This is a genomic window from Candidatus Omnitrophota bacterium, from assembly GCA_028715415.1.
Taxonomy (GTDB): domain Bacteria; phylum Omnitrophota; class Gorgyraeia; order Gygaellales; family Profunditerraquicolaceae; genus JAQURX01.
Genome location: JAQURX010000016.1, coordinates 1 through 40,468 on the forward strand (window position 1 = coordinate 1; position 40,468 = coordinate 40,468).

The window sequence follows — 40,468 nt, forward strand, 5'->3', positions numbered from 1 at the left end:
GGCGGGAGTAATGCGGGGCATACAGTTGTAGTCAAGGGCAATGAGTATATATTTCATCTTATCCCCTCGGGAATATTACATAAAGGAAAGATTTGCTGTATTGTAAACGGCGTGGTAGTTGACCCTGAGATGCTTGATAAAGAGATTAAAAGCTTAAGCCAATGGGGGATTAATATTGACGGCCGGCTTAAAATTTCTCCTTTAGCGCATGTGATACTGCCGTATCATCGGGTATTAGATAAGCTGCGAGAAACAAAAAGAGCGAATAAGATTGGCACGACCGGAAAAGGAATCGGTCCGTGTTACGCCGATAAGATCAACCGCTGCGGTATCAGGATGGTAGATTTGCTCAATAAAGAAGTCTTTAAAGAAAAATTAAACGATAATCTTAAAGAGAAAAATGAGATTTTTAAAAAGGTTTATAATCATCCGGGATTTTCCTTTGGAGAAATCTATAAAGAATATTTAGATTTCGGTAAGCTGTTTGAAAAGTATATTTTTGATACAGTGAAACTTCTTAACGAAGCAACTCTTGAAAAGAAAGATATCCTTTTTGAAGGAGCGCAAGGGACATTTTTGGATATTGATTTTGGAACGTATCCTTTTGTAACTTCTTCTTCGGCGATTTCCGGAGGGGCTTGTATAGGGACCGGTGTTCCTCCTGTAAAGATTGATAAAGTTATTGGTGTTGCAAAGGCTTATACTACAAGAGTAGGAGAAGGGCCTTTTCCTACTGAGTTTGTTTCTCCTTTTCAGGAATTTATCAGAAATAAGGGCCATGAATTCGGAGCGACTACCGGGCGCCCGCGCAGGTGCGGTTGGCTTGATAGCGTTATGTTAAAAGAAGCTGTTTTGTTAAATGGGATATCGGAGCTTGCAATAATGAAGATGGATATCCTTGAAGGCCTGAAAAGTATAAAGATCTGCACTGCCTATAAATATAAAGGTAAGCTGTTTAAGGATTTCCCTTATGATTTTGAGGCTTTGAAGAATGCCAAGCCTGTTTATAAAGATGTTCCGGGCTGGGATAAAACTGTAAATAAAACAATAAGTTACGGTAATTTAACTGCTAATGCTAAATCGTATCTTATGCGTATCAGTGACATGCTTAATACCAGGATTTCAATTGTTTCAGTTGGTTCTTCCCGCGAAGACACTATTTTCATCGGTAAAAACCAGCTGTAGATTTCTTATAAAATCTTTTCTTGACTACAGTTATAGCTTGTGTTATAGTAAATTTTCAAAGAAAAATGAGGAGGAAGTATGAACAATATTTTTAAAACAATAGTAGTAATTTTTATGGGTATTTCATTAGCCGGTTGCACCTTTATTTTCCAGACTGGCAGGCGTTCCGACGTAAAGAAAATTGAAGAACTTTCTTCAAAATTAAGCGAATTAGAGCAGGCGAAGAAGCTTCTTGAAGATAGGCTAAGCAGTGAAATTGGTGATCAGCAGGTTAAATTGCAGATGATGGAAAAAGGTTTGGTTATTACAGTTGTGGGAGACCTTGTGTTTGATTCAGGTAAGGCAAAGATAAGGCGTGAGGCCTATCCTATTATGGATAAAGTATCTGTTGTTTTGAAAGACAATGTTCCTCAGTATAACGTAGGTATAGAAGGGCACACAGATAATATTCCGATTAGATCTTCTGGTTGGAAAACGAATTGGGAGTTGTCAAGCGCCCGCGCTTTGAGCGTGCTGCATTACTTAGTAAATGAAAAAGGTATTTCTCCTGAACGCCTATCCGCAATTGGTTATGGGGAATTCCGCCCGGTTGCTTCAAATGACACAAAAGAAGGGCGTCAAGCGAATCGCAGGGTTGAGATTGTTATTTTGCCTCAACTTACAAAAGTTAAAGATAATAAGCCAGTCCAGGAACAACCTGTAATGGCTGAGCCTCAGGAAAATCTTAAATAGCGCTGGAGGTTTTTAATGGATGAGAATGCCAAGAATAAGGTTATTATTATCCTCAGTGTTTTAACAGTAATATTTTTTCTTGGGAGTATTAGTTCTTGCAGTAGTTCTTTTCGTAATAAGTCAGAGCGTGACAAAGAGATGGCTAAAAGGCTTGATTCGGAAGAAAAGCTGAACAAGTTTAACCAAGAGAGAATAACATTTTCGGATCAGATTAAGTCAAAAGATAAAGAACTTGAAGAAGAAAAAGCCGCAACGCAGGCAATGAAGAAAGCTTTGGTGCAGGAACAACTAGTCAATGAAAGTTTAAAAGAAGAACTTGAAAAAGTCACTAAAGTTAAAGAAGCCTTGGAAGAAGACCTTAAAGATGCTTTAACCGCGAAAAAAACAACTAAGCCTAAGAAATAATAAATAATGTAATTAGTTATTTTATTATGATGATGAAACGGTAGAGAAGCCAATGTTCAAATAAAGGGGAGTTTATCCCCTTTTTTATTAAATAAACAGAATAAGGTTTAGAGTTTCGAGGGAGGTGTTTTATGGCAATCTTACGCAAAATAAAAGAAAAATTGAGCGCGATAACAAAAAAAAGCGTTAAGAAACAAAAGGAAGTTGTTGGTAAGGTTACAAAAAAAACACCCGTTTCCGAAATGAAAAAAGAAATTTTTGGTGAGCATGTTACTGCTGTTGAGCAGTCAAAATATTCGCATCCAGAGAGCCATCGTGCAAGAAGGCCTATGCCTCAAGATCTTCCTTATCAATACGGTAAGGATAGAATTGTCTTAATGGTGCGTGATCCTTGGTGGTTGCACACCTATTGGGAGGTAACTGGCCCCACCTATGACCGCTTAAAAAACGATTTAAAGGATGATTTTTATAAAGCAAAAAGATTATTAAGAGTTTATGATGTAACCAATATTATTTTTAACGGATCAAACGCGCATAGGCATTTTGATGTTTATGTAAGCGAACAAACTACTAATTGGTATATTGATACTGCCGGGCCGGGCCGTTCTTGGTGCGTAGATTACGGGTTGTTGCTTCCCGATGGCAGGTTTATTACTATTGTCCGGTCTAATACAGTTGGTACTCCTATTGATGGGCCTTCATGGATAACAGATGAAGAATGGATGATCCCTGAAGAGATGTTCGCCCGGCTTTATGGTATGGGTTTTGGTTTGGGCCAGAGCTCACCGGTTGGTAAGGCTTGGCAGGAAAGAGTTAAGCAGGCTTTGTTTTCCGGAGTCCTGGCTTCACCTGGGATGGCTTCTATGGCAAGCCCCGTAAAGAAAGGTGAGAAAGAAAGAAAATTCTGGTTCGTTTTAGATTGTGAATTAATTGTATATGGCGCAACTGAGCCGGATGCGAAAGTTACTGTTCAGGGCAAAGAAATTAAATTACGGCCAGATGGCTCATTTACTTTAAGATATGCATTGCCAGATGGGAAGCAGGTTATTCCTGTTAAAGCGGTTTCTTCAGATGAGGTAGAAGAGCGTACGATCACGCCGATTGTTTCCAGAGAAACTAAATCAACAAATTTAGCCAAAGAATTCAGCAAAGAAATATAGGGGTTTATTCGTTAATAATTAACTTACACCCCGCGCTTATGCGGTGTTGCGCGGGTGCGCCCTTTCTGGGCTGGGAGAAAAATGAATAAAGGATATCTTTGTCTGGTTTTACATGGCCACCTGCCTTTTGTGAGACACCCTGAACACGAAAACTTTTTGGAAGAAGATTGGCTTTATGAGGCTATTACTGAGACATATTTACCTTTAATCTCGGTCTTTGAAAAACTAGTTGACGATGGGATTGATTTTCGTATTACTATGACTTTAAGCCCTACATTAATTTCAATGTTGAGCGATCCTTTGCTGCAGGAGCGTTATTTAAAGCATATTAATACGCTTATAGAGTTGTCGCATAAAGAAATTGAAAGAACAAATTGGCAGCCTAATTTCCAATCCTTAGCAATAATGTATCTGAATCTATTCTGTAAGGCCCGCGAAACTTTTGAGAAATACCATAGAAATTTAGTAAGTGCGTTTAAGCGGTTTCAGGATTTAGGTAAATTAGAGATTATCACCTGTGGGGCTACGCACGGGTATTTCCCTCTTATGGATGTCTGTAAAGAATCGGTAAGAGCGCAGGTTAAAGTAGCGGCTAATCATTATGAAAGCGTTTTTGGCAGAAAGCCCAGAGGGATATGGCTTCCGGAATGCGGGTATTATCCGGGGCATGATGAGATTTTAAAAGAAGCGGGAATACGTTTCTTTTTCTCCGACTCTCATGGAATCTTACACGGCACGCCTCGCCCAAAATATGGCGTATTTGCTCCTGTTTATTGTAAGGGAACCGGGGTGGCTTGTTTTGGAAGGGACCTTGAGTCAAGTAAGCAGGTATGGTCTTCAATAGAAGGATATCCGGGTGATTATAATTATAGAGAATTCTACCGTGATATCGGGTTTGATCTTGAATACGATTACATAAGGCCTTATATTCATCCGGACGGAGTTAGGATTAATACCGGGATAAAATATTATCGGATTACCGGGCCGGGCAATATAAAAGAGCCTTATAATCCGGAATGGGCAAGGGAGAGAGCAGCTCAACATGCGGGAAATTTTATGTTTAACCGCCAAAAGCAGATTGAGCATCTTAATGGTTTCATGCAGAAGAAACCTATTTTGGTTTCTCCGTATGATGCTGAATTATTCGGCCATTGGTGGTATGAAGGGCCCATGTGGCTTGATTATGTTATTAGAAAGATTTCTTGCGATCAGGATGAAGTGCGTTTAATCACTCCGAGCGAGTATCTGGAAGAGAATCCGCGCAATCAGGTTATCATTCCTTCAATGTCAAGTTGGGGTTGGAAAGGATATAGTGAAATGTGGCTGCAGGGATCCAATGATTGGGTTTACCGGCATCTGCATGCTGCTTCTGATAGGATGACTGAATTAGTTAAGAGTTTTTCTAATGCGGATGGCCTGTTAAGAAGGGCTTTAAATCAGGCTTTACGTGAGCTTTTATTGGCGCAAAGTTCTGATTGGGCGTTTATTCTGGGGACCGGCACGCATATAAGTTATGCTGTGCGGCGCACTAAGGATCATCTTTTAAGGTTTAACCGTTTGTATGATGATATAAAGTCAAATTTTATTGATGAAGAATGGCTTTCTGATATAGAGTATAAAGATAATGTTTTCCCGGGGATAGATTATAGAGTACATCAATAGAGGAGAGAAAACAGGAATGCTTTTTTCTTGAAGCGTCCGCCTAAATAACCCGACGGACGCTTTGCTCTTTACTCGTAAAGGTTAAAGTTAAATTAAATGAATATGAATGTACCAAAACATATAGCGATAATCATGGATGGCAACGGCCGCTGGGCAAAAGAAAAAAAGCTGCCGCGTATTGCCGGCCATCGGGAAGGCATTGAAAGAGTAAGAGAGACTGTAAAAAGTGCAGCCGAGTTGGGAGTAAAAGTAGTAACCTTTTTCGCATTCTCTACGGAGAATTGGGCAAGGCCCAAAAAAGAAATTGACGGGCTTCTTAAATTCCTGGATTATTTTTTAGAGCGTGAAGTAAAAGAACTGGATAAAAATAACGTGCGGCTTAAATTTATCGGGCGTGAAAAACCAATTCCCGAAAATCTTCTTAAGAAAATGCGCCAGGGGGAAGAAAAAACCAAAGATAATACGGGGCTTGTTATGGTTTTAGCTTTAAATTACGGCTCGCGGCAGGAAATAGTTGACGCGGCGAAGAAATTTGCATCATTGGTTAAAAGTGGGAAAAAAGAGGTTGAGGATTTGGATGTGGATTTATTTGGCAGCTATCTTTATACACAGGCCCTTCCCGATCCCGATCTTTTAATCCGCACAAGCGGAGAGATGCGTTTAAGCAATTATCTATTGTGGCAGCTTTCTTACGCGGAATTGTATTTTCCAAAGAAATACTGGCCGGATTTTAAGCGCTCTGATTTGGAAGAGGCGATTAAGGAATTCCAAAAAAGAGAAAGAAGATTTGGAGGGATAAATGTTGAAGAATAGGCTTTTTAGTTTTGTTATTCTTATCGGGATTATTTTCGGTGTTATTTTTGTTGACTGGCTTACCGGGGTTTTTGTTACCATTTTCATCGCATTCTCTTTGTATGAATTTTTTACCATGCTTGAGAAGAAAGGGCTTCATCCTTATAAGTATGTGGGTATTTTAATTGGCGTAATTATTCCTCTTTCTATGGTTATGCGTTTTGAGTTGACCAAGAGTTGGGAGCTTTTATTCGCAGTCGTTCTGCTTTTGTTTTTGTTCTTAATGCAGTTTAGGCGCAGGAAAAACCAGGGGGCTGTCGTAGATATTTCTACAACAATTTTTGGCATTCTTTATGTCTCATGGTTTTTTAGTTTTTTAATTAAAATCAGGTACCTCCCCGGCGGCCTTGGACTTTTGGGAGCAGTGTTGCTTATCACTAAATCAGGGGATATTGGAGCTTATCTTGTGGGGTCTCGTTTTGGAAAGACTCCGTTTGTCCCGCGCATAAGCCCTAAAAAAACAGTTGAAGGTGTTGTAGGCGGCTTAATCTTTAGTTGCCTGGGGGCATTAATAAGCAGGCCTTTTTTAAATGTCAATACTGAGAAGCTTATCCTTTTAGGTTTACTTTTTGGTGTATTGGGACAGCTGGGGGATTTGTCTGAATCTCTTCTTAAGCGCGACTGTGGTGTTAAAGATTCCGGAAAGATCCTTCCGGGAATGGGAGGGGTTCTTGATGAGATTGACAGTTTGATTTTTACTGCTCCTGTTTTTTATTTTTATATGAATGCAATATTGAATAATGGCTTAATTAAATGAAGCGAATTGCAATCTTAGGCTCAACCGGCTCAATAGGCAAAAGCACATTAGATGTAATAAGGGCGCATCCGGAAGAATTTCGCGTTGCGGCATTAACTGCAAATTCAGATACTGGAACATTAATGCGCCAGATTAAAGAGTTTAAACCGCGTTTTGTTTGTATTAATGACAAGTCGCTTGCTTTAAAGCTAAAAATTGTTGCTGGGAATAAAACAAAAGTCCTTTCCGGCGAGGATGGTTTATCGGAGATTGCAGGGGAGGGCTCAATTGATTTAGTTTTGCTTGCAGTCAGTGGAATCGCGGCATTAGGCCCTTTATTAAATGCAATTGAGCACGGGAAGAGTGTAGCATGCGCTAATAAAGAAGCCCTGGTTGCTGCAGGGGAAATTATAATGCGGCGTGCTAAAAAGAATAATGTTTCAATCATCCCTGTTGACAGCGAACAGTCGGCAATCTGGCAGTGCCTTTTGAATAATGATAGTTCAAAAATAAAAAACATTTATCTGACTGCTTCCGGAGGGCCTTTTAGAAAGGCAAGTTTAAAAGATTTAAGAAACGCTACTCTTGAACAGGTATTGAAACATCCGCGTTGGAAAATGGGGAAAAAGATTACCGTTGATTCGGCAACGTTAATGAATAAGGGCTTGGAATTTATTGAGGCAATGTTTTTGTTTAATCTTCGCCCGCAGGAAATTAAGATACTAGTGCACCCGGAGGCTTTTATACATTCTATGGTGGAATTTATTGATGGCGTTGTTATGGCTCAGTTATCCGAAACGGATATGCGTATTCCTATCCAGTATGCTTTATCATATCCTTTGAGGCTTAGTGGAAGCCATCTGCCGCACCTGGATTTTTATAAATTAAAAGAATTGCATTTTGAGAAGCCGGATGTTAAAAAATTCCCTTGTTTGGGTTTGGCATATAGAGCGGCAGTTGAGTTAGGGACAATGCCTGCTGTTTTAAACGCGGCTAATGAAGTTTGCGTAGAGAGATTTTTGGAAAGAAGCCTTAGGTTTGGCTCTATCCCTTTAGTAATTGAAAAAGTGATGGATAGGCATAAGAATGGGAAAAATCCTGATTTGGAAACCATAAAGCAAGCAGATAGCTGGGCTAGAGTTGAGGCTCAAAAAATAATTGAGGATAAACAATAATGATAACTTTGCTTATTTTTCTTGCGGTCTTAAGTTTGTTAATAGTAGTGCATGAATTCGGGCATTTCTTGGCAGCCAGATTAACCGGTGTCAGAGTGGAAAAGTTTTCTTTAGGTTTTGGCACGAATCTTTTAAAGAAGAAAAAAGGGCATACCGAATATTCTATTAGCGCTATTCCTTTGGGTGGTTATGTCAAGCTTGCAGGAGATAACTTGGAAGAATATAAAGGCAAGCCGTATGAATATTTGTCAAAACCAATCAGTAAGCGTTTTTATATTATATTTTGCGGGCCACTATTGAATTATGTTCTTGGTTTTTTATTTTTCTGGCTCATATTTTTTGTAGGTTATCCTTCCTTTACAACTAAGGTCGGCGGGCTTTTGGATGGGTATGGCGCTAAAAAAGCTGGGCTTCAGATTGGGGATAAGATTACTGCAATTGACGGCCAGAAAGTTGCATTTTGGGAGGAGTTGCAGAAAGTTATTCAGGAAAAGAACGAGTCAAATAATGTAAATTTAACAATCCTTAGGGATAGTAAAGAATTTAATGTTAGTGTTGCAATAAGAGAAACTAAACTAGATGATCAGCTTGGCTCAAAACGCAAAGTTGGGCTTCTCGGTATTACCCCTTTTGATGAAATTGTAAAAGTAAGGCATGGTTTTTTTGAATCATTTGTTTTAAGCCTTGAGAAAACATGGTTTTTAACAGAAATGACTTACAAGGGGCTTTGGAGGATGGTTACCGGCAAATTATCCGTCCGGGATTCGGTAACCGGGCCTTTGGGGATTTTTGACATAACTTCAAAAGCAGCCAAGGTAGGGCTAATTGCGATTTTGCAACTCGTAGCTGTTTTAAGCATAAGCCTCGGGATATTTAATTTATTGCCGCTTCCGGTTTTAGACGGCGGGCATATTTTTCTTTTAGGTATTGAGAAGATAAGAGGAAAGTATTTAGGCGTAAAAGCAGAGAGGGTTTTATCTCAAACAGGTTTTGTTCTAATAATATCCTTAGCTTTATTTGTGACCTATAACGATATCATGAGGATGTTTGGGGAGAAAATAGTCAAGTTTTTTAAGTAAGGTTTGGAGCAATGAAAATAGAAAGACGAAAAACAAAAATTATTAAAATTGGCGATGTTTCCATCGGCGGGAATCATCCGGTTGCTATCCAGTCTATGGTTAAAATTAAGACTTCAAGAGTTGAGAAAGTAGCTAAGCAGATTAAGGAATTGGAGGCCGCTGGATGCGAGATTGTGCGTCTTGCCGTAAAAGATCAGGATGATGCTTTGGCGCTAAGAGAAATTAAAAAATACTCTTCTATTCCTGTGGTTGCAGATATCCATTTTGATAAAAACCTGGCTTTGACTGCAATTGAAAGCGGGGTAGATAAAATAAGATTAAATCCCGGCAATATCTATAAGAAAGAGCATGTTAAAGAGGTTATCCTTGCTGCAAAGTCAGCCGGTATCCCTGTTAGAGTGGGGGTAAACTCTGGTTCAGTTCGCGGCTCTCAAGATAGCAGGCAGGTCCAGAGGATGCTTAAGAGCACGGTTAACTATATTAAGATATTAGAGTCTTTGAAATTTTATAATATCGTTGTTTCTTTGAAGGCATCAAATGTTTTGGATACGATAGAAGCTTATCGCAGGATATCCAAGCTTATTGATTATCCTTTGCATCTGGGGGTTACGGCTACCGGTTCTCCATATAACGGCGCTATTAAATCAAGCATCGCTTTAGGGGCTTTGCTTTTAGGCGGGATCGGTGATACAATTAGGGTATCTTTAACGGATCATCCCGTGCAGGAAGTGATTGCCGCAAAGAATATTTTGGAATCATTGAACCTGCGCAACTTTGGGCCGGAGATTATCAGTTGCCCTACTTGTGGCCGCTGCGAAGTTGATTTAGCTGGCATTGTAAAGAAATTAGAGGAAAAATTTTCAGTTATGCGTTCTGTCCCGGGCGCTAAACGATTAAGAGTGGCGGTAATGGGTTGCGTGGTTAACGGTCCGGGAGAAGCCCGCGAAGCTGATATCGGGGTTGCCTTTGGTAAGAAAGAAGGTTTGTTGTTTAAGAAAGGAAAAGCAGTAAGAAAAGTTTCTTATGATAAATGCGTTCAAGTTTTACTTGATGAGGTTTTAAGGGAGAGTTAATTATGCTTTGGTCAAAAACATTTATTCCTACACTAAAAGAAGCGCCTCAGGAAGCAGAGTCTATCAGCCATCAACTTCTTTTGCGCGCAGGTTTCGTACGTATGCTGATGGCAGGTGCTTATACATATTTGCCTTTAGGCTTAAGGGTATTGACTAACATTGAAAGAATAATCCGGGAGGAGATGAATTCATGCGGTGCCTCCGAATTATTAATGCCGGCGCTCCAGCCTCAAGAATTATGGCAGAAAACAGGAAGAGATAAAGATATAGGCGAGGTAATGATTAAATTTGTAGATAGAAGAGGTAGAAAAGTCTGCTTAGGCCCTACACATGAAGAGATTGTCACTGATTTAGTCCGAAGCAGTGTTTCGAGTTACAGGGATTTACCTTTAGTTTTATACCAGATACAGACTAAATTCCGCGATGAGATGCGCCCGCGCTTTGGTTTGGTGCGCGCCTGCGAATTTATTATGAAAGATGCTTATAGCTTTGATAGGGATGATGCCGGACTTGATAAGAATTATCAGTTAATGTTTGAGGCTTATAAAAGAATATTCTTAAGGTGCGGTTTAGGTATCGTTACGACAGAAGCGGATTCCGGTGTTATGGGAGGAAAGGTCTCCCACGAATTTATGGTGCCGGCAAAAGACGGAGAGGATATGGTTTTAGTCTGTCCGCAATGCAAGGCTGCCAAGACATTTAAAGAGGAAGAAAAGGATGTTTGCGCTAAATGCAATACCAAAATGAATAAGTTAAATACGATTGAAGTAGGGCACATTTTTAAATTAGGGACAAAATACAGTTCTCTTTTAGAGGCAAACTTCCTTGATGCAGACGGTAAATCCAAGCCCATCATAATGGGTTGCTATGGGATTGGCGTCTCAAGGCTTATTTCTGCGATAATTGAGCAGAATAATGATGCAGATGGTATTATCTGGTCCAAAGAGACAGCTCCATTCCAGGTGATTTTGGTTCCTTTGGATGTTACGCAATCTGCAATTATGGATTTGGCAAATAGTATGTATAAGGAATTAGAAGAAAAGAATATCAGTGTTTTATTGGATGACCGAGACCAGCGAGCAGGGGTTAAGTTTAAAGATGCTGATATCTTAGGTATTCCCCTGCAGGTAATTATTGGCAAAGATTATTTAAAGAATAATACGGTAGAATTAAAAGTACGTAAGACGAAAGCTAAAATTATCAAATCAAAAGAGGAAGTTTTAAACCAGATTATAGGAGAGATTCATGGATAGGGATCAATTAACCGCGCAATTACAGGAGATTACCAGAGATTTTCTTAAAGATAGAGAATTGGATTTAGTGGATCTTGTGTGTAGGTATGAAGGTAATGAATTGACCGTGAGGATTTTAACGGATAGGTTTGAGGGAGGGATTACTGTTGGAGAGTGCGCAAGCGTTAACAAAGAACTTGGGCTTTTACTTGATGAAAAGGACATATTGCAGGAAAGATATGTTTTAGAGGTATCCAGCCCCGGTTTAGACAGGCCGCTTTCAACTAAGAATGATTTTCTAAGGAATAAAGGGAAGTTGGTAAAATTCTTTCTTAGAGAGGCTGTGGGCGGAAAGATTGAATGGGATGGAGTAATTCTAAGGATAGAAAATGAATCTGTCTTTATTCAGTTAAAAAATGGCTCAACGCTGGAATTGCCATTAGCCGTGATTAATAAAGGGAAAAGAATATTAGAGTAGGATAAATAAGACAGTGATCTTGCATAGATTGTTGTTTTAGAATTGTTAACCCCTGTTCCTATCGGATGGAACAGGGCGGGCTGGTGCCCAGGGAGAGGTTATCATGAGTCAGGAAATATTAGCAATAGTTGAACAGATAGAAAGAGAAAAAGGAATAAAAAAAGAAGTTTTGGTTGAGGCGATAGAGAGCGCTCTTTTAAGCGCGGCAAAAAAAGTAATTGATGTTAAGCCGGATGATGAGCTAACTGTGGAGTTTGATTTAAATTCCGGTAAGATCCGCGCTTTTCGGAATAAAGAAGAGATTACTTCTATTGATTTCGGCCGTATTGCCGCTTCCACCGCCCGCCAGGTGATTATTCAGAAATTACGCGAAGCGGAAAAAGATGTTGTTTTCGGAGAATTCCAGAGTAAAGTCGGAGAAATCGTAAGCGGGACAGTATATCGTTTTGAAAAAGGTAATATTGTTATCGATCTTCTAGGCAAGGCAGAAGGCCTTCTTTTGAAACGCGAGCAATCCCCTAAAGAGGAATTCAAGCAGGGGCAGAGGATTCGTGCTTTCATAGTTGAAGTAAAAAAAGACGCAAAGGGCCCGCAGATAATACTTTCCCGCGCCCATGCCAATTTCGTAAAGAAATTATTTGAGTTGGAAGTTCCGGAAATTTATGAAGGTATTGTTGAGATTAAATCTATTTCCCGCCAGCCGGGGGATCGCACTAAGATTTCTGTTTGCTCAAAGAATGATAAAGTTGATTCTGTGGGGGCTTGTGTCGGTATGCGCGGTAACAGGGTGAGGAATATTGTCAATGAATTGCAAGGAGAAAAAATTGACATAGTCCGTTATAATGAGGATATAAAAGAGTATATTAAAAACGCCCTTTCTCCAGCTGAAGTTTCTGAGATAAAGCTTGATAAAGAGAAGATGAAGGCTGAAGTTATTGTTGCTGATGATCAGCTTTCTCTTGCTATCGGAAAGCATGGGCAAAATGTCAGGCTTGCTTCAAAACTAATTGGATGGGAGTTGGATATCCGTACAAAGACCACCTCTGCTGCAGCAGGAGCAAAAAAAGAAGAGGCTAAAAAGGAAGTTGTAGAGCAAGCGCAAGAAGTAAAGGAAGGAACGTCTATAGAAGAACTTCCGGGAGTAGGAGAAAAAACACTTTCTAGTTTAAAAGACGCCGGAATTAATTCGGTTGAAGATATTTTAAATTCAAACCCTGAAGATCTGACAAAGATAAAAGGTATTGGCCAGAAGAAGGCTGAGAAACTGATTGAAGAGGCCAAGAAATTAAAAAAATAGATTTTAAAAGCCACAAAAAGGAATAAGCAAATGGTAATATCAAAAAAAGAAAAAGTTGTTTTAAAGAAAACTGTTCATGATAAGGAAAAAAAGACGGTTAAAAAAACTGTTAAGGTGAAAGTAGTAAAGAAGCCGGCTAAGGCTGTTGCTGCGCCGAAAATAAAGAAAATTGTTTTGCCTAAACAGAAAGAACATATTAAGAAAGAACCGGTAAAGGTTGCCGTGAAAGAACAGGTTTCTCCAAAACCCGTTTTTGCTAAGAAAATAGAAGTCGAGGTTCTAAAGCCATCGCCTGTTGTTGAAGAGCCAAAGAAAATTATTAAAGAAACCCCAAGTCCTGTTGTTAAGGAAGAAGTAAAGAAAACTTCTTCTCAGGTCCCCCCTAAAATTACTCCAAAGGAGCAGGTACATACAAAAATAGCTCCGGCTAAGCCTAAGATAGAAGAAGTAAAAGTTGCCCCTCCGGTTCCGCCGGCTCCAGTGGTTGATTTAAGGCAATTAAAAGAGATAGAGATAGAATTGCCAATTACTGTCAAAGACCTTTCGATAAGGCTACAGGAGAAACCTTCTATTGTAATTAAGAATCTAATGAATATGGGGATAATGGTTGGCATTAACCATTCGTTAGATGAGGAAACCGCTGTAAAAATCTGTGATAAATTTAATTGTAAAATAAAGAAAGCCCCGGACCAGGAAGAATTGGCTTTAGGGGTTCATCAGGAAGCAGAAAAAGCAGAGAATCTTCATCCAAGGTCTCCGATAGTTACTTTTATGGGCCATGTTGACCACGGTAAAACGTCTTTGTTGGATGCAATCAGAAAAACTAAAGTTGTTGATAGCGAGCACGGAGGGATTACTCAGCATATCGGAGCATACAAGGTTAGTCTTCCACACGGAGAAATCACATTTTTAGATACTCCTGGGCACGAAGCGTTTACTGCTATGCGGGCCAGGGGGGCTAGTATTACAGATATTGTAGTCTTGGTAGTTGCCGCGGATGATGGCATTATGCCTCAGACGCAAGAAGCTATTGACCACGCCAAGGCTGCGGGGGTACCGATAATTGTTGCGGCGAATAAAATTGATAAACCACAAGCAAATCTTGACAGGGTAAAAAAACAGCTGGCAGAATTTGATCTTCGTTCGGAGGATTGGGGCGGAAAAACTATTGTTGTCCCTGTTTCTGCAAAGACCGGGGAAGGAATAGATAGTTTGCTGGAAATGATCCTATTAGAGGCCCAGATGCTTGAATTAAAAGCAGATTCCAAACGCCTTGCCCGCGGAATTGTAATTGAAGCTAAGATGTCCAAAGGCAGAGGCCCAGTGGTTACGCTCCTTGTAAAGAATGGCACGCTTCATTTGAATCAAAACATTATCGTTGGCAATCTTTACGGGAAAATTAGGGCGATGTTTAATGATAGAGGTGCTTCGGTTACCCAGGCAGGGCCAAGTGCGCCGGTTGAAGTCCTTGGTATCTCAGGTATCCCTGAAGCTGGAGAACAATTCTTTGTTATTAGTGATGAGAAGCAGGCAAAAGAATTAGCCGCCTTACGCATGGAAAAAGAGAGGCAACAACAGATAAAAACTGTAAAAAGAATCAACCTTGAAGATTTGCATGCCCAAATCAGCGCGGGCAAGCTAAAAGAGTTAAAGATTATTATTAAAGCTGATGTGCAGGGGTCTCTTGAGGCGATCAAGGATGTATTAAGCAAGCTTGATGTCCCCGAGATTAAAGTGGATATTATCCATATCGGGGTAGGAAATATAAATTCTTCGGATGTAATCTTAGCTGTTGCATCAAATGCGTTAATAGTAGGTTTTAATGTTATAGAGGATGATTTGGCTAAAGAAGCAGCAGTAAAAGAAGGCATTGAAATCAGGAAATATAATATTATTTATGAGCTTGGGAATGAAATTAAAGCAGCGGTTGTAGGTATGCTTGAGCCGAAACTTAAGAAAGTTTTCTTAGGCCGTGCTGAGATAAGAAAAGTCTTTAAGCTATCGCGCTCCGGGATAATCGCCGGTTGTTTTGTAACTAAAGGGAAATTCCATCGCAACTGCAATGTAAGCTTGGTAAGAAATGGCGAGGTAATTTTTGAAGGCAAACTTTCTTCTTTGAAGCGGTTTAAAGACGATGTTAAGGATGTGGCGGAAGGTTTTGAATGTGGGATGAGCATAGCAGGGTATGATCAAGTGCAGGATGGCGATATTATAGAAGGATACGAAATAGAAAAGATATTTAGGAAAATATAATATGAAGAAAAGAATACTTAGCGGCATGCGTCCGACTGGGAAGCTTCATCTGGGGCATTTAGTAGGCGCTCTTGATAATTGGAAGAAACTACAAGATGAATACGAGTGTTTTTTTATGGTGGCTGATTGGCATGCTTTGATGGGTGAATATGAGAATACGGAAAATTTAAAAGATAATGTGATTGATAATGTGGTTGATTTCCTTGCGTGTGGGATTGACCCTAAAAAAGCACATATTTTTATTCAGTCTCATGTAAAAGAGCACCTGGAGTTATATATGGTTTTCTCTGTGATTACTCCTTTAGGCCTGCTGGAGAGATGCCCAACTTATAAAGAGCAGTTGCGCGAGGTTACCAACCGCGATTTAAGCACGTATGGTTTCTTAGGGTATCCGGTTTTGCAGGCTGCCGATATTTTGCTTTATAAAGCGGAGGCGGTTCCTGTCGGTGAAGACCAGCTGCCGCATCTGGAACTAACCAGGCAGATTGCCAGGAAATTTAATAATATTTTTAAAAAAGAAACCTTTGCTGATCCGCAGGCTCTTTTAACCAAGTCAAACCGTTTGTTGGGCTTAGACGGCAGGAAAATGAGTAAGAGCTATAATAATTACATTGCTCTTTCTGAAGAACCGGAAGTAATACGTAAGAAAATAAAAAGCATGTTTACCGATCCTTTACGGATTAAACTTTCTGATCCCGGGCATCCGGAAAAATGCAATGTGCATAACTATTATTCAGTATTCTTCCCCGAGAAAAAGAAGGAACTTGATGAGAAGTGCCGCAGGTCGCAAATTGGGTGTACTGAATGCAAAAAGGAATTATCCGAGCTGCTCATTAAATTCTTAGAGCCTATCCAGAAGAAAAGGCACGAATTATTAAAAGATAAATCAAAGATAATGGATGTATTAGAGCTTGGCGAAAAGAAAGCAAAAGAGACAGCTTGTGCTACGATGGATGAAGTAAGAAAGTTGATTAATCTGTAAATATGGGATATAAAATTAAATTAGAAATTTTTGAAGGCCCGTTGGACCTTCTTTTATATTTGGTAAAAAAAGACCACTTAAATATTTATGATATACCTATAGCAAAAGTAACCGAGCAATACATGCAGTATTTAAATCTTATGCAGCTTATGGATTTAAATATTGCTGGAGAATTCTTGGTTATGGCAGCGACCCTTATGCAGATTAAATCAAAGATGCTGCTTCCTGCGCCTGAAACTCCAACCTTAGAGGAAGAAGAAGACCCGAGAGAAGAGCTTGTTAAGAGGCTTTTGGAATATGAGAGGTTTAAGCAAATAGCTGAATCGCTGCGTGAAAAAGAGAATATGCAGAAAGAAGTCTTCAAGCGCCCAAAGATTGAAATAGAAAAGGAATTATTTACGGAAAAAGACGTTTATTTTGAAGCAAGTATCTTTGATTTGATTAATGCTTTTTCTCAGGCACTTAAAGACGTGCCGAAGGAATTATTCTATGAGGTTATAAAAGATGAATTTACCGTTGAGCAGAAGGTTCACGAGCTTTTGCATCTTTTGTTGGTAAATTCCAGTATTCGGGTTTCCGAGTTATTTAAGAAATCAAAGAATAAGATAGAGATCGTAGTTACATTTTTAGCCGTGTTGGAATTAATCAAGATGCGGGAGATTGTCGCCGCGCAAAAAGATCTTTTCTCCGATATTGAGATCTTAAGAAATAAAAATAATATTATTCCCTATGAACAACGAGCAGACGAGACAAGCGCTTCTTAAGGGTAACCCCGTAGTTGCCAATATCAAGGAATCCGAAGAGGATGTAGTTTTGAATATGTCTCTTCGCCCGAAAAAATTGGGGGATTTTATCGGCCAGAAAGAAGTAGTTGATAATCTGAAAGTTTGTTTTACTGCCGCAAAACAAAGAAAAGAACCTCTCGAGCATGTGCTTCTGTCAGGGCCTCCGGGGTTGGGAAAGACTTCACTGTCCCATATAATTGCACATGAGATGGGTACAAAGATTACCGCGACAAGCGGGCCTGCAATTGAACGCGCAGGCGACTTAATTGGCATTCTTACCAACTTGGAAAAGGGAGACGTTCTTTTTATTGACGAAATTCACCGGCTTTCTAAGGTAGTTGAAGAATTTCTTTATCCGGCAATGGAGAATTTTCAGATTGATTTTATTATTGATAAAGGGCAATTCGCGCGAACGATAAAATTTAATTTAAAACCTTTTACTTTAATCGGGGCTACAACCCGCACAGGACTTTTAGCTGCCCCGCTTCGTGGAAGATTCGGGATATTTTATAACCTGGATTTCTATAAAGTAGAGGATTTAGCTAAGATTATTAAGCATTCTGCAAAGTCTTTGGGTGTAGAGATAGATGATGAAGCAAGTCTTGAAATTGGCAGGCGCAGCAGGGGCACTCCTCGTGTTGCCAATAGGCTTTTGCGTCGCATAAGAGATTATGCACAGGTAGCTAACACAAAAAAGATTGATTGTTTGATTGCATCAAAAACTTTGGATGAGCTTGGTATTGATAAGGCCGGGCTTGATGATTTGGATAGGAAAGTGCTAAAGCTAATCTTGGATTCTTATAGCGGGGGTCCCGTAGGTATTGAAGCTTTGGCAGCCAGCCTTAATGAGGAAGTTGATACGGTTGCAGATACTGTTGAGCCGTATCTGCTTAAGGCCGGATTCTTGAAGCGCACCTCGCGTGGAAGGCTTGCCACTAAGCTTGCATTTGAGCACTTCGGAAAAAAATACGAAAAACAAGAAGAGATGTTTTAAAATAACTAAGAGACAGGGATGAAAATACTATTACATACCTGCTGTGCGCCTTGCTTAATCTATCCCTTGGAGATATTAAGGGAAAATAATTTTACGGTAGTAAGTTATTTCTATAATCCTAACATCCATTCTTACGCAGAATTTGAAAAAAGAAGGCAGGCTGTAGATTCTTTCGCGGGAAATGAAAAGATTGATGCGGTTTTCCCGCCTTACAATCCGATTGAGTTTTTCCACGCGGTCTATCAAAAGGAGATCGGCAAAGAAAGATGCTCAATCTGTTGGCGTTTACGCCTTAATAAGACAGCTCTTGCGGCTAAGGCTTTGGGTTTCGAATATTTTACAACTACAATGTTGGTTAGCCCCTATCAGAGTCAGGAGATGCTTAAGGAAATAGGCGAGGATATCGGAAGGAAAGAACAGGTTAAGTTTTTCTATGAAGATTTCCGTCCGGGTTTCCGTAAAAGCCATGATCAAGCAAAGGCTAAAGGCATATATTGCCAGAAATATTGTGGATGTATTTTCTCGGAGATCGAAACTTGCAAGAAATAGCCAAGACAATAATTTTACTCGGGATTATCTTAATTGCGATTGGAATAATTCTTTTCTTTGGCAAGAATATCCCTTTTATCGGAAAGCTTCCAGGGGATATTTGCATCCAGAAGAAGAATTTCACCTTTTATTTCCCCGTAGTTACATCTATTTTAGCGAGTGTGGCTTTGTCTCTAATTCTCTGGTTTTTTAACCGAAAATGAGAAAGATTAGTGTATTAGTATTTATCCTGATTGTTTTCTTGCAGGTTTCTTTGGGTTTTTGTTTCGCCAAAGAGCCGAATCCTGTTCGTGTAGCTATAGCACAGGATATTTCTGCTTTAAGAATTAAGATTGAAGGTTTTTACGAAGTAATTAATCCAAAAACTAACAAAGTTTTATACCGCGGCAGGCATTTGAATTCTACCGCAACCGTTTATAAAGGCGGAATTTTGCTCGCTAATGTAAGGCCAAAGTCAGATAGGCTTTTTATCAGGACCTACGATCCCGATGAGATTATTATAAACGGAAGAAGGTTTAGAGGGGATATTGAATTGATCAAAGCTCCGGATGCGCATTTATTAGCGATTAATCACATCGGTTTGGAATCGTATGTTAAGGGGATTCTTTTCCATGAGGTTTCGCATTACTGGCCGGTTGAAGTTTTAAAAACACAGGCGATTGTCTGCCGTTCTTATGCCTTATATCAATGCCAGGAAAACAAAAATAAAGATTTTGATGTTACCAATGATACATATTCTCAGGTTTATGGCGGGTTGACTTCCGAGAGATTGCGAACAAGTAAAGCAGTTGATGAAACTAAAGGAATGGTTTTATTTTTTAATGGTAAGATTCTGCCTGCTTTTTTTCATGCTACCTGCGGAGGTTTTACGGAGAATGTTTCAGCGCTTTGGAACCTGCAAAATTCCGCGTTAAGCGGGGTTAAATGCGATTTTTGTAAAGAATCACCGCATTTTAATTGGCACTGTTGTTTATCAGCAAAAGAAATTGAGGAAAAATTATTAAAAGCCGGAATTAAGATCCAAGGCATAAAAGATATATTAGTGGTAAGTAGGAATAATTCCGGCCGCGTTGTGAATCTTAAAGTAACCGGTAGTGAAAAAGAAATGGATATTTTGGCTAAAGATTTCAGGAATATTATTGGTTCAAATATTATAAAAAGCACAAATTTTAATGTTACTTCAGTAAAGGGAGATTTTATCTTTGAGGGGCTTGGTTGGGGCCATGGTGTTGGTTTGTGCCAATGGGGCGCATATTTTATGGCAAAGCAAGGGTCTAAATTTGAAGAAATTCTTAAGTTCTATTATCCCGGAGCAGAGATCATCTCGATTGGACAATGAAATTAGCTAACTTTGATTATAATTTACCTAAAGAATTAATCGCGCAGCATCCTTTAAAAGAAAGGGACAGCGCAAAACTTATGGTCTTAAACCGTAAGGACAAAAGCATAGAGCATTGTGTTTTTAAAGATATAGTTAATTATTTCCGCAAAGAAGATTTAATTATTTTAAATGACACAAGGGTTTTATCTTGCAGGTTAGAAGGTAAGCGTTTAACAGGAGGCAGGGTTGAGGTTTTATTATTAAATCAAGAGAAAGGGATGACTTTTAAAGCCATGATTAAGCCTGCAAGGTTAAGATTGAATGAAGAAATCAAATTTAACAATGGCTCTCTTGTTGGAAGGTTAACTGAAAGAAACAGGATTAGTTTTAGCGCAAATTCCGTCCAAGAGGTTTATTCTCACGGCCAAGTCCCGCTTCCTCCTTATATAAAAAGAATTCCTGATGAATCTGATAAGGATTATTATCAGACTGTTTATGCGATTAAGGATGGAGCGATTGCATCTCCAACTGCCGGGTTGCATTTTACTAAAGAATTGATGAAAGATATTCAAGGTTTAGGAGTAAATTTTGCTTCGCTTACTTTGCATGTCGGATTAGGTACTTTTAAACCGGTAAAAACCGATAATATAGAAGATCATATAATGGAGTCCGAATTGTTTAATATTCCTGATAAGACGATAAAGTGTTTGGAGAAAGCGAAAAAAAATAACGCGCGTGTTTGCGCGGTAGGAACGACTAGCTTACGCAGCCTTGAAACTTATGCTTTGGGATTAAGAGACGGCGTTACCAATTTATATATTACTCCCGGTTTTAAGTTTAATCTTGCGGATTGCCTTTTAACGAATTTCCACCTGCCTTGCACTACACTTTTTATGCTGGTGTGTGCTTTTGCCGGGGAAGATTTCGCAAAGAAAGCTTATAAGATTGCAGTAGAGAAGGAATACAGGTTTTATAGTTATGGCGATGCAATGTTAATTTTATAGAGTAAGCTGATGAATTCAGCGGGTGACGCCGAGACGGGGCAACCCCACCGGCGCAGTGGGCGAGCACGGTGGGGTTGTCTCGGCGGCAGGACCCGCTGGATAATGAGCTATTAATTATGTTTAAAGTAGATTATCAGGAAAAAAATTCAAAAGCAAGGCTGGGTTCTTTAATGACTGCGCATGGGGAAATTAAGACCCCATGCTTTATGCCGGTAGGTACTCATGGGACGGTAAAAGGCATATCACAAAGGACTCTGATTGAGTGCGGAGCGCAAATTATTCTATCAAACGCGTATCATCTTTTTTTGCGCCCGGGAATGGATATAATTAAAAAGGCCGGGAGTTTGCATGATTTTATGTCTTGGGAAAAACCCATACTTACCGATAGCGGAGGTTTCCAGATCTTTAGTTTAGCTTTTTTAAGAAAATTAACTGATGAAGGTGTAAGTTTCCAATCGCATTTCGACGGGAAAAGCCATTTTTTAAGCCCGGAGGATGTGATTGAGAACCAGAGAATCTTGGGCTCAGATATTATGATGCCTTTGGATGAATGCGCTCATTATCCTTGTGAAAGAGACCATGCAGAAGTAGCAATGGATAGGACTATTAATTGGGCTAAGCGTTCAAAGCAGGAATTTCTTAAGCGGGAAAATTCTTATAGCGGAAAAAGCCAGTTACTCTTTGGCATTGTGCAAGGGGCAACTTACGATGATTTACGAAAGGAATGCACTGAAAAACTTATTGATATAGGGTTTGACGGCTATGCTATCGGAGGAGTTTCTGTCGGAGAGCCGAGTAGTTTAATATATGAAACAATAAATACTTGTTCTTCGTTCTTGCCGCAGGATAAACCGCGTTATGTTATGGGTATTGGCTACCCGCAGGATTTGCTTGAAGGAGTGGAGGCGGGGATGGATATGTTTGATTGTGTTATACCTACACGTTACGGGAGAAATGGCACGGTTTTTACAAGTAATGGCAAAATGGTAATCAGGAATTCTCCCTATATAGAAGATTTTAGGCCGATAGACGAGGATTGCGATTGTTATGTCTGCAAGAATTACACCCGTGCTTATATCCGCCATCTTTTTAATGCTAAGGAGATGTTGGCTTTAAGCCTTGCTTCGCTGCATAATATTTATTTTTTTCTTAATCTTATGCGTAAGGCCCGGGAAGCGATAGCTAAAGATAAATTTTTAGAGTTTAAGAAAGATTTCTTAAGGAAGTATAATAGCAGTGATGATGAGAGGAAGGAAGATGAGGATTGATATAATTACAATTTTTCCCAAGATGTTTGGCCCTATTTTAAATGAATCAATTATTAAACGGGCGCAGAACAAGGGGAAGGTTGAAATCAATATTTTAGACCTTAGGGATTACACCTCTGATAAACACAAAAAAGTTGATGACCGGCCTTTTGGCGGTGGAAGTGGCATGGTTTTGTCCCCAGAGCCGATATTTAAGGCGGTGGAGCATATAAAGGCACAAGGCCACAAGGCTACCAAGTCACATGTGGTTTTATTGTGCCCGCAAGGCAAGGTTTTGACTCAAAATGTCGCAAAAAACTGTCAAAACGCAAACATTTGGTTTTAATCTGTGGCCATTATGAAGGTATAGATGAGAGGGTAAGGGAAAAACTCGTTGATGAGGAGATTTCTATAGGCGATTATGTCTTAACTGGCGGAGAATTGCCGGCAATGGTTTTGACGGATTCTGTTGTGCGGCTTCTGCCCGGTGTGCTGGGAGACAAAAATTCCTTGAAATTTGAGTCATTTGAGGGTAATCTATTAGAATATCCGCACTACACAAGGCCCGCTGTTTTTAGGGGTTTAAGTGTGCCTCAGGTGCTTCTCTGTGGAGATCATAAGAAAATTGAATCATGGAGAAAGGAACAAGCTGTAAAAAGGACCAGGCAGAGAAGGCCGGATCTGCAAAAATAAAGTTTATTAATCATTAACAAAACTAGGGAGAAAAGAATGGAAAGAATAAAAATGATTGAAGCAGGGTTTGCCAAAAAAGATGTCCCAGCTTTTAATGTTGGAGACAATGTAAAAGTTATGGTTAAGATACCGGAAGGCCCTGATAAGGTGCGTTTGCATCCCTTTGAGGGCGTGGTTATTTCAAAACAAGGCACTGGGATCAACCAGAACTTTACCGTAAGAAAAGTTTCTTATGGAGAAGGTATTGAACGCGTATTCCCTTTGCATTCACCCAGTATTGAACGAATTGAAGTTTTACGTTCAGGAAAAGTTAAGAAAGCAAAGCTGTTTTATTTAAGAGGCAAGGTTGGAAAGCGTGCAACAAAGATTGAATCCAAGGAAGAAAAAGCGTAATTTTGCTTTACCCCCACACCTTGTTAAAAATATTAAGATGTTATTTAGGATAAATTTAAGAATTATTTCTGTATGACTGTAAATTTAAAACAAGGTGTGGGGGTTTATTACGAACGCAAACTTAAAAAGCAAGGGTACGATTTAATTATAGGTGTAGATGAAGCAGGCAGAGGCCCTCTGGCAGGCCCTGTGGTTGCTGCGGCAGTTGCATTAAAAACCTTCCATTTTAAAAATCGCATAGATGATTCAAAGAAGCTTACCTCCGATTTAAGAGAAAAGGCTTTTTTGGAGATTATCAAGAAATCTATATTTGGCATAGCAATAATCAATGAGCAGATTATCGACCGCCTTAATATCCTGGTTGCAACACGCATAGCTATGGAAGAGGCGGTTAGTTCTTTGTTAAAGAAAGCCAGCTGTTTAGGCTTAAAGAAAACCCATGTTATTGTAGATGGCAATATGAACCTTGATATAAAACTGCCAAATACTGCTATTATCAAGGGGGATGCGAAATCAAAGAGTATTGCTTCAGCATCAATTTTGGCTAAGGTAACCCGCGACCGGATAATGAATATTTATGATAAAGTGTACCCTCAGTATGGGTTTGTAAAGCATAAAGGTTATCCAACTTGCGAACACAGGGCCACCATAAAGAAAATCGGTTTATCTTTAATCCACAGAAAGACTTTTTCAAGTGTCTGATAATTTAATCTTAGGGAATAAGGGCGAAGATTTAGCCGCCGGTTTTTTAAAAGAAAACGGTTATAAGATTATCATCCGTAATTATAAATCAAAACTTGGTGAAGTTGACATTGTGGCTTTTGATAAAGATGTGCTTTGTTTCATTGAGGTTAAGACGAGGAATTCATTAGAGTTCGGCTTGCCGAAAGAAGCGGTTTCACCTTTTAAGCAAAGGCAGCTTGCCAAAGCAGCATTGCTTTTCCTGAAAGAAAAGAAGTTCTTAAATAAAAAAGCGCGTTTTGATATTGTTTCTGTTTTGTGCTCTCAAAGCTCTCCAAAGATAGATTTGATTAAAAATGCATTTGAATTGGATGAAAGTTTTTCTTTGTAATGAACGAAAAAAACGATATAATCAATTCCTATGGATTATAAATCCCAATCTCTAGAAAAGTATCTTGTTGATTTAAGCGCTAAGCTTCCTGCTCCGGGAGGCGGGTCTGCCAGCGCACTTTCTGCGGCATTAGGCGCTTCCTTAATCAGCATGGTAATTAATTTTACAATCGGTAAGCCAAAATATGCTGCATTTGAAACAGACCTCAAGAAAACTCTTAATAAATCCGAAAAACTAAGAATTGAATTCTTAAAATTAGTAGATTTAGATATCGTTGCATATAAAAGTAAGAATTTAAGGGATTCTCTTAATGTCCCTTTTATGATCTGCAGGCTTTGTTATGAAGGCCTTAAGTTATGCCCAGCCTTAATAAAGAAAGGTAATGTCAATTTAATCAGCGATGTGGCAGTTGCTGCAGTATTGTTAGAGGCTGCATTCACCAGTGCATATTTTAATGTTGAGGTAAATTTAAAAAGTTTAGGGGATGAAAAGTTAGCGCAATCAATGAGAAAAGAATTAAATTTAGCCGGCAAGAATATAAAAAAAGTTAGAAAGCTTACGGAGGAGAAAGTTGGCAAGATTATTAGAGGGTAAGCCGATTGCTGAGGCGATAAAAGAACAAATTAAGAAAGATGTCCTAGCGTTAAAAAATAGGCCTGTATTGGCGAGCGTTATGGCCGGGGATAATGCCGGGGCAGAGGCATATGTTAAATCGCAGAAAAGAGCTGCAGAAAATTTGGGGATAGATTATCAACTCCATAAACTATCAGCTGATACCACTGAAGAATCTCTAATTTCATTTATTCAGAAACTTGATTCTGATAAATCGATTAATGGTATTATTGTCCAAATGCCACTTCCAGCACAGATAGATTATAAAAAAATAAGCCAATATATTTTACCCGAAAAAGATATTGAAGGGATGAATCCAGCAAATATCGGAAAGATTTTAGTTGGGATTTTATCTGGTAAGGCTAAAATTATCCCTTGTACAGCGGCAAGTGTTATGGAGTTATTAAATAGCACAGGTGTAGATTTATATGGTAAAGAAGTTGTTATCGTAGGCCATAGCGAGATTGTAGGAAAACCTTTAGCGCTTTTACTTTTAGAAAAATTCGCTACAGTAACGGTTTGCCATATCGGGACAAGCAAGGCTGGTAAGTTAGAGGAACATGTAAAGAAAGCTGAGGTTTTAATCGTTGCAGTGGGAAGAGCTGGTTTAATCAAGGGCGATTGGGTTAAGGAGGGCGCAATTGTTGTTGATGTTGGTATAAATCGGGTTGCTGAAAAGATAGTCGGTGACGTTGAGTTTGAAGCAGCTGAGAAACGGGCTTCCTATATTACGCCTGTTCCCGGTGGAGTAGGCCCGTTAACAGTCACAATGTTAATGCGTAACCTAGTTGAGGCAGCAAAACTGCAGTAAGGAGGAAAAATGGCTTCAGAGAGTAAATTTTCCATAAGCGAAGCTTTTAGCTTTGGATGGAAGGCAATGAAGGAGAATTTTGTTTTCTTTCTCAAGGCTTTGATTACAACCGGGCTTATCCAGATTATTCTTAATGCTTGCTATGAAAAAACAATTAAAACCTTTTTCCCAGCCGGTGTAATATTTTATATTGCATCTGTGCTGGCTGGATGTATTTTCTATATGGGGTACGTTACAATTTCTTTGAAATTCTGCGATAAAGAAGAGAAAAAATTCTCTGACATTTTTTCCTCATACCCTTTATTTTTTAATTTCTTATTCGCTTCGATAGTTAATGGGATAGTAGTGTTTATTGGATTATTGTTGTTGATTGTCCCCGGGATAATCTTATTAATTAGGCTTCGTTATTTTGGTTACTTTATCGTTGATAAGTCTTGCGGGCCGATAGAGGCTTTGAAGAAAAGCTTTGAGTTGACAAAGGGCTCTACTTGGAATCTATTTGTCCTTGTCTTAGCGCAGATCGGCGTCGTAATCCTTGGTTTTATTGCATTATTTATCGGTTTATTTGCGGCTATCCCTACGACAATGGTAGCTGATGCTTTTGTCTATCGGGCATTGCTTAATAGTAAAGAGCCTTCACAGGGGGTTACTCCTTCGGTTTAATTTGGCATCAAGTTGATATATAGATGAAAACCGTAATTTTGCTGACAGTTTCTAACGTATTCATGACTTTTGCCTGGTATGGGCATTTGAAATTCAAGAATTCGCCGCTTTGGATTGTTGTTTTGGTAAGTTGGGGGATAGCTTTTGCGGAATATTGTTTTCAAGTGCCTGCCAACCGGATTGGCCATTACCGATATTCTGCGGCACAATTAAAAACAATCCAGGAAGTTATAACACTCGTTGTTTTTACGGTCTTTTCAATAATCTATTTAAAAGAAGAATTTAAATGGAACTACGCGGTAGGTTTTTTATGTATTCTGCTTGCAGTGTTCTTTATATTTAAAAAGTGGTAGCTCTTTCTTAATGAATCTGCCGTCTTTTAAGTTTGAATTTTAGTGTTTCGCTTTCGGCGCTGAAAATTTTCTAATGCGCCTCCAGCAAAACACTAAAATTCATATTCGCTCGAAAAGCCGACAGATTCATTTATAATAGTAAGCGTTTCAGCGGATGGCTTGGCTTGATTCTCGCAGCATGTAGTTTGTGCGAGCGGCCATGGTTCACCCGCTATAAACTCCAGTGAGAGCGAGCGCAAACTCCAAGCGAAGTCCCGCCACGGTGGGGCGGGACGAGCGGTGCTGCGAGAACAAGACAAGGCAGCCGCGTAAGTAAAAAAGGAAATTATAAAATGAATTTTAAAGAAAAATTGCAAGCTGGAAAGTTCTTAGTAACCTCAGAGATTGGGCCGCCAAAGGGGATTGAGACGAAGTTACTTTTAGAGGATGCTGAACTTATTCGTTCAAGAGTGGATGCTATTAACGTTACTGACTTGCAGAGTTCGGTAATGCGCCTTGGTTCTTTGGCAGTCTGTGCTATGCTTAAACAAGCAGGCTTTGATCCAATCTATCAGTTAACCTGCCGCGACAGGAATCGCTTAGCTTTGCAATCAGATATTCTTTCTGCAGCCGCATTCGGTATTAATAATTTATTGATTTTAACTGGCGATCATCCAGCGCTTGGGGACCATCCTGAAGCAAAGCCGGTGTTTGACCTTGATTCTGTGCAATTACTGGAGGTTGTAAGGAAGCTTCAGGAAGGCACAGATATGAAAGGAAATAAATTAATTGGAGCTGCTCCGGAGTTTTGCGTTGGAGCAGTGGTTAATCCAGGAGCAGATCCGCTTGAGCCGCAGATATTGAAAATGGAGAAAAAGATTGCAGCTGGCGCACAATTTTTCCAAACCCAGGCAGTTTATGACCTAAAAGTTTTTGAGAATTTCTTAAATAAGACCAAACATTTAAATACTACGATTATGGCTGGGATTGTGCTTTTAAAATCCGCAGGCATGGCGCGGTTTATGAATAATAATGTTGCCGGAGTTTTTGTTCCGGATGATTTAATCAAAGAGATGGAATCGACTAAAGACAAACAGGCAAAATCTGTTGAGATTGCGGCTCGGCTGATTAAAGAATTAAAGCCGATGTGCAATGGAATACATGTTATGCCGATAGGCTGGGATAAAGTAGTGCCAAGAGTATTAGATGCAAGTGGACTATAAGTTTTTCTTCATAGGAGGCAGGTAATGAGTGATGTTAAAACTAAATCAATAGACTTAGCAACGCAGGAAGTTTTGAAAAAAGCCCAGGAAGAAAATATCAAAACAACCTGGGATAGATTAGAGATGCAGCAGCCGCAGTGCGGTTTTGGGCAATTAGGTGTTTGCTGCACGGTTTGCAGTATGGGCCCTTGCCGCATTGACCCGTTTGGCGAGGGTGCGCAAGTTGGCGTCTGCGGAGCGGATGCCGATACAATTACTGCAAGGAATTTAGCGCGTAAAATTGCTGTAGGAGCTGCTGCGCATTCAGACCATGGGAGAGATGTTGCAGAAGCCTTATGTCTAGTTGCCGAAGGGAGCATTAAACACAATCATCATGGGCACACGCATACTTATGAAATATTAGATCCTGAAAAGCTTAAAGCCGTTGCTAAAGAATTTGAAATTGATATTAATAAGCCTCAAGAAGAAATCACAAAAGAATTAAGCAAAAAACTCCTTGAAGAATTTGGTAAGCAGCAGGGCGAATTAGTTTTTACTAAGCGGGCGCCAAATAAACGCAGAGAAATCTGGAAAAAATTAGGCATTACTCCACGCGGTATAGATAGAGAAGTAGTAGAACTGTTGCATACTACGACTATGGGCGTGGATAATGACTATAAGAATTTAATTAATACCGGTATGCGTTGTGCTTTATCCGACGGTTGGGGCGGGTCAATGGTTGCAACGGATGCGCAGGATATTATTTTAGGTAGTCCACAGCCAATAAGAGGCAAGGTTAATTTAGGTGTATTAAAAGAGAATCAGGTAAATATTGTTGTGCATGGCCATGAGCCGGTTTTATCAGATATGGCGGTTAAGGCTATAAAAGACCCTGATTTATTAAAATTAGCTAAAAGTGTTGGAGCTGAAGGGATTAATTTAGCCGGTATTTGCTGTACGGCAAATGAAGTTTTAATGCGCCATGGAATCCCGATTGCGGGAAACTTCTTACAGCAGGAGTTAGCAATTATAACGGGTGCGGTTGAAGTAATGATGGTGGATGTGCAGTGTATTATGCCTGCTCTTCAAGAAGTAGCAAGTTGTTTCCATACAAAATTAATTACCACAAACCAGAAGGCGCGTTTTCCCGGAGTAACCCATATAGAATTTAGCCACGAGAACGCCTATGAAACAACTAAACAGATTGTAAAAACTGCGATAGAAAATTTTGCCAATCGCAAAAAAGACAGAGTTAATATTCCTAAGCAGGAGATGGATCTCGTAGCAGGTTTTACTAAAGAGGGCGTCTTTCAGATGTTAGGAGGAAAGTATCGTGCAACTTACCGTCCCTTAAATGACGCGATTATCTCTGGGAAAATCCGTGGATTGGCAGGCGTTGTCGGCTGCAATAATCCTAAGCAAACACACGATTATTTTCATACGGCATTAGTAAAAGAATTAATTAAGAATGATGTTTTGGTTTTACAGACCGGTTGTTCTGCGATTGCCTGTGCAAAACAAGGGTTACTTATCCCGGAAGCGGCTAAAACTTATGCTGGAAAAGGATTGCAGGAGATTTGTGAGGCAGTAGGGATCCCTCCGGTTCTGCATTTAGGTTCTTGTGTGGATAATTCACGCATTTTAACCGCAGCTTCGCAAATAATAGCAGAAGGTGGATTAGGAGAAGATTTATCTGATATCCCGGCAGCAGGCTGTGCTCCTGAATGGATGTCGGAAAAAGCAATTACTATCGGTTTTTATTTTGTTGCATCAGGCGTTTATACTGTATTTGGCTCAACTCCTTTTGCAACTTTAGGAAGTAAGAATTTAACAGAATATCTTACTAATGGTTTAGAAAAAGTTGTGGGAGGAAGGTTTGAGTTCTGTGATGATCCGTTAAAGATGGCAAAGCTCATGATTAATCATATTGATAAAAAACGAGAAGCGTTAAAATTAAAGCCTGCCGCGCACTAATATGAAAAAACTGTATTATGAAGTAAAAAAATGTTTAGGCTGCAAGTCTTGCGAGATTAGCTGTAGTATCGCGCATTCAAAGACAAGCGACCTATTTAAAATGCTTAAAGAAGAAACAGTGCCTCTTCCTCGTAAAAAAGTTTTTTCTTCCGATAGCAAGAACTATCCGGTTTCCTGCCGTCATTGTAAGGAGGCTAAGTGTGTGGATGCTTGTATGGCAGTTGCATTAACTTATGATGCAAAAAAAGGCATTGTTAATCATGATGAATCACGCTGTGTTGGCTGCTGGATGTGCGTTATGGCTTGTCCTTATGGAGCAATCAGACCGAATATAAAAGCAAAGATTCCCGTTAGATGCGATAAATGTACACCCCCACACCAATTGCAAAATAATAAACATGAATTCCTCAATTGGTGTGGGGGTGTAGATGAGCCATCTTGCGTTAAGGCATGCCCTACACATGCAATTGTCTGGCAGGAAGAGGAGCTTACGAAAAAATGAAACAATATCTGATTATCGGAAACTCTGCAGCAGGAATTTCTGCAGTTGAAGCAATCCGTGCAAAAGATAAAACTTCCAAGATTACCATCATCTCCGATGAGGATTATCCTTCTTATTGCCGTTGCCTTATCTCTTATTATTTGGCTGGCGATATTAAGGAAGAAAAAATACTCTTGCGCCCGGATGCTTTTTATAAAGAAAATAATATTGAGCTAATTTTAAATAAAAGAGTAGACCGGGTTAACCCTAAGAAAAATCAGGTTGTTTGCGTGGATAAAACTTTAATTAATTATGACACGCTTCTTATCGCAACAGGGGCCCGTCCTAAATTCCCCGAAATTAAGGGGATAAAGAAAACAGGGGTGTTTGGTTTCAGGACAATACAAGACGCAAAGAAAATAAGCGAGCAGGTTAATTTGATAAAGAGTGCTTGTGTTTTAGGAGGGGGGCTTGTCGGACTTAAGGCAGCATATGGATTAAAGAAAAGAAAAGTTGACGTAAAAGTAATCGTTAAGTCAAAACAGATTTTATCGCAAATGCTGGATGCTCAAGCAGCTTCAATGGTGCAGAAAAGGCTAGAAGAAAATGGCATTGATGTAATCTTAGGCCGGGATATAACAGAGGTAATCGGCGAAGGGGAAATGAAGGCGGTAAAATTAGATTCTGGAAAGGCTTTGGAATGTTCTTTGTTGGTTGTAGGAAAAGGTGTCCAGCCGAATATGGAATTAGTCAAAGAAACAGAGATTAAGGTTGGTGAAGGGATTATTACCGGGAAAGATTTAAAGACAAATGTAGAGAATATTTTTTCTGCCGGGGATGTTTGTGAGAATTATGATTTAACTCTTGGAAAGCCTAGTATTAATGCTCTCTGGCCGGTGGCAGTTGAACAGGGGAAAGCAGCAGGGAGTAATATGGCAGGAGAGAATATTATTTATGACGGTTCTTTAGGGATGAATTCAATTGAGTTTTTCGGCCTTCCGGTTATTTCTTTGGGTATCTATAAAGTAGATGAAGCTAGTAAGGATTATGAGGTGATCAAAGTTATAGATGATAAAGCAAATCTTTATAAAAAGATAGTTTTGCATAATAATAATTTAGTCGGCGCAGTATTTGCCGGCGACATAAGAAATAGCGGAGTTTTCTTGAAGCTGATAAAAGAGCGCGTCGATGTAACGCCTTTTAAGGATAAATTATTAGAGGAAAATTTTGGTTTTCCCGGGATTATAGATTTCCTGAAAGATAAGGAGCGGATATATGTCTAAGATTGTGGCAACTCTTGCGATTAATGGCGCAAATCAGGTTTTTAAACAAGCATCTGATTTTCTAAATAAAGCGATAAAAGAAAAAGGCAAAGAGCAAAAGGTGGGCTTCCCGGAAACTGCATTTTATCTTCCCATGGCAAATGCTTTATTGGGGGCAAAAGTAGAAACTCTTCAGGATATGCTTCCTATATTAGAGCATGCTAAATTGCTCCTACCTAAAAGTGTGCCAACTGATAAAGTCTGGCTTCCTTATTTAGGGGATGTTTTAAATGCCGGTATGTCTACTTTATTTAGCGAAGAAATTATTATGGCGCTGCGTTATCTTTACGCCGAAGAGCCGCAGAAAGATTGCAATGGATTTTTTAGCGATACAATTTTGCGGTCATTAGGTATACAGCTTGTTGATGGTCGTATGTCGGGGTTTGCCGCAATCTTAGGAGCAGCTCCTGATAATAAAACCGCAGTTAAAATTATCCGCGATTTGCAGGAAAGAAATATTCTTATTTTCGTCGGTTCATCTGTGGGGAATCGTTCCATTATCGACCAGCTGTTAGAAGAAAATGTGCAGATGGGCTGGGACAATTATATTGTTCCTTACGGACGCGATACAATCTCTGGAATTTATGCATTGAATTGGGCAATACGTGCAGCTTTAACCTTTGGGGGGATTAAAGCAGGAGAGGCACAAAAATGCTTGCAGTATACTAAAGAGCGCGTTTTGGCATTCGGTTTGGTTTTAGGTGCATTAGATGAAATAAAAGTTGCGACAGGCGCCGGTGCGATAAATATGGGTTTCCCGATTATTGCAGATACGGATATCCCGGAGATAAAAGCCTCGGGAATAACTACCTATGAAGCATTGGTTAAGGAATTGGATTATAAAAAATTAGTTCCTCGTTGTATTGAGGTAAGAGGGATAAAGGTTGCTGTGAGTAATATCCCTGTTCCGGTTGCATATGCTGCTGCATTTGAGGGCGAGCGTGTTAGAAAAGAGCAATTGCATGTTGAATTTGGCGGGAAGGCAAGCCTTGCTTTTGAATATTTGATTACAAAGAAATCTGAAGAAGTAGAAGATGGCTTAATTGAATTGATCGGCCCTGATGTTGATAAATTGGAAGGCGATAGCAAATCTTTGCCTTTGGCAATTGTTGTTGAGGTTGCCGGGCGCAAGATGCAAAAAGATTTTGAGCCGATATTAGAACGCCAGATTCACCGCTTTACAAATTACGCGATGGGCTTAATGCACGTCGGCCAGCGCGATATGAACTGGATCAGGATTTCAAAGGATGCTTTTGCAAAAGGCTTTAGGTTAAAGCATATAGGTGTAATTTTGCATGCGATGCTGCATCAGGAATACAGCGCAATTGTTGATAAAATTCAAGTTAAGCTTTATACAAAAAAAGAAGATGTGGAGAAATTGTTAACCGCCGCAAAAAAGAGCTATGATGAACGCGATGCGCGCCTTGAGGGGATGACGGATGAAAGCGTGGATACTTTTTATTCCTGTTTATTATGCCAGTCTTTTGCGCCGAATCATGTTTGTATAGTAAGCCCCGAGCGCTTAGGCCTTTGCGGCGCTTATTCCTGGCTTGATGCAAAAGCTTCATTTGAAATTACTCCAACCGGGCCGAATCAGCCGATTGAAAAAGGCCGCTTACTTAATGAAAAAATCGGGCAATGGGATAATATAAATACTTTCATTAGAAATAAATCCAATAAAACTATTGAAACAGTGAGTATGTATTCTTTGATGGATTCTCCTCAGTCTTCATGCGGATGTTTTGAATGTATCGTCGCGATTATCCCTGAGGCAAACGGGATAATGGTTGTGCATCGTGATTACGCCGGAATGACTCCAAGCGGCATGACTTTTACAACCCTTGCAGGTTCTGTCGGAGGGGGGGTGCAGACTCCAGGGTTCTTAGGAGTAGGCAAGCTTTATATTTTAAGCAAAAAGTTTGTTTCCGCCGAAGGTGGGCTTAAGCGTGTTGTCTGGATGCCTAAAGAATTAAAAGAAATCTTAGGTGAAAAATTAACTAAGCGAGCGCAAGAATTAGGCATGCCGGATTTGATTGATAGGATTGCCGATGAAACTAAGGCTGTTACTTCCGAAGAGTTGCTGGGATTTTTAGAAAAGGCCAAGCACCCTGTTTTGGAAATGGAACCGTTAATTTAGAGAAATATTTCTTGACGTATACTGTTGGGTATGTATAATATTAGTATACAACAATTTAAAAATGCAAAAACCCCACCAAAGTTACCCCAAAGAAATTAAAATAACATCTAAATTAATATTAGTTTGTTTTGTTTCTTTGTTTTTTGTGCAGTATGCCTATGGCGATAATTTGCTTGCTGAATTGAAAGAGGGCTTTGGCAATAAAACGCAAACCTCTTCAAATAAGAACAAGAAAAATAAGAAGGCAAAAAAAGAAGACGAACCTACTGCTATTGAAGAGCAGGCTATGATGTATAGGCAGCAGGGTATAGAATTGCAAAGGATTGGAAATATTGATGGGGCGATGAGCTTGTATCAAAAAGCGATAGAATTAGACCCTACTTATGCTGTTGCATACAATGATTTAGGCGTTCTTTATGAAGCAAAGGGTTTTACCGACAGGGCAGAAGAGAGTTATTTAAGGGCGAATAAGATTGACCCAAACCTTTTAAGTGCTTATTCTAATCTGGCTTTAGTTTATGAATCAAAACGCGATTTGAAGAAAGCGGCTTTCTATTGGAAAGAAAGAGCAGCGTTAGGTTCTCCGGATGATCCTTGGACGGAAAAAGCAAGAAAACGCTATGAGGATATAAAATCTGTTTCTTCTGACACTCCCTATAAAGATGCAATAGAGCAGGAAGCAATTGGGATGGTTAAGGATATAGAGAATCAAAAAGCTTACCTTAGTAAAGACGATAAAGCTCAGGCAAGGGTTACTTTTGCCAAGGCTAAGAAGATTTATAAGAAAGGCGATGAAGCAACTGCTATTAAGTTTGCAATTGATGCAAACCAGCTCGATCCTTCTAATACTGAAATAGAGGAATTCATTGATAAAGCCACAAACAGGCGATTATCAAGATAGAATTTACATTTTATGTTTGTGTTCGGCTTAAAAGCTAACCCAGAATCCTTAAGCTGGAAGCCGAAGGGATAAAATCTCCTACCGTAAATTGATTTCCATGAATAAGTTTTAGTTAATGAGTGATAAACGACTGTATTTAATTGATGCTACGGCTTTTTGTTATCGTGCATTTTACGCACTTTCTGGCCTTGCAACGTCTTTGGGCCAGCCAACAAACGCGATATATGGTTTTGTCGGTATTTTAAACAAGATACTAAAAGATAATAAACCGGATTATATTGCTGTTTGTTTTGATGTTTCCCGGGATACTTTTAGGCAGAAGAAGTTCGCCGACTATAAACTTAACCGTCCTCCTATGCCGGATGGATTAAAAAGCCAGTTGTCTTTTATTAAAGATATAGTCCGGGCATGGGGATTAACAATCTTTGAAAAAGAAGGCTTTGAGGCTGATGATATTATCGCAACTTTAGCGAAAAAAGCCAAAGAGCATCATCTCCCTGTTACTATTGTAAGTTCCGATAAGGATATATTGCAATTAGTTGATGAAAACGTTCTCGTGTATAGCCCCTATAAAGACACCGGTACGCTTTATGATAATAAAAAGGTTTTAGAGCGGTTTGAGATAGAGCCTAAACAGATTGCAGACGTAATAACCCTTATGGGGGATAGTGTTGATAACATCCCCGGAGTTCCCGGTATAGGAGAAAAAACTGCAGTCAGCCTTGTTAAGGAATTTGGAAGCAGCGAAGAATTGCTGAAGAATATTGATAAGGTTAAAAAAGAGAAAATCCGTGAAGCTTTAAAAGAAAATATTGAGAGGGTTAAAATAAATAAAGAATTGGTTCTTTTGGATAAAAATGTAGATTTGAAATTTGATTTAAACCTTCTTAAAGTAAGCCAGCCAGATTCCAAAGAACTTGTTAAATTATTTAAAGCTTTAGAGTTCAGGAAATTTATTAAAGATTTGTCCCTTGAAAATGATTTACCCGAGGATGTGTTGGTAAATCTGTTAAAAGATAAAGAACTAAGAGAGTATGTTTCTTGTGTTGATGAATTAGTCCTGTTCGGGAATAGCATTGATGACCTTGTATTTTTTGCGCGCGAGGAATTCTTCCGGGTTGAAGCCTTTGGGGAAAATATCAAACAGCTGTTGTCTGACCCCCGTGTAAAAAAGATTGGGCATGATCTTAAGAAGTTAAAGATCCTGTTTGCAAATAACGGGATTATTCTAGAGGGGATTAATTTTGATACAATGATTGCAGGTTACTTGCTTAATCCTGCTAAAACAGAGTATGGGCTCTCCAGCCTTGCCTGGGATTATTTAGATAGGACTGCACTGGATGATTTGACGGATAGCGCTCAGGCTGTAAAATTGATAGTTAATTTAAGGCCTAGGCTGCAAGAGCAACTTAAAGACAAGGGCTTAATTGATCTTTTTAATAATATTGAAATGCCTTTAGTTTCGGTTCTAGCGGAAATGGAATTATCCGGCATTAAAATTGATGAAGATATTCTTAAAAAACTTTCTTTAAGTTTAGAAAAGAGGTTAAACGAGCTTATTAAACATATTTATTCTTTAAGCGGGGTAGAATTTAATATAAATTCCCCTAAGCAGCTAAGAGAAGTGCTCTTTGAAAGATTAAAATTACCCGTAGGAAAGAGGACTAAAACAGGCCCTTCTACCGACGAAGAGGTTTTAAAGAATCTGGCAGTTAAGCATGAGTTGCCGGCTCATTTGTTGGAATATCGCCAGTTAACCAAGCTTAAAAATACATATATTGATGCTTTGCCTTTGTTGGTTGACAAGAAAACCGGTAAGATCCACGCCTCTTTTAATCAGACAGGAACTGAAACAGGCAGGTTAAGCTCAAGTAATCCTAACCTACAGAATATTCCCGTGAAGATGGAAATCGGGAGAAACATTAGGCGTGCGATTATTTCTTCTGGAAAAGATTATAGGCTTCTTTCTTGCGATTACTCACAGATAGAATTAAGAGTTTTAGCGCATTTGTCAAAAGACGAAGTGCTAATTGATGCTTTTAAGAGCAATAAGGATATCCACAAAGCTACTGCAGCGTTAATTTATAACGTTGAAGAAAAAGAAGTTTCAAATGAGATGCGTGAGGTTGCCAAGCGAATTAATTTCGGGATTGTTTATGGGTTAAGTTCATGGGGACTTTCCCGTGATTTGGGGCTTGCGGTTAACGAAGCGCAAAATTTTATTGACGCGTATTTCTTAAGATATCCAAAGGTGCGAACTTTTATTGATGAAGAGATTAGGCAAGCTTCTGAAAGAGGGTTTGTGACTACTATTTCAGGCCGGAGACGGTATCTTCCGGAAATTAACAGTAAGAATATTGCGCTTAAGCAGCTTGCTCAGCGTCAGGCAGTCAATACTCCGATACAGGGTTCAGCAAGTGATTTGATAAAAATGGCAATGGTTAGCATTAATAAGGAAATTAAAGAAAATAAGCTACAAGCCAAAATGATTATGCAGATACACGATGAGTTAGTTTTTGATTTACCGGTTAAAGAATCATCAAGAGTTGAAAAACTGGTAGGAAGTATTATGGAAAATGTATTAAAATTGGATGTTCCGATAAAGGTGGATGTTAAGAGTGGCCTTAACTGGCAGGAAATGGAGGAGGTCTTATGAAGATTGCGATGTGTGCTTCTGAGGTTGTACCTTTTGCAAAGACTGGTGGCCTTGCGGATGTTGCCGGAGCTTTACCTTTAGCTTTGGAAGATTATAATCAGGAAGTAATCATCATTATGCCGCGGTATAAGGCAATAAGCGAGCAGAAGTATAAGACCATAAAAGTAAAAGAAGATGTTTCTTATTCAATTATCGGGAATAATATTAAAGTTTATTTTATTGAAAACGAAGCTTATTTTAACCGCGATAGCCTCTATGGAGATAAAACCGGGGATTATAAAGATAATTTAGATAGGTTTTCTTTTTATTGCAAAAGAGCTTTAAAGTTGCTCAAAGAAATAAATTTCAAGGCCGATTGTATTCATGTGCATGATTGGCAGGCAAGCCTTATTCCGGTTTACTTAAAAACGTTATTCTCCAATGATGATTTCTATAAAAATATTAAAACAGTGTTAACGATACATAATATTGGATATCAGGGGCTTTTTCCAAAAGAAGAATTTCCTAAGCTTGGCCTTGATTGGAGCCTTTTTGATATGGAAGGCCTTGAGTTTTTCGGCAGGATCAATATTTTAAAAGGCGGGATGATTTTCTCGGATATCATTAATACTGTCAGCCCTACATATGCTAAAGAAATCCAGACTGAAGAATTTGGTTTCGGGCTTGAAGGCGTCTTATTGAAAAAAAAGGACAGCCTTTTCGGGATATTAAATGGGATTGATTATTCTATTTGGAATCCTCAGACCGATACTTTTATTGCTCAAGATTTTTCAGTGGATGACATAAAGGCTAAATATAAGAATAAAGAGAAGCTTCAAAAATCTTGTAAGCTTCCGGTAAAAAATGACGTGCCTCTTATTGGCATAGTCTCAAGGCTTGCTGAGCAAAAAGGATTTGATATTTTAGCAGAAGCCATTGATGATATCTGTAAAATGAAATTACAGCTGGTAATTTTAGGGACAGGTAACCTGAAATATCACCTTATTTTGGAAGAAATGGTGAAGAAATACCCGAAGGTCATATCGCTTAACTTAAAATTTGATGATCCGTTAGCTCACAATATTTATGCGGGAAGCGATATTTTTCTAATGCCTTCAAGGTATGAGCCTTGCGGTTTGGGCCAGTTGATAAGTTTGCGTTACGGCTCAATCCCCTTGGTTTTTAAAACCGGAGGGCTTGCTGATACGGTTAATAAAGATAACGGGTTTGTGTTTGATGAATATAGCAAAGATGATTTAATAGAAACGATCAAAGTTGCGTTAAAAACATATAAAACAAAGTCTAAGTGGCTTGCTTTAATTAAGAAAGCAATGAATTGCAACTTTTCGTGGGAGAACCAAGCTAAGAAATATATCCGTCTGTATGAAAAAGCCAAGACAAAATAAGAATAGGATTATTTTAGGCATAACGGGAAGCTTTGGCACTGGAAAAAGTACTGTAGCTTCAATAATTAAGAAATTGGCAAAAGCTAAAGTTATTGATGCTGATAAATTAGCGCGCAGGAATATTCAAAAAGGCACAAAGATTCAAGATAAAATAATTAAAGCCTTCGGCAGGGGGATATTAGATGGCAATGGTTGTATTATAAGAGCTAAGTTGGCAGGTATTGTTTTTAATGATAACTCTGCTTTAAGAAAACTAAACCGCATTATCCATCCCGAAGTTATTAAAGAGATAAAATCTTTAATAGGTAAATCAAGTGCGAGGATTATTGTTTTGGACGCGCCTTTGTTAATTGAAGCAGGACTTGATAACATGGTTGATGAGGTAATTGTAGTAGCCTCTTCTCTTACTAAGCAGCTTCAGAGGCTAAAGAAAAAAACGTCTTTAAGTAAGGAGGAAATCTTATTGAGAATAAAATCTCAGGTTCCCTTACGGGTAAAAACCCGTTTGGCGGATTTTGTAATAGATAATAATGGAAGTTTAAATGAAACAAGAAAACAGGTGAAGAAAGTATTACGAAAAATGAATTATCCTGCATGAAAGAGCAGGACATGAGGAGGAAGTAGTGGAAAAGTTAGACATTAAGAATTTAAAAGAAATGAAAATAACGGAATTAAACAAGCTGGCCAAAGATTTCAACGTCAATGGCATAAGCGGTGTAAGAAAACAAGACCTGATTTTTAAAATACTGCAGGCACAGGCAGAAAAAGAAGGTTTAATGTTCGGCGAGGGAGTTTTGGAAATACTTCCCGAAGGATTCGGTTTTTTAAGAAGCCCGAATTATAATTATCTGCCTTGTCCGGATGATATTTATATATCGCCTTCACAGATAAGAAAGTTCGATTTAAGGACTGGGGATACCGTCAGTGGGCAGATCAGGCCTCCAAAAGAAGGGGAGAAATATTTTGCCCTTCTTAAGGTAGAAGCTGTAAATTTTGAGAATCCTGAGGATGTTAAGGAAAAAATTCTTTTTGATAACTTGACACCGGTTTATCCTCGTTCGCCGTTTGACTTGGAAACCAAGCCGGATGAAATATCGATGCGGGTTATGAGTTTGCTTACTCCGATAGGAAAGGGACAGCGTGGTTTAATCGTTGCTCAGCCTTATAGCGGGAAGACTGTCTTGCTGCAGAAGATTGCAAATGCAATAACGAGCAACAATCCGGACGTGGTCTTGATAGTTCTTCTTATTGATGAGCGCCCTGAAGAAGTAACCGATATGCAAAGAAATGTTAAAGGCGAGGTAATCTCTTCAACCTTTGATGAGCCGCCGGAAAGGCACGTTCAGGTCGCAGAAATCGTTTTGGAAAAAGCAAAACGCCTGGTTGAACACAAAAGAGACGTAGTTGTCCTTTTGGATAGTATTACCCGTTTGGCAAGAGCATACAATTCCGTCGTTCCCCACAGTGGTAAGGTTCTTTCAGGCGGTATTGATTCCAATGCTCTGCAAAAGCCAAAGAGATTCTTTGGCGCAGCACGCGCAATTGAAGAAGGTGGGAGTTTAACTATTATTGCAACTGCTCTTGTTGATACCGGAAGCCGTATGGATGAAGTAATCTTTGAAGAGTTCAAGGG

Annotated in this window: 39 protein-coding genes and 1 pseudogene; all 40 read left to right on the top strand. The window is 39.3% G+C overall.

Annotated features, from left to right (window positions below):
- On the top strand, window positions 1-1,185 hold a 1,185-nt coding region (locus tag PHO70_07265; protein MDD5432764.1), incomplete at its 5' end, for an adenylosuccinate synthase.
- A gap of 78 nt (window positions 1,186-1,263) precedes the next feature.
- Window positions 1,264-1,917 carry an OmpA family protein gene (locus PHO70_07270; protein MDD5432765.1) on the top strand — a complete coding sequence of 218 codons (654 nt, stop codon included), beginning with the start codon at window positions 1,264-1,266 and terminating at the stop codon, window positions 1,915-1,917.
- A gap of 15 nt (window positions 1,918-1,932) precedes the next feature.
- Entirely contained in the window at window positions 1,933-2,322 is a 390-nt protein-coding gene (locus PHO70_07275; GenBank protein ID MDD5432766.1) for a hypothetical protein, read from the top strand.
- Window positions 2,323-2,453: 131 nt separating this feature from the next.
- On the top strand, window positions 2,454-3,482 hold the full coding sequence (locus tag PHO70_07280; protein ID MDD5432767.1) for a DUF4912 domain-containing protein: 1,029 nt from the start codon (window positions 2,454-2,456) through the stop codon (window positions 3,480-3,482).
- Between the two features lie 81 nt (window positions 3,483-3,563).
- The gene (locus PHO70_07285; protein MDD5432768.1) at window positions 3,564-5,144 is read left to right on the top strand and encodes a DUF1957 domain-containing protein; all 1,581 of its coding nucleotides are present in this window, start codon (window positions 3,564-3,566) and stop codon (window positions 5,142-5,144) included.
- Window positions 5,145-5,240: 96 nt separating this feature from the next.
- The gene (locus PHO70_07290; protein MDD5432769.1) at window positions 5,241-5,957 is read left to right on the top strand and encodes an isoprenyl transferase; all 717 of its coding nucleotides are present in this window, start codon (window positions 5,241-5,243) and stop codon (window positions 5,955-5,957) included.
- Window positions 5,944-6,753: a phosphatidate cytidylyltransferase gene (locus PHO70_07295; GenBank protein MDD5432770.1), complete on the top strand. Its 810-nt coding sequence runs from the start codon at window positions 5,944-5,946 to the stop codon at window positions 6,751-6,753. Before PHO70_07290 ends, PHO70_07295 begins: the two co-directional genes overlap by 14 nt.
- A complete protein-coding gene (locus tag PHO70_07300; GenBank protein ID MDD5432771.1) occupies window positions 6,750-7,907 on the top strand; it encodes a 1-deoxy-D-xylulose-5-phosphate reductoisomerase in 1,158 nt (385 codons plus the stop codon). The genes PHO70_07295 and PHO70_07300 overlap by 4 nt, the downstream gene beginning before the upstream one ends.
- Window positions 7,907-8,986 carry an RIP metalloprotease RseP gene (gene rseP / locus PHO70_07305; protein ID MDD5432772.1) on the top strand — a complete coding sequence of 360 codons (1,080 nt, stop codon included), beginning with the start codon at window positions 7,907-7,909 and terminating at the stop codon, window positions 8,984-8,986. The genes PHO70_07300 and rseP overlap by 1 nt, the downstream gene beginning before the upstream one ends.
- An 11-nt stretch (window positions 8,987-8,997) precedes the next feature.
- A complete protein-coding gene (gene ispG, locus PHO70_07310) occupies window positions 8,998-10,059 on the top strand; it encodes a flavodoxin-dependent (E)-4-hydroxy-3-methylbut-2-enyl-diphosphate synthase (protein ID MDD5432773.1) in 1,062 nt (353 codons plus the stop codon).
- Between the two features lie 2 nt (window positions 10,060-10,061).
- Complete coding sequence (gene proS / locus PHO70_07315) at window positions 10,062-11,312, top strand: proline--tRNA ligase (protein MDD5432774.1); 1,251 nt, start codon at window positions 10,062-10,064, stop codon at window positions 11,310-11,312.
- Window positions 11,305-11,769 carry a ribosome maturation factor RimP gene (locus PHO70_07320; protein MDD5432775.1) on the top strand — a complete coding sequence of 155 codons (465 nt, stop codon included), beginning with the start codon at window positions 11,305-11,307 and terminating at the stop codon, window positions 11,767-11,769. Before proS ends, PHO70_07320 begins: the two co-directional genes overlap by 8 nt.
- Window positions 11,770-11,872: 103 nt before the next feature.
- Complete coding sequence (nusA, locus tag PHO70_07325; GenBank protein MDD5432776.1) at window positions 11,873-13,066, top strand: transcription termination factor NusA; 1,194 nt, start codon at window positions 11,873-11,875, stop codon at window positions 13,064-13,066.
- Between the two features lie 30 nt (window positions 13,067-13,096).
- Complete coding sequence (gene infB, locus PHO70_07330) at window positions 13,097-15,319, top strand: translation initiation factor IF-2 (GenBank protein MDD5432777.1); 2,223 nt, start codon at window positions 13,097-13,099, stop codon at window positions 15,317-15,319.
- Window position 15,320: 1 nt separating this feature from the next.
- Window positions 15,321-16,301, top strand: a complete 981-nt coding sequence (gene trpS / locus PHO70_07335; GenBank protein MDD5432778.1) for a tryptophan--tRNA ligase — start codon at window positions 15,321-15,323, stop codon at window positions 16,299-16,301.
- Window positions 16,302-16,303: 2 nt separating this feature from the next.
- Window positions 16,304-17,065, top strand: a complete 762-nt coding sequence (locus tag PHO70_07340) for a segregation/condensation protein A (protein MDD5432779.1) — start codon at window positions 16,304-16,306, stop codon at window positions 17,063-17,065.
- Window positions 17,031-18,080 (top strand): Holliday junction branch migration DNA helicase RuvB, encoded by a 1,050-nt coding sequence (gene ruvB, locus PHO70_07345; protein ID MDD5432780.1) that lies wholly within the window; start codon window positions 17,031-17,033, stop codon window positions 18,078-18,080. The genes PHO70_07340 and ruvB overlap by 35 nt, the downstream gene beginning before the upstream one ends.
- Before the next feature lie 18 nt (window positions 18,081-18,098).
- Window positions 18,099-18,629, top strand: coding sequence for an epoxyqueuosine reductase QueH (locus PHO70_07350; protein ID MDD5432781.1), 531 nt, complete (start codon window positions 18,099-18,101; stop codon window positions 18,627-18,629).
- Window positions 18,593-18,832 (top strand): DUF2905 domain-containing protein, encoded by a 240-nt coding sequence (locus tag PHO70_07355; GenBank protein ID MDD5432782.1) that lies wholly within the window; start codon window positions 18,593-18,595, stop codon window positions 18,830-18,832. The genes PHO70_07350 and PHO70_07355 overlap by 37 nt, the downstream gene beginning before the upstream one ends.
- Window positions 18,829-19,968 carry a SpoIID/LytB domain-containing protein gene (locus tag PHO70_07360; protein ID MDD5432783.1) on the top strand — a complete coding sequence of 380 codons (1,140 nt, stop codon included), beginning with the start codon at window positions 18,829-18,831 and terminating at the stop codon, window positions 19,966-19,968. The genes PHO70_07355 and PHO70_07360 overlap by 4 nt, the downstream gene beginning before the upstream one ends.
- Complete coding sequence (gene queA, locus PHO70_07365) at window positions 19,965-20,954, top strand: tRNA preQ1(34) S-adenosylmethionine ribosyltransferase-isomerase QueA (protein ID MDD5432784.1); 990 nt, start codon at window positions 19,965-19,967, stop codon at window positions 20,952-20,954. Before PHO70_07360 ends, queA begins: the two co-directional genes overlap by 4 nt.
- A 116-nt stretch (window positions 20,955-21,070) precedes the next feature.
- Window positions 21,071-22,222, top strand: a complete 1,152-nt coding sequence (gene tgt, locus PHO70_07370; GenBank protein MDD5432785.1) for a tRNA guanosine(34) transglycosylase Tgt — start codon at window positions 21,071-21,073, stop codon at window positions 22,220-22,222.
- 22 nt (window positions 22,223-22,244) lie between these two features.
- Window positions 22,245-22,894 (top strand): annotated as a pseudogene (gene trmD, locus PHO70_07375) (tRNA (guanosine(37)-N1)-methyltransferase TrmD).
- A 36-nt stretch (window positions 22,895-22,930) separates the two neighbouring features.
- Window positions 22,931-23,287 carry a 50S ribosomal protein L19 gene (gene rplS / locus PHO70_07380; GenBank protein MDD5432786.1) on the top strand — a complete coding sequence of 119 codons (357 nt, stop codon included), beginning with the start codon at window positions 22,931-22,933 and terminating at the stop codon, window positions 23,285-23,287.
- A 72-nt stretch (window positions 23,288-23,359) separates the two neighbouring features.
- Window positions 23,360-23,989: a ribonuclease HII gene (locus tag PHO70_07385; GenBank protein ID MDD5432787.1), complete on the top strand. Its 630-nt coding sequence runs from the start codon at window positions 23,360-23,362 to the stop codon at window positions 23,987-23,989.
- Window positions 23,982-24,359: a YraN family protein gene (locus PHO70_07390; protein MDD5432788.1), complete on the top strand. Its 378-nt coding sequence runs from the start codon at window positions 23,982-23,984 to the stop codon at window positions 24,357-24,359. The genes PHO70_07385 and PHO70_07390 overlap by 8 nt, the downstream gene beginning before the upstream one ends.
- A 30-nt stretch (window positions 24,360-24,389) precedes the next feature.
- Window positions 24,390-24,953 (top strand): cyclodeaminase/cyclohydrolase family protein, encoded by a 564-nt coding sequence (locus PHO70_07395; GenBank protein MDD5432789.1) that lies wholly within the window; start codon window positions 24,390-24,392, stop codon window positions 24,951-24,953.
- Window positions 24,931-25,782: a bifunctional 5,10-methylenetetrahydrofolate dehydrogenase/5,10-methenyltetrahydrofolate cyclohydrolase gene (locus PHO70_07400; protein MDD5432790.1), complete on the top strand. Its 852-nt coding sequence runs from the start codon at window positions 24,931-24,933 to the stop codon at window positions 25,780-25,782. The genes PHO70_07395 and PHO70_07400 overlap by 23 nt, the downstream gene beginning before the upstream one ends.
- A gap of 9 nt (window positions 25,783-25,791) precedes the next feature.
- Complete coding sequence (locus PHO70_07405) at window positions 25,792-26,445, top strand: DUF975 family protein (protein MDD5432791.1); 654 nt, start codon at window positions 25,792-25,794, stop codon at window positions 26,443-26,445.
- Window positions 26,446-26,468: 23 nt separating this feature from the next.
- Window positions 26,469-26,798 carry a DMT family protein gene (locus tag PHO70_07410; GenBank protein MDD5432792.1) on the top strand — a complete coding sequence of 110 codons (330 nt, stop codon included), beginning with the start codon at window positions 26,469-26,471 and terminating at the stop codon, window positions 26,796-26,798.
- 332 nt (window positions 26,799-27,130) lie between these two features.
- The gene (locus tag PHO70_07415; GenBank protein MDD5432793.1) at window positions 27,131-28,000 is read left to right on the top strand and encodes a methylenetetrahydrofolate reductase; all 870 of its coding nucleotides are present in this window, start codon (window positions 27,131-27,133) and stop codon (window positions 27,998-28,000) included.
- 24 nt (window positions 28,001-28,024) lie between these two features.
- A complete protein-coding gene (cooS, locus tag PHO70_07420) occupies window positions 28,025-29,953 on the top strand; it encodes an anaerobic carbon-monoxide dehydrogenase catalytic subunit (protein ID MDD5432794.1) in 1,929 nt (642 codons plus the stop codon).
- Window position 29,954: 1 nt separating this feature from the next.
- Window positions 29,955-30,455 (top strand): 4Fe-4S dicluster domain-containing protein, encoded by a 501-nt coding sequence (locus tag PHO70_07425; GenBank protein MDD5432795.1) that lies wholly within the window; start codon window positions 29,955-29,957, stop codon window positions 30,453-30,455.
- Window positions 30,452-31,717 (top strand): FAD-dependent oxidoreductase, encoded by a 1,266-nt coding sequence (locus PHO70_07430; GenBank protein ID MDD5432796.1) that lies wholly within the window; start codon window positions 30,452-30,454, stop codon window positions 31,715-31,717. Before PHO70_07425 ends, PHO70_07430 begins: the two co-directional genes overlap by 4 nt.
- Entirely contained in the window at window positions 31,710-33,893 is a 2,184-nt protein-coding gene (acsB, locus tag PHO70_07435) for an acetyl-CoA decarbonylase/synthase complex subunit alpha/beta (protein MDD5432797.1), read from the top strand. The genes PHO70_07430 and acsB overlap by 8 nt, the downstream gene beginning before the upstream one ends.
- A gap of 61 nt (window positions 33,894-33,954) precedes the next feature.
- Window positions 33,955-34,794: a tetratricopeptide repeat protein gene (locus PHO70_07440; GenBank protein MDD5432798.1), complete on the top strand. Its 840-nt coding sequence runs from the start codon at window positions 33,955-33,957 to the stop codon at window positions 34,792-34,794.
- A gap of 115 nt (window positions 34,795-34,909) precedes the next feature.
- Window positions 34,910-37,450, top strand: a complete 2,541-nt coding sequence (gene polA, locus PHO70_07445) for a DNA polymerase I (GenBank protein ID MDD5432799.1) — start codon at window positions 34,910-34,912, stop codon at window positions 37,448-37,450.
- The gene (gene glgA / locus PHO70_07450) at window positions 37,447-38,835 is read left to right on the top strand and encodes a glycogen synthase GlgA (GenBank protein ID MDD5432800.1); all 1,389 of its coding nucleotides are present in this window, start codon (window positions 37,447-37,449) and stop codon (window positions 38,833-38,835) included. Before polA ends, glgA begins: the two co-directional genes overlap by 4 nt.
- Window positions 38,813-39,433 (top strand): dephospho-CoA kinase, encoded by a 621-nt coding sequence (coaE, locus tag PHO70_07455; protein MDD5432801.1) that lies wholly within the window; start codon window positions 38,813-38,815, stop codon window positions 39,431-39,433. The genes glgA and coaE overlap by 23 nt, the downstream gene beginning before the upstream one ends.
- A 58-nt stretch (window positions 39,434-39,491) precedes the next feature.
- Window positions 39,492-40,468: transcription termination factor Rho (rho, locus tag PHO70_07460; protein ID MDD5432802.1), on the top strand; the 977-nt coding region annotated here is incomplete at its 3' end.

Coding starts and splice junctions, on each gene's coding strand:
- PHO70_07270 (MDD5432765.1), top strand. CDS start 1,264: ATGAACAATATTTTTAAAACAATAGTAGTAATTTTTATGGGTATTTCA.
- PHO70_07275 (MDD5432766.1), top strand. CDS start 1,933: ATGGATGAGAATGCCAAGAATAAGGTTATTATTATCCTCAGTGTTTTA.
- PHO70_07280 (MDD5432767.1), top strand. CDS start 2,454: ATGGCAATCTTACGCAAAATAAAAGAAAAATTGAGCGCGATAACAAAA.
- PHO70_07285 (MDD5432768.1), top strand. CDS start 3,564: ATGAATAAAGGATATCTTTGTCTGGTTTTACATGGCCACCTGCCTTTT.
- PHO70_07290 (MDD5432769.1), top strand. CDS start 5,241: ATGAATATGAATGTACCAAAACATATAGCGATAATCATGGATGGCAAC.
- PHO70_07295 (MDD5432770.1), top strand. CDS start 5,944: ATGTTGAAGAATAGGCTTTTTAGTTTTGTTATTCTTATCGGGATTATT.
- PHO70_07300 (MDD5432771.1), top strand. CDS start 6,750: ATGAAGCGAATTGCAATCTTAGGCTCAACCGGCTCAATAGGCAAAAGC.
- rseP (MDD5432772.1), top strand. CDS start 7,907: ATGATAACTTTGCTTATTTTTCTTGCGGTCTTAAGTTTGTTAATAGTA.
- ispG (MDD5432773.1), top strand. CDS start 8,998: ATGAAAATAGAAAGACGAAAAACAAAAATTATTAAAATTGGCGATGTT.
- proS (MDD5432774.1), top strand. CDS start 10,062: ATGCTTTGGTCAAAAACATTTATTCCTACACTAAAAGAAGCGCCTCAG.
- PHO70_07320 (MDD5432775.1), top strand. CDS start 11,305: ATGGATAGGGATCAATTAACCGCGCAATTACAGGAGATTACCAGAGAT.
- nusA (MDD5432776.1), top strand. CDS start 11,873: ATGAGTCAGGAAATATTAGCAATAGTTGAACAGATAGAAAGAGAAAAA.
- infB (MDD5432777.1), top strand. CDS start 13,097: ATGGTAATATCAAAAAAAGAAAAAGTTGTTTTAAAGAAAACTGTTCAT.
- trpS (MDD5432778.1), top strand. CDS start 15,321: ATGAAGAAAAGAATACTTAGCGGCATGCGTCCGACTGGGAAGCTTCAT.
- PHO70_07340 (MDD5432779.1), top strand. CDS start 16,304: ATGGGATATAAAATTAAATTAGAAATTTTTGAAGGCCCGTTGGACCTT.
- ruvB (MDD5432780.1), top strand. CDS start 17,031: ATGAACAACGAGCAGACGAGACAAGCGCTTCTTAAGGGTAACCCCGTA.
- PHO70_07350 (MDD5432781.1), top strand. CDS start 18,099: ATGAAAATACTATTACATACCTGCTGTGCGCCTTGCTTAATCTATCCC.
- PHO70_07355 (MDD5432782.1), top strand. CDS start 18,593: ATGTATTTTCTCGGAGATCGAAACTTGCAAGAAATAGCCAAGACAATA.
- PHO70_07360 (MDD5432783.1), top strand. CDS start 18,829: ATGAGAAAGATTAGTGTATTAGTATTTATCCTGATTGTTTTCTTGCAG.
- queA (MDD5432784.1), top strand. CDS start 19,965: ATGAAATTAGCTAACTTTGATTATAATTTACCTAAAGAATTAATCGCG.
- tgt (MDD5432785.1), top strand. CDS start 21,071: ATGTTTAAAGTAGATTATCAGGAAAAAAATTCAAAAGCAAGGCTGGGT.
- rplS (MDD5432786.1), top strand. CDS start 22,931: ATGGAAAGAATAAAAATGATTGAAGCAGGGTTTGCCAAAAAAGATGTC.
- PHO70_07385 (MDD5432787.1), top strand. CDS start 23,360: ATGACTGTAAATTTAAAACAAGGTGTGGGGGTTTATTACGAACGCAAA.
- PHO70_07395 (MDD5432789.1), top strand. CDS start 24,390: ATGGATTATAAATCCCAATCTCTAGAAAAGTATCTTGTTGATTTAAGC.
- PHO70_07405 (MDD5432791.1), top strand. CDS start 25,792: ATGGCTTCAGAGAGTAAATTTTCCATAAGCGAAGCTTTTAGCTTTGGA.
- PHO70_07410 (MDD5432792.1), top strand. CDS start 26,469: ATGAAAACCGTAATTTTGCTGACAGTTTCTAACGTATTCATGACTTTT.
- PHO70_07415 (MDD5432793.1), top strand. CDS start 27,131: ATGAATTTTAAAGAAAAATTGCAAGCTGGAAAGTTCTTAGTAACCTCA.
- cooS (MDD5432794.1), top strand. CDS start 28,025: ATGAGTGATGTTAAAACTAAATCAATAGACTTAGCAACGCAGGAAGTT.
- PHO70_07425 (MDD5432795.1), top strand. CDS start 29,955: ATGAAAAAACTGTATTATGAAGTAAAAAAATGTTTAGGCTGCAAGTCT.
- PHO70_07430 (MDD5432796.1), top strand. CDS start 30,452: ATGAAACAATATCTGATTATCGGAAACTCTGCAGCAGGAATTTCTGCA.
- acsB (MDD5432797.1), top strand. CDS start 31,710: ATGTCTAAGATTGTGGCAACTCTTGCGATTAATGGCGCAAATCAGGTT.
- PHO70_07440 (MDD5432798.1), top strand. CDS start 33,955: ATGCAAAAACCCCACCAAAGTTACCCCAAAGAAATTAAAATAACATCT.
- polA (MDD5432799.1), top strand. CDS start 34,910: ATGAGTGATAAACGACTGTATTTAATTGATGCTACGGCTTTTTGTTAT.
- glgA (MDD5432800.1), top strand. CDS start 37,447: ATGAAGATTGCGATGTGTGCTTCTGAGGTTGTACCTTTTGCAAAGACT.
- coaE (MDD5432801.1), top strand. CDS start 38,813: ATGAAAAAGCCAAGACAAAATAAGAATAGGATTATTTTAGGCATAACG.